51 protein-coding genes and 1 pseudogene (1 of these 52 running past the window's edge) are annotated in these 57,671 nt (G+C 55.1%); 28 read left to right on the top strand and 24 right to left on the bottom strand.

Going from position 1 to position 57,671, the window contains the following annotated elements; all coding sequences use genetic code 11:
• The 3 genes in view from BM258_RS00260 to BM258_RS00250 are tightly spaced (at most 47 nt apart) and all read right to left on the bottom strand, a layout consistent with a single transcriptional unit that may run on beyond the window.
• Positions 1-416, bottom strand: the 5' portion of a protein-coding gene (locus BM258_RS00260) for an ABC transporter ATP-binding protein (RefSeq protein ID WP_210186636.1). 289 nt of this gene lie to the left of the window's left edge; the window shows 416 of its 705 coding nt (coding positions 1-416); its start codon is at positions 414-416; the stop codon falls past the left edge of the window.
• A gap of 28 nt (positions 417-444) precedes the next feature.
• Positions 445-1,602 (bottom strand): ABC transporter substrate-binding protein, encoded by a 1,158-nt coding sequence (locus tag BM258_RS00255; RefSeq protein ID WP_090067683.1) that lies wholly within the window; start codon positions 1,600-1,602, stop codon positions 445-447.
• Positions 1,603-1,649: 47 nt separating this feature from the next.
• Entirely contained in the window at positions 1,650-3,464 is a 1,815-nt protein-coding gene (locus BM258_RS00250; RefSeq protein WP_244544541.1) for a branched-chain amino acid ABC transporter ATP-binding protein/permease, read from the bottom strand.
• A 115-nt stretch (positions 3,465-3,579) separates the two neighbouring features.
• On the opposite strand from BM258_RS00250, the gene BM258_RS00245 reads away from it, so the two are divergent.
• The 11 genes from BM258_RS00245 (at position 3,580) to moaA (ending at position 18,914) form a co-directional block, all read left to right on the top strand.
• Entirely contained in the window at positions 3,580-4,419 is an 840-nt protein-coding gene (locus BM258_RS00245) for a MurR/RpiR family transcriptional regulator (protein WP_090067679.1), read from the top strand.
• Positions 4,420-4,421: 2 nt separating this feature from the next.
• The gene (locus BM258_RS00240; RefSeq protein ID WP_090067677.1) at positions 4,422-5,735 is read left to right on the top strand and encodes a type I glutamate--ammonia ligase; all 1,314 of its coding nucleotides are present in this window, start codon (positions 4,422-4,424) and stop codon (positions 5,733-5,735) included.
• Positions 5,736-6,168: 433 nt separating this feature from the next.
• On the top strand, positions 6,169-6,870 hold the full coding sequence (locus BM258_RS00235; RefSeq protein ID WP_175527846.1) for a gluconate 2-dehydrogenase subunit 3 family protein: 702 nt from the start codon (positions 6,169-6,171) through the stop codon (positions 6,868-6,870).
• 3 nt (positions 6,871-6,873) lie between these two features.
• Positions 6,874-8,646, top strand: coding sequence for a GMC family oxidoreductase (locus tag BM258_RS00230; RefSeq protein WP_090067673.1), 1,773 nt, complete (start codon positions 6,874-6,876; stop codon positions 8,644-8,646).
• Positions 8,647-8,657: 11 nt separating this feature from the next.
• The gene (locus tag BM258_RS00225) at positions 8,658-9,998 is read left to right on the top strand and encodes a cytochrome c (protein ID WP_090067671.1); all 1,341 of its coding nucleotides are present in this window, start codon (positions 8,658-8,660) and stop codon (positions 9,996-9,998) included.
• A gap of 270 nt (positions 9,999-10,268) precedes the next feature.
• Positions 10,269-12,053: a sensor histidine kinase gene (locus BM258_RS00220; protein ID WP_090067669.1), complete on the top strand. Its 1,785-nt coding sequence runs from the start codon at positions 10,269-10,271 to the stop codon at positions 12,051-12,053.
• A complete protein-coding gene (locus BM258_RS00215; protein WP_090067666.1) occupies positions 12,050-12,676 on the top strand; it encodes a response regulator transcription factor in 627 nt (208 codons plus the stop codon). The genes BM258_RS00220 and BM258_RS00215 overlap by 4 nt, the downstream gene beginning before the upstream one ends.
• Positions 12,677-12,873: 197 nt before the next feature.
• Positions 12,874-13,638, top strand: coding sequence for a sulfate reduction electron transfer complex DsrMKJOP subunit DsrO (gene dsrO / locus BM258_RS00210; RefSeq protein WP_090067664.1), 765 nt, complete (start codon positions 12,874-12,876; stop codon positions 13,636-13,638).
• On the top strand, positions 13,638-14,753 hold the full coding sequence (gene nrfD, locus BM258_RS00205) for an NrfD/PsrC family molybdoenzyme membrane anchor subunit (protein WP_090067662.1): 1,116 nt from the start codon (positions 13,638-13,640) through the stop codon (positions 14,751-14,753). Before dsrO ends, nrfD begins: the two co-directional genes overlap by 1 nt.
• Positions 14,754-14,764: 11 nt before the next feature.
• On the top strand, positions 14,765-17,842 hold the full coding sequence (locus BM258_RS00200; RefSeq protein WP_090067660.1) for a molybdopterin dinucleotide binding domain-containing protein: 3,078 nt from the start codon (positions 14,765-14,767) through the stop codon (positions 17,840-17,842).
• 91 nt (positions 17,843-17,933) lie between these two features.
• Positions 17,934-18,914, top strand: coding sequence for a GTP 3',8-cyclase MoaA (gene moaA / locus BM258_RS00195; RefSeq protein ID WP_090067658.1), 981 nt, complete (start codon positions 17,934-17,936; stop codon positions 18,912-18,914).
• Positions 18,915-19,049: 135 nt separating this feature from the next.
• Here the strand turns inward: moaA and BM258_RS00190 are convergent, their stop codons facing one another.
• The 5 genes from BM258_RS00190 to BM258_RS00170 form a co-directional block, all read right to left on the bottom strand.
• Positions 19,050-20,564, bottom strand: a complete 1,515-nt coding sequence (locus BM258_RS00190; RefSeq protein WP_175527845.1) for a tripartite tricarboxylate transporter permease — start codon at positions 20,562-20,564, stop codon at positions 19,050-19,052.
• 31 nt (positions 20,565-20,595) lie between these two features.
• Positions 20,596-21,051, bottom strand: a complete 456-nt coding sequence (locus BM258_RS00185) for a tripartite tricarboxylate transporter TctB family protein (RefSeq protein WP_175527844.1) — start codon at positions 21,049-21,051, stop codon at positions 20,596-20,598.
• Between the two features lie 8 nt (positions 21,052-21,059).
• Positions 21,060-22,025, bottom strand: coding sequence for a Bug family tripartite tricarboxylate transporter substrate binding protein (locus tag BM258_RS00180; RefSeq protein ID WP_090067653.1), 966 nt, complete (start codon positions 22,023-22,025; stop codon positions 21,060-21,062).
• Positions 22,026-22,090: 65 nt separating this feature from the next.
• On the bottom strand, positions 22,091-22,768 hold the full coding sequence (locus BM258_RS00175; RefSeq protein WP_090067651.1) for an RraA family protein: 678 nt from the start codon (positions 22,766-22,768) through the stop codon (positions 22,091-22,093).
• Positions 22,769-22,776: 8 nt separating this feature from the next.
• Positions 22,777-23,769, bottom strand: coding sequence for an NAD(P)-dependent oxidoreductase (locus tag BM258_RS00170; RefSeq protein ID WP_175527843.1), 993 nt, complete (start codon positions 23,767-23,769; stop codon positions 22,777-22,779).
• Between the two features lie 152 nt (positions 23,770-23,921).
• Between BM258_RS00170 and BM258_RS00165 the strand changes: the two genes are divergently transcribed.
• The 4 genes from BM258_RS00165 to BM258_RS00150 all read left to right on the top strand — a co-directional run bounded on the left by BM258_RS00165 (position 23,922) and on the right by BM258_RS00150 (position 29,133).
• Positions 23,922-24,587, top strand: a complete 666-nt coding sequence (locus BM258_RS00165) for a GntR family transcriptional regulator (RefSeq protein WP_090067647.1) — start codon at positions 23,922-23,924, stop codon at positions 24,585-24,587.
• A 398-nt stretch (positions 24,588-24,985) separates the two neighbouring features.
• Entirely contained in the window at positions 24,986-27,007 is a 2,022-nt protein-coding gene (locus BM258_RS00160; protein ID WP_090067645.1) for an acyltransferase family protein, read from the top strand.
• A 235-nt stretch (positions 27,008-27,242) separates the two neighbouring features.
• Positions 27,243-27,950 (top strand): NAD(P)H-dependent oxidoreductase, encoded by a 708-nt coding sequence (locus tag BM258_RS00155; RefSeq protein WP_090067643.1) that lies wholly within the window; start codon positions 27,243-27,245, stop codon positions 27,948-27,950.
• A gap of 175 nt (positions 27,951-28,125) precedes the next feature.
• The gene (locus tag BM258_RS00150) at positions 28,126-29,133 is read left to right on the top strand and encodes an NAD-dependent epimerase/dehydratase family protein (RefSeq protein ID WP_210186605.1); all 1,008 of its coding nucleotides are present in this window, start codon (positions 28,126-28,128) and stop codon (positions 29,131-29,133) included.
• 46 nt (positions 29,134-29,179) lie between these two features.
• Here BM258_RS00150 and BM258_RS00145 read toward each other — a convergent pair whose 3' ends face one another.
• Together BM258_RS00145 and BM258_RS00140 are read right to left on the bottom strand one after the other, a co-directional pair.
• Complete coding sequence (locus tag BM258_RS00145) at positions 29,180-30,064, bottom strand: NAD(P)-dependent oxidoreductase (protein WP_090067641.1); 885 nt, start codon at positions 30,062-30,064, stop codon at positions 29,180-29,182.
• A 19-nt stretch (positions 30,065-30,083) separates the two neighbouring features.
• Positions 30,084-30,566 (bottom strand): carboxymuconolactone decarboxylase family protein, encoded by a 483-nt coding sequence (locus tag BM258_RS00140; RefSeq protein ID WP_090067639.1) that lies wholly within the window; start codon positions 30,564-30,566, stop codon positions 30,084-30,086.
• A gap of 66 nt (positions 30,567-30,632) precedes the next feature.
• Here BM258_RS00140 and BM258_RS00135 point away from each other — a divergent pair, with 66 nt between their 5' ends.
• Positions 30,633-31,091 (top strand): MarR family winged helix-turn-helix transcriptional regulator, encoded by a 459-nt coding sequence (locus BM258_RS00135; RefSeq protein WP_090067637.1) that lies wholly within the window; start codon positions 30,633-30,635, stop codon positions 31,089-31,091.
• 194 nt (positions 31,092-31,285) lie between these two features.
• Here the strand turns inward: BM258_RS00135 and iolB are convergent, their stop codons facing one another.
• Positions 31,286-32,089 (bottom strand): 5-deoxy-glucuronate isomerase, encoded by an 804-nt coding sequence (gene iolB, locus BM258_RS00130; protein WP_090067634.1) that lies wholly within the window; start codon positions 32,087-32,089, stop codon positions 31,286-31,288.
• A 10-nt stretch (positions 32,090-32,099) separates the two neighbouring features.
• Complete coding sequence (locus tag BM258_RS00125) at positions 32,100-34,031, bottom strand: bifunctional 5-dehydro-2-deoxygluconokinase/5-dehydro-2-deoxyphosphogluconate aldolase (protein WP_090067632.1); 1,932 nt, start codon at positions 34,029-34,031, stop codon at positions 32,100-32,102.
• 233 nt (positions 34,032-34,264) lie between these two features.
• Between BM258_RS00125 and BM258_RS00120 the strand changes: the two genes are divergently transcribed.
• The 5 genes from BM258_RS00120 to tkt all read left to right on the top strand — a co-directional run bounded on the left by BM258_RS00120 (position 34,265) and on the right by tkt (position 40,340).
• The gene (locus BM258_RS00120; protein WP_090067629.1) at positions 34,265-35,104 is read left to right on the top strand and encodes a MurR/RpiR family transcriptional regulator; all 840 of its coding nucleotides are present in this window, start codon (positions 34,265-34,267) and stop codon (positions 35,102-35,104) included.
• A gap of 128 nt (positions 35,105-35,232) precedes the next feature.
• On the top strand, positions 35,233-36,279 hold the full coding sequence (locus BM258_RS00115) for a TRAP transporter substrate-binding protein (protein ID WP_175527842.1): 1,047 nt from the start codon (positions 35,233-35,235) through the stop codon (positions 36,277-36,279).
• A 70-nt stretch (positions 36,280-36,349) separates the two neighbouring features.
• Positions 36,350-36,910 carry a TRAP transporter small permease gene (locus tag BM258_RS00110; RefSeq protein WP_175527841.1) on the top strand — a complete coding sequence of 187 codons (561 nt, stop codon included), beginning with the start codon at positions 36,350-36,352 and terminating at the stop codon, positions 36,908-36,910.
• The gene (locus tag BM258_RS00105) at positions 36,907-38,202 is read left to right on the top strand and encodes a TRAP transporter large permease (protein ID WP_090067623.1); all 1,296 of its coding nucleotides are present in this window, start codon (positions 36,907-36,909) and stop codon (positions 38,200-38,202) included. The genes BM258_RS00110 and BM258_RS00105 overlap by 4 nt, the downstream gene beginning before the upstream one ends.
• A gap of 134 nt (positions 38,203-38,336) precedes the next feature.
• Complete coding sequence (gene tkt / locus BM258_RS00100) at positions 38,337-40,340, top strand: transketolase (RefSeq protein ID WP_090067621.1); 2,004 nt, start codon at positions 38,337-38,339, stop codon at positions 40,338-40,340.
• Positions 40,341-40,478: 138 nt separating this feature from the next.
• On the opposite strand, the gene BM258_RS00095 is transcribed toward tkt, so the two are convergent.
• From BM258_RS00095 to BM258_RS00060, 8 genes and pseudogenes are all read right to left on the bottom strand, one after another.
• A complete protein-coding gene (locus BM258_RS00095) occupies positions 40,479-42,245 on the bottom strand; it encodes an SLC13 family permease (RefSeq protein WP_090067619.1) in 1,767 nt (588 codons plus the stop codon).
• 80 nt (positions 42,246-42,325) lie between these two features.
• The gene (locus tag BM258_RS00090; protein WP_090068863.1) at positions 42,326-43,465 is read right to left on the bottom strand and encodes a sulfate/molybdate ABC transporter ATP-binding protein; all 1,140 of its coding nucleotides are present in this window, start codon (positions 43,463-43,465) and stop codon (positions 42,326-42,328) included.
• A 40-nt stretch (positions 43,466-43,505) separates the two neighbouring features.
• Positions 43,506-44,342 carry a sulfate ABC transporter permease subunit CysW gene (gene cysW / locus BM258_RS00085; protein WP_090067617.1) on the bottom strand — a complete coding sequence of 279 codons (837 nt, stop codon included), beginning with the start codon at positions 44,340-44,342 and terminating at the stop codon, positions 43,506-43,508.
• Positions 44,335-45,192, bottom strand: a complete 858-nt coding sequence (cysT, locus tag BM258_RS00080) for a sulfate ABC transporter permease subunit CysT (RefSeq protein ID WP_090067615.1) — start codon at positions 45,190-45,192, stop codon at positions 44,335-44,337. Before cysT ends, cysW begins: the two co-directional genes overlap by 8 nt.
• A gap of 1 nt (position 45,193) precedes the next feature.
• Positions 45,194-46,174, bottom strand: coding sequence for a sulfate ABC transporter substrate-binding protein (locus tag BM258_RS00075; protein ID WP_244544574.1), 981 nt, complete (start codon positions 46,172-46,174; stop codon positions 45,194-45,196).
• A gap of 124 nt (positions 46,175-46,298) precedes the next feature.
• The gene (locus tag BM258_RS00070) at positions 46,299-46,742 is read right to left on the bottom strand and encodes an RrF2 family transcriptional regulator (RefSeq protein WP_090067611.1); all 444 of its coding nucleotides are present in this window, start codon (positions 46,740-46,742) and stop codon (positions 46,299-46,301) included.
• A 197-nt stretch (positions 46,743-46,939) separates the two neighbouring features.
• Positions 46,940-47,509, bottom strand: a complete 570-nt coding sequence (locus BM258_RS00065; RefSeq protein WP_244544540.1) for a GNAT family N-acetyltransferase — start codon at positions 47,507-47,509, stop codon at positions 46,940-46,942.
• Positions 47,510-47,711: 202 nt separating this feature from the next.
• Positions 47,712-47,984 (bottom strand): annotated as a pseudogene (locus tag BM258_RS00060) (IS21 family transposase); the annotation flags it as partial.
• A gap of 360 nt (positions 47,985-48,344) precedes the next feature.
• On the opposite strand from BM258_RS00060, the gene BM258_RS00055 reads away from it, so the two are divergent.
• Positions 48,345-49,016, top strand: coding sequence for a CerR family C-terminal domain-containing protein (locus tag BM258_RS00055; RefSeq protein ID WP_090067609.1), 672 nt, complete (start codon positions 48,345-48,347; stop codon positions 49,014-49,016).
• A gap of 71 nt (positions 49,017-49,087) precedes the next feature.
• Positions 49,088-50,083 carry a lipocalin family protein gene (locus BM258_RS00050; protein ID WP_090067607.1) on the top strand — a complete coding sequence of 332 codons (996 nt, stop codon included), beginning with the start codon at positions 49,088-49,090 and terminating at the stop codon, positions 50,081-50,083.
• Positions 50,084-50,406: 323 nt separating this feature from the next.
• Here the strand turns inward: BM258_RS00050 and BM258_RS00045 are convergent, their stop codons facing one another.
• Positions 50,407-50,931, bottom strand: coding sequence for a DMT family transporter (locus tag BM258_RS00045; protein WP_090067604.1), 525 nt, complete (start codon positions 50,929-50,931; stop codon positions 50,407-50,409).
• Between the two features lie 66 nt (positions 50,932-50,997).
• Entirely contained in the window at positions 50,998-52,374 is a 1,377-nt protein-coding gene (locus BM258_RS00040; protein ID WP_090067601.1) for a pyridoxal phosphate-dependent decarboxylase family protein, read from the bottom strand.
• A 47-nt stretch (positions 52,375-52,421) separates the two neighbouring features.
• Between BM258_RS00040 and BM258_RS00035 the strand changes: the two genes are divergently transcribed.
• The 4 genes from BM258_RS00035 to BM258_RS00020 all read left to right on the top strand — a co-directional run bounded on the left by BM258_RS00035 (position 52,422) and on the right by BM258_RS00020 (position 55,576).
• Complete coding sequence (locus tag BM258_RS00035; protein ID WP_090067599.1) at positions 52,422-52,763, top strand: ArsR/SmtB family transcription factor; 342 nt, start codon at positions 52,422-52,424, stop codon at positions 52,761-52,763.
• A gap of 187 nt (positions 52,764-52,950) precedes the next feature.
• Positions 52,951-53,622: a DNA-3-methyladenine glycosylase I gene (locus BM258_RS00030; RefSeq protein WP_090067597.1), complete on the top strand. Its 672-nt coding sequence runs from the start codon at positions 52,951-52,953 to the stop codon at positions 53,620-53,622.
• A gap of 142 nt (positions 53,623-53,764) precedes the next feature.
• Positions 53,765-54,382 (top strand): helix-turn-helix transcriptional regulator, encoded by a 618-nt coding sequence (locus BM258_RS00025; RefSeq protein WP_090067595.1) that lies wholly within the window; start codon positions 53,765-53,767, stop codon positions 54,380-54,382.
• 24 nt (positions 54,383-54,406) lie between these two features.
• Complete coding sequence (locus BM258_RS00020; RefSeq protein ID WP_244544539.1) at positions 54,407-55,576, top strand: aminotransferase class I/II-fold pyridoxal phosphate-dependent enzyme; 1,170 nt, start codon at positions 54,407-54,409, stop codon at positions 55,574-55,576.
• A gap of 57 nt (positions 55,577-55,633) precedes the next feature.
• Here the strand turns inward: BM258_RS00020 and BM258_RS00015 are convergent, their stop codons facing one another.
• Positions 55,634-56,254: a gamma carbonic anhydrase family protein gene (locus BM258_RS00015; RefSeq protein WP_090067593.1), complete on the bottom strand. Its 621-nt coding sequence runs from the start codon at positions 56,252-56,254 to the stop codon at positions 55,634-55,636.
• The gene (locus BM258_RS00010; protein WP_090067591.1) at positions 56,238-56,795 is read right to left on the bottom strand and encodes a MarR family winged helix-turn-helix transcriptional regulator; all 558 of its coding nucleotides are present in this window, start codon (positions 56,793-56,795) and stop codon (positions 56,238-56,240) included. The genes BM258_RS00015 and BM258_RS00010 overlap by 17 nt, the downstream gene beginning before the upstream one ends.
• A gap of 591 nt (positions 56,796-57,386) precedes the next feature.
• Here BM258_RS00010 and BM258_RS00005 point away from each other — a divergent pair.
• Positions 57,387-57,671, top strand: a 285-nt coding sequence (locus tag BM258_RS00005; RefSeq protein ID WP_139229173.1) for a transposase, incomplete at its 3' end; no start/stop codon positions are given.

The following is a 57,671-nucleotide window of genomic DNA, read 5'->3' as shown; positions in this document are numbered from 1 at the left end:
TGACCACCCGAAAGAGTTCCGGCCAACTGGTCCTTGCGGTCATGCAGAATGGGAAAGAGCGAATAGACCCGCTCCCATGCATCTTTGACCTTTGTCTTGTCCTTGACGCTATAGGCACCCATCAACAGATTTTCAGCGACAGACAGCGCAGGAAATACACGGCGACCTTCGGGCGAAAGCGCCAGCCCCAACGGGGTCAGTGTTTCCGGTGCCAGATCGGTAATGTCCCGTCCGGCAAACTCGATGGTACCCGCATGGGCCTCCACCAACCCGGCAATGGCATTGAGCGTGGAAGACTTGCCCGCCCCATTGGCGCCCAGAAAGGCGACAATCTCGCCTTCCCGGATTTCAAAGTCGACCCCGCGAACCGCTTGTACAGCGCCATACCGCACATGCAGCGAGGATACTTTCAACAGCGGTTCCATTGGATCAACGCTCCTTGACTTACTGCATACGAGGTGCAGGAACCAGATCAGCAGTCGGGCTCGGCTGGCCGATCAATTCGCGGTCGCCACCGGTGACGCGCACCAGAGACACCTGACGCACAGGCATGCCGTTGGTGCCCTTGTAGGTGATCAGGCTGGTTGCACCCTGAACATTTTCAAGATTGGCAATCGCATCGCGCAAGGCCTTCGGATCGGTGGAACCTGCTTCCTTGACGGCGGCTTCGATAACCTTGATCAGGTCATAGCCAACCGCGTTAAAGACTGTCTGGGTTTCCTTGCCGGTGACTTCCTTGTATTTCTTGTTGAATGCTTCCATCGGGCTGCCTTCGGTGGCAAAGCCTGCCGTGGTGAAGACAGTGCCTTCAACAACATCCCCAAGGGAGAAGGTGGTCGGGCTATCGATACCATCCGAGCCGATCATCTGGCTTTTCACGCCAGCCGCACGCAGGGCCTTCAGAAGAGACGGGAAGTCGGGCTCGAAGGCGGCGGTCATGATGACATCCGGCTGAGGGTCAAGCGCGGCGATGCGGGTTGCAATCGCAGAGAAATCCTGCTGGCCAATGGAATAGGTGTCTTCGCCCAAAATGTCACCACCCAGCTTGCCAAACACTTCCTTGAAGTAGAGAGGCAGCGTGGTGTATTGCGCATCCGGGCTATAGATGATGTAAGCCGACTTGTAGCCTTCGCCCCATGCCCATTCAGCCGAAACGGTTGCCTGCACGTTGTCGCCGGGGAAGTTGGCGAACATATAGTCACCACCGACCAGCGGCAGAGTTGGCGAAGAGGCGCAGGTGGAGATAGCCGGAATTTCAGCGGCAGCGACAATGGAAATGGCAGCCAGCGCCGGATCGGCATCGCATGGCAACACCAGAACGGATACTTGCTGGTCGACCAGTTCCTGAGTTGCGATAGAGGTCTGCGCGGCATCAGAACGCACATCCTTGTCGATCAGGTCGATCTTGTATTTGCCATCAATGCCGCCAGCAGCGTTGATTTCGTCAACGGCGATGTTAACGCCTTCAATAACCGGTGCGTCATAAGGAGCCAGACCACCGGTCTGGGCCGTTGCGAGGCCGATTTTCAGATCTTCAGCCAGAACCGGCTGGCTAAGCGCGGACAGAGCGAGAAGGCTCGTAAGAAAGAGTGCCTTTTTCATTTTTATCCTCTGGAATTGGTGTGGTGATGGTTTGTCTTGGAAGGTCTTCATCTGCCCTGATTGCCTTCAGGGTCATCATTCTGATCCGTGCTGGCGCCGAGATAAGCCTCGACAACAGCGGGATTTTTGCGAATTTCAGCAGGCGTGCCGGCCGCAATCAGGGTGCCTTCATTGAGCACGGCGATGCGGTCACACAATTGGTTGATAAGCTTCAGATCGTGGTCGACAAGCAGAATGCCGATACCCAGATCCTTGGTGAGACCGCGCAGCATTTCCATCAGCGCGTCGGTCTCTTCGCGGTTCATGCCTGCGGCTGGCTCATCGAGAAACAAGAGGCTTGGCTGACAGGCAAGCGCGCGGGCAATCTCCACCCGACGCTGATCACCGTAAGACAGGGTTCCAGCATCCATTTCGGCAAATTTGCTCATGCCCATGCGTTCCAGCGCTGTCTGGGCACGGCTTTCCGCATCCTTGCCCCCGCGGGTGGAAAGCGCTGCGACCAAGACATTCTGGAAAACGCTCAAATGGTTGAACAGACGAATATTCTGGAAGGTCCGCGCGATGCCATGTTCAGCCACTTTATGCGAAGGCACACCGTCGAGCAGCGTATCCGCGATCTTGAAGGTGCCTTCGCTTGGTTTCAGAACACCGGAGAGCATGTTGAGCAGTGTCGTCTTGCCAGAACCGTTTGGCCCGATCAGGCCCACGATCTCGCCGGGCATCAATTTGAAATCGACATTATTGACCGCAACGAGCCCGCCAAAGCGCATGGTCATGCCCTTCGATGTCAGGATGCCATCGGGCTCTGCTGCTTGCAGAGAGGCGCCCGAGAGAATTTTGCGTTTGGGCTTGATGAAGCGCTCTTCCCATTCCTTGAGGCCAGTCAAGCCATCGGCCTTGCGGAACATGGCAAACAGAATGAGCAGCGCGATGCCGATTTGTGTCGTGCCAAAAACCTGAGGCACCTCAATGAAACCGAGCGAGAAGCCGCTTTCCAGATGGCGCAGGATTTCTGTGACAATGGTGATCACCACCGCGCCGGAAATGGCGCCGGTTACGGTGGTCATGCCGCCAACGATCAGCATGGCAAGATACTGGAAGGTATCAACGAAATAGAAATTCTTGGGACTGAAGGCACCGAGGAAATGCGCCATCAAGGCACCGGACAGGCCCATCAGCACAGCGCTGATAACCCAGGAGACCAGCCGCTCACGTTTGATATTGACACCAACCGCTGCCGCCGCAATGGCATTTTCACGACTGGCGCGCAGCTTGAGACCCGATATGGAGTCCCTGTAGAGCCGCGCGATGATGAGTGCGATGACACATCCGATCATGGCAACCCACATCGTCGTCTCGCGGGGCACGCCGAAGAAGGAACCGGAGCCGCGCGTCACATCGCGCCAGCCGATCAGGATGCCATGCACGATGATCAACAATCCAAGCGTTGCGATGGTTGCCGCCTCCCCCTGAAGCTTGCCGACCACCACGCCGGTGATGATTGCGACCAGCGCCACCACGACGAGCGCGGCCAGAATGGCGGGCAATAGGCTCGTCTCCGTGGAGGCCAGCCAATGAGGCAGCTTGGGCAGGGTGGCCGCTTTCATCATGGCGGGCACCGTCAGAAGCGAAGAGGCATAGGCCCCGATCGCCATGAAGGAAAGATGCCCGAAGGACATGATACCGCTGTTACCGCAATAGACGCCCTGAGCGACCACCGCGATGAGCGAAACGAAGAAAACAACGAGAATACGCTGGCTTGCCGGGCCCATATACCAAGCAATTGCCGATGCGATCAAAGCGAGGGCGAGTATGGCAAAAACTGAATAAAACAGCTGACGACCAGAGGTGACAAGCATCATAAATCTCCAACTAATTGCTAGTGACCATAATGAAAACAGAATTTCAATGTCAACAAAAAAAATGTATTTGACAAATTAATTTCATTTCGCATTATGGTTCTGAAGGGAGAACGACATGACAGTTCGCGACCAGATCGAGGCCCATTCCGCCGACTTTACCGCTACGGAAAGACGCCTGAGCACAACGCTTTTGCTGGACTATCCCTTTGCTGGCCTGGAACCGATTCAGGCGCTGGCAGAGCGGGCGCAGACATCGGCACCAAGCATTTCGCGCTTTGTTGCCAAAATCGGGTTTCAGAGTTTTCAGGACTTTCAACGTCATTTGATCGACGAACTCAAGCAGATCCAGACCTCTCCGGTCGAGCGCAAATCCATGAGCAAGCCCATGCATGGCGCCTATATGGCCAGCTTCCTTGATCGTGTGTCAGGCATTCTCGAAGAATCCACGCAGTCTATTTCCGAGGCTCAGTTTGATCGGATCTGCCAGATGTTGTCCGATCCGAAACGCTCCCTTTATTTTATCGGCGGCCGGATGAGTGATACGCTCATGCAATATATGTCCCGCCATTTGCGCCAGATCCGCCAGAAGGTCTATCACCTGCCTTCCGATCCGGAAATGTGGCCGGAATATTTGCTGCGTATGCGGGCCAAGGACATTCTCGTGATCGCCGATTTCAGACGTTACCAGTCCAATCTGACGCATTTGGCACGCAAGGCGGCCGAAGAACGCAAGGCACATGTGGTTCTCATCACCGACCGCTGGATGTCACCTGTCTCGCGCAATGCGTCCGAGATTCTGGCCATTCCAATCAATACCGATACTTTATGGGATAGTTATTCGGGTGCCTTTGCCGTCATTGAGGCGACTCTGACCAACATCGCCGACTCCCATTGGGAAACAACCAAGCAACGCATCGAACATTGGGATTCGATGCGATTAGACTTTGGAGAATAAAAGTGATCACCAATCCTCTCGTCTTCGCCCTGACCTCAGACATTGCGGGTAAATCCCGCGGCAAGGCCTTTCCCTTGAAGGAAATGCAAAAGCGTCTCAAGCGTGGTGTCGGCTGGACGCCGACCAACGTGCAGATTACCTGTTTTGACGCGATTGCCGACAGTCCATTCGGCTCGCTTGGCGACCTGCTGCTCATTCCCGATGCGGATGCCAATGTTGAGCTCGATTTTGAAGATGGCGGCCCCATTGAACGCTTCATGCTGGGGGATATCACCGATCTCGATGGCCAGCCCTGGACCTGCTGCACCCGCTCCATTCTCAAATCCGCACTGGCTGGCCTGAAAGAGGCTGGCGGCGTTGAACTGATCGCTGCATTCGAGCATGAATTCCAGTTTCTTGCCGGAGTAGCCCCAGAGGGCGAACCCTATGGCCTGAATGGCTTCACCCGCCGCCGCCAGTTTGGCGAAACCCTGATGGCTGCGCTTGAACAGGCCGGTTTGCATCCCGATACCTTCATGAAGGAATATGGGCCAGACCAGTATGAAGTAACCATCGGCCCGAGCCAGAACCATCGCGCCGCCGATGAATCCCTCATCCTGCGCGAAGTAACCCGCATGACGGCAGCGCGCTGTGGCGAGGCGGTGACTTTCACGCCGATTCAGGACCCGGCCTCCGTTGGCAACGGCGTGCATATTCATATGAGCTTTGTGACTGAGGCTGGCGAACCGGCCACCTATGATGCCAATGGTGTTGCGGGCATGTCGCCGATAACCGGTTCCTTCATTGCGGGTGTGCTCAAATATCTCGATAGCATCGTGGCTTTCACGGCCCCTTCGGATATCTCCTATTTGCGCTTGACGCCTCATCGCTGGAGCGCGGCCTACAACAATCTTGGCTTCCGGGATCGCGAAGCCTCCGTTCGCATCTGCCCGGTCACATCGACCGATCCGGAAAGCATCGCTCGGCAATATAATTTCGAGTTCCGCGCTGCCGATTGTTCAGCCTCGCCTCACCTTGCCCTTGCGGCCATTCTTTTCGCTGGCACACAGGGCATCAAGGACCAGCTGCCTATGCCGAAGGTGACGGAGGAAGATCTTTCCCTTCTCAGCGAAAGTGCGCTTAGCGAACGTGGCTATGTGCGCCTGCCTGAAACATTGGAGTCAGCTCTCGCACGTCTCAATGCCAACGAGACCGTTCGCAGCTGGTTCCCCGACCAGTTTGTCGATGTCTATCTGACTCACAAGAAAGGCGAGCTAGCCTATCTGGATGGCAAGGACATAGCAGAGCGCTGCGCAGCCTATGCTGCGGTCTACTGATACGGCTCTCCTTTTTAAACCAAATCAAGCTGTCAGGCCTTCCGGTCTGGCGGCTTTCCTTTTGCTAGCCTGGGAGCGAGGAAGAACCGACTCACTTTTTAATCTTCCTCCGATCCGGACCTGACCAGCGATTGAGCATGACAATTTTTACAATACGGCTAAGCACGTAAGGCAAAGCAGTCTTGCATTCACACCATAGCTGCACAAAACCGGACGTCCAAATCAGCCCTATTATCAATATAAGATATTGTTTTAATAGAACAAATCATCACAAAGAGGCAAAATTTAACGCCTCCTGGCCAGCGGTGCACTCTTTTTAGAAAAATTACAGCAACTGTTGAGCTGTCATGTGATCGGCTTATAGTCGGGGCCCTGACCTACTGAAATATATCAATGTAATTTCTTCTCCCAATTTGGACCTAAGGAGTTTTTCGTGACCGATATTCCAGGGCGTGTTTCGCGTCGAGGGTTTCTCATGGGCTCTGCGGCGAGTGCCGCTTACGCAACCCTGATGAACCCGTCTCTTTCCTATGCGCAGGGCGAACTACCGCCTTTGGAAGAGTATGAGCCTGTTTATTTCACCGCCGACGAATGGCGTTTCGTCATGGCTGCCTGTGACCGGTTGATCCCGGCTGAAGGCGATGGTCCGGGAGCGCTGGAAACCCGCGTTCCGGTCTTCATCGACCTGCAGATGGCAGGCAGCTTTGGCGACGCCTCCGACTGGTATATGGCAGGACCGCATCAGCCCGATGCCGACCCACTTCTGGGCTTTCAGTCTCCGCTGACACCAGCCCAGATCTACCGGCAAGCCATTCCAGCCTTTCAGGAATGGTGCCAGACCACGCATGGCGATGCCTTTGAAAATCTGGATTCCGCCACAAAGGACAAAGCTTTGACATCGCTGCAAAAGGGTGACGTCGCCCTTGCTCCCGAGCTGCGCGATTTCTTCTCGTTTCTGCTTCAAAACACCAAGGAAGGCTATTTTGCCGATCCGAAATATGGCGGGAATTACCAATTGAAGGCTTGGGCCTATATCGGCTTCCCGGGTGCCCGCGCAGCCTACACAGAATGGGTTACCAGACATAATCAGACCTATCCGCTGCCTGCACTATCCATTTCCGGCGAAAGGGCGTGATCCATGGCTACAAGAACAGATCCTAAAAAAGATGTCGTGATCCTCGGCTTGGGCTGGACCGGCTCCATTCTCGGTATGGAACTGGCGCAGGAAGGGCTTGAAATCCTCGCCCTTGAACGCGGCGAAGATCGCAACACCGTGCCTGATTTTCAATATCCGGGTGTGATTGACGAATTGAAATATGGCATCCGCTACGGCTTCATGCAGAAGCCAACCAAAATGACGCTGACCGTACGCCATAATACAGAGCAGACTGCCCTGCCCTATAGGCATTTGGGCTCTTTCCTGCCCGGCGATGGCGTCGGTGGGGCTGGCATCCACTGGAATGGCCACACATGGCGCACGCAGGATGTCGAATTGCGGCTGAAATCCTATGTCGAGGAAACCTTCGGCGCCGACATCATTCCCGAAGGCATGCAGATACAAGACTGGGGCGTCACACAGGAAGAGTTGGAACCCTATTATGATCGCCTTGAATATATGATGGGCATCTCGGGCAAGGCCGGCAACATCAATGGTGAAATACAGGAAGGCGGCAACCCGTTTGAAGCACCTCGAGCAAGGGATTATCCCAATCCGCCGCTCGACAATACCTATGATGCGGAACTCTTCGCCGATGCGGCGCGCAAGTTCGGTTATCATCCCTTCCCGCGTCCGGCAGCCAACGCCAGCCGCGCCTACACCAACGAATATGGCATGCAGCTTGGCCCTTGCAATTATTGCGGCTTCTGCGAACGTTTCGGCTGCCTCAACTATTCCAAGGCATCGCCACAGACCTGTATTCTGGATGCGCTGAAGCAAAAGCCGAATTTCAGCTACAAGACCCATGCCGAGGTGCTCAAGATCGAAAAGGCAGCCGATGGCAAAACCGCCACGGGCGTCACCTATTTCGACGAGAAGACCGGTGACGAGGTGTTCCAGCCTGCAGATCTGGTGCTTGTCTGCACCTATTCCCTAAATAATGTCCATCTGTTGCTGCTCTCCGGCATTGGTCAGCCTTATGATCCGGCAACCGGCGAAGGTGTCGTGGGGCGGAACTATTCCTATCAGATGACCGGTGGTACAGCCCTGTTCTTCAAGGACAAAAATTTCAATCCGTTCATCGGCACCGGCTCGGTCGGAATGTCGATTGACGACTTCTCGATCAGCCAGATCGATTTCGCCGAAGAAGGCTTCATCGGCGGCAGCTACATCACCGGCGGTCATACGGGTGGACGCCCAATCCAACAACTTTCCACTCCTCCGGGCACACCCTCATGGGGACAAGGCTGGAAGGAAGCGGCTGGCCAGTGGTACGCCTGCAAGATGTCCATCGGCTCTCATGGCTCTAACATGTCCTACCGGGATTGCTATCTAGATCTCGACCCGACCTATACCGATCGCCACGGTCGCCCCTTGATGCGCATGACCTTCAACTGGAAGGACAATGACATCAAGATGACCCAGTTCATGAAGGGCAAGATCGAGGAAGTCGCAAAGTCCATGAATCCGGACAAGATGGCCTCGGGCTTCAAGCACGACGGTTCGCAATATGACGTGCGGCCTTATCAGTCGACCCATAATGTGGGCGGTGCGATCATGGGTACCGATCCGAAAACCTCTGTCATCAACCGCTATCTGCAGAGCTGGGATTGCCACAATGTGTTCGTCATGGGTGCATCCGCCTATCCGCAGAACACGCAATATAATCCGACCGGTCCGCTCGGCGCGCTGGCCTATTGGGCTGCGGATGCCATCCGCAAGGATTATCTCAAAAATCCACGCCCGTTGATGTGAGGGACTGAAAGATGAAAACTTACCTTCGTATTCTGGCGGGGCTGGTTTGCCTTGGCGTGATCGTGCTTCTGGCCATTATCTTCGTGCCGCCGCAACTGACCAAACCCAGCGAACCGCTTTCTGCGGACTGGCAGCCTGCGCCCGGACAGGGCGAATATGCCATGCGCATGGCCGACTGTGCCGCCTGCCATACGGCCGAGGGTGGCCAGCCCTTTGCCGGTGGCCGCGCCATCGAAAGCCCGATGGGCACCATCTGGGCAACCAACATAACGCCTGATAAAGAGACAGGCATCGGCAATTGGTCACTGGACGACTTCCGCGCCGCCTTAGTCGACGGCATTGCTCCGGGTGGCGAGCATCTCTATCCGGCCATGCCGTACGAGAATTATCGCAACCTCAGCGAAACCGACATTCGCGCCATGTATGATTACTTCATGAATGAGGTGCCTGCGGTGAACAACAAGGTGGAAGAGACGGCGCTTGCCTTCCCGTTCAACCAGCGTTGGGGCATTCGCCTGTGGAACTGGGTTGCCCTCGGCTCTTCCGGCTTCAAGCCTGAAACAGACGCCGTCGCCTCTGACGAGCAGTTGGCTCGCGGGGCCTATCTGGTGCAGGGTCCGGGTCATTGTGCCTCCTGCCACAGCCCGCGCAACCTGATCATGGCCGAGGGTGGCAAGACTGCTCAGGATGACGGCTTCCTTTCCGGCGGCGTAATTGGCGGCTGGGAAGCGCCAGACCTGCGTAGCGCCAGCTCTGCTGCACAGAGATGGTCTGCCGCAGACCTCAAAGCCTACCTGACCACCGGACGCAATGCTCACACGGCGGTTGCCGGTGAAATGGCGCTGGCGGTCAAGGATTCCCTGCAATATATGACCGACGAGGACGCCGACGCGATGGTTGCCTATCTGCATCACATCGTCAAAGGCGAGCGGCAACCGGCTCCGTCTGTTCCTGACCAGAGCCTCAGCGCTCCGCGTCAGATCGACAATGCCACGGATGCCACTTCGCTCAAGCTGGCCAAGGGCATCGGCCTTGATGAAGGCGAAATGCTCTACATGGACAATTGCGCGGCCTGTCACATGACCAACGGCAAAGGGGCGGCAGAAGTCTTCCCGGCGATGAGTGATAACTCGCTCGTCACCTCTGATCAGACCACGGGCCTTATCGAGACCATCCTCTATGGTGCGGAAATGCCTTCAACGGCAAAACGCCCTGAAAAGCTGAAGATGCCCGGTTTTGCCGAGCGCCTGAGCGATGAGGATGTTGCAGCCCTCGCCACATTCTTGCGCAAGGGTTGGGGCAATGATGCCGGTGCGGTAACTGCGGATGCGGTCAAGGCCGTGCGCCACTGATCCGGCCTTTACCAACTGACAAACAATAAAAAGGCGCCTGACCGTTTCAGGCGCCTTTCTTTTCAGCCGACCTTCAGGCCGAATCGTCAGAGGGGCGCTTGAGAGAGCGCGCCAGTATGGCCCCCTGTTCCCCCGTTGGAGCTGCCCTCTTCGTGCCATATAGTCCCCTTGCAAACTGCTATGAAAAAGCAGTCAAAAGCATTATCGTTTCTCCAAAGACGCTTGGGGCGTGGATTCCAAAAACAGGATTGAGGGCGGCCAACCACTATCATGAAAAGCTATTTTTCCCGTCCCATCCGGCTCTTTGCGCTGCTGATGATAAGCCTTGTATGCTGGATTCACCCCGCCTTGGCCGAAACAGTCAAGCGGATCGGCGTGCTGGACTATCTGGGGGCCAAGCACTCCCTCACTCACTGGGCACAGACGGCGGACAGCCTGAGCGCTGCCTTTCCCGATGTGCGCTTCGAGCTGGTGGCTCTGGACATTGATGGTCTTGATGCGGCGCTTAATGCTGGAGAGCTGGATTTCGTGCTCACCAACCCGGGCAATTATGCTGAGCTGGAATTTCGCCATCATATAAGCCGCATCGCCACTGCTGAGGAAGACCAGCCGGTCGCCTCCACGCTGGTCACAGCCGATGGCTTTGAAAGCATGGAAGATCTGGTGGGCAAGAAGCTGGCGGTGATGACCACCGAAGCCTTTGGCGGTTTTCAGGTCATCTGGGCAGAAATGCACAAGCAGGACCCGACACTCCCTCGCCGTGTTGAGCTGGTTCAGACGGGCTATCCTATGCAGAATGTGGCCGAGGCAGTGCTGGATGGCAAGGCCGACGCGGCGGTGATGCGCACTTGCACGTTGGAGCTGTTGCAGAAGCAAAACCCCGCCCGCTATGGCGCGCTGCGTGGCTTTGCGCTGCGCCACGACATGCCGACCGACTGCGCCATTTCCAGTCCGATCTACCCCAACTGGCCCTTTGCCAAAACACCCAAGACCGATGCCGCCTTTGCCAAGCAAGTGGCCGTAACGCTCCTCAGCATTCAGGAGGGAAATCTCTGGACGGTGCCGCTGGATTATCAATCGGTGCATGACGTTTTGCGGCAATTGCAGATCGGCCCCTATGCCCGCACCGGTCCGATTTCTCTTTCCGACTTCATCGAGGATTATCGCGACTGGCTGATCATTCTGGCGGGTGCCCTGATCTTCTGGGCCATCTATTCGGTGCGCATCGAGAGCCTTGTGCGCAAGCGCACCCGCGACCTCAAAAAAACCAACGAAAAGCTGAAGCAGGAAATGGCAGAGCGTAAACGCGCCGAAGAGGCCGACCGGCAACATCAGCGCGAGTTGGAACATGTCGCTCGCCTCTCCATTCTGGGGGAGATGGCCTCCTCCATTGCTCATGAGCTGAACCAGCCGCTGGCGGCGATTTCCAACTATGCGCAAGGGTGCCTGCTGCGCATCAAGGCAGATCGGTTCAGCAGCGCAGACATGGAGCTGGCATCCACCGAAATCGCCCAACAGGCGCAACGCGCAGCGGAAGTCGTCAAACGCATCCGGGCTTTCGTGCGCAAGAAGGAATCCAAGCCCGTTACCATCACCGTGCCCGAACTTATCGCCGATTGCGCCGCCGTTTACGCAGCTTCTGCCAACCGCGCCGGGGTGCGCGTGATCCTCGATCTGGCTCCCGGCCTGCCTGCGCTGCGTGTCGACCCCATCCAGATCCAGCAAGTGGTGCTCAATCTGGTGCAAAATGCCATCGACGCAATGAACGAGGAGGCAGCGGAGCGTCGCGAGGCTATCCTCACTGTGCGCGAGAAAGAAGAAGGCGGGCGGGGCATATTGCTCAGCGTGCGCGATTTTGGCCACGGCATGGATGAAGAAGATCTTGGCCATTTCGCCGAAGCCTTCTATACAACCAAGACCGAGGGGATCGGGTTGGGTCTGGCCCTGAGCCGATCAATTGTCGAAGCCCATGGCGGCTCAATGCGCGCCTTTTCCCCATCGAACGGACCGGGACTTGAAGTGGCCATCTGGCTGCCTGCGGGAGAAACTGAATGAATGCGATCAATGAGGATGGAATCATTCATATCGTTGATGATGATCGGGCCGTGCGCGACGGGCTCGGCTTCATGCTCTCTTCCCTTGGTCTTACCATCGAAACCCATAGTTCGGCGTTAGACTTGCTCGACCGGCTTGACGGCGCGCTCATCGGCTGCATTCTGGCTGATGTGCGCATGCCCGGCATGAGTGGGTTGGAACTGCTGGATGAATTGAAACGCCGCGCCTGTGCCTTGCCCGTCATCATCATCACCGCCCACGCGGATGTACCCATGGCCGTGCGGGCCATCCAGTCGGGCGCTCTGGATTTTTTCGAGAAACCCGTCAACGGCATGGCGCTGGTGGAACGCATCAATGATGCCCTCAAGGAGGCTCGCGCCCGGGCTGAGGATGAAGCCCTGAAGGCCGCCATTGCCAGCCGCATCGAGAGCCTGACGGGCCGCGAGGTTGATGTCGCCCGCGCCATCATGGACGGCAAGCAGAACAAACAGATTGCCGCAGACTTTGGAATCAGCCTCAAGACGGTGGAAATTCACCGCCATAACCTGATGACCAAGATGGAGGCCACGACGCCCGCCGATCTGGTGCGGCAGCTTGTCACAGCCAATTGGGACAAGATTTAGGGGTTACCCCCTAAGGGCCTTGGGTTTGGCCTGATTCACTCCTTTTGCTCCTCTCTCTAGGCTGGTTAACAGACCGGCCGCCCTTCTTGCATCGTCCTTCTGACGGACAAGAGGACGGTCCTTGAGAGACCCAACGCCTCCATCGTTAGCCGAACCAATCGGTAAGCAGAAAGTGGGGCGGAGTGAAAGGACCAGCCATGGACAGTTCTCGTCGCCAATTTCTTGGAGCGATCGGACAGGTGAGCATTGGCGCGGCGGCAACGGTCGCTGGCGCAAACAGTGCTTCAGCTGCAACCGGTTCAGCCTCCGATGGCCCCCAGCCGACCGGCCCCAAATGGGGCATGGTCGTTGACTTGCGCAAATGCATCGGCTGTCAGGCCTGCACAGTGGCCTGCATCATGGAGAATGCGGTGCCGGAAGATTCTTTCCGCACCCATGTCTCCGTTTATGAAGTCGTCAAGGAAGGGCGCGATCCGGCCATGGTGATGCTGCCACGGCTGTGCAACCATTGCGACGAGCCCCCCTGCGTCGAGGTCTGCCCGGTCGAGGCGACCTACAAGAAGGAAGGCACCGGCGAGGTGCTGGTGGATGCATCACGCTGCGTGGGCTGCGCCTATTGCGTTCAGGCCTGCCCCTATGATGCCCGTTTCATCAACCACGAAACCCAGACCGCGGACAAATGCACCTTCTGCATTCATCGCACCGAAGCAGGGCTGCTTCCGGCCTGCGTGGAAACCTGTGTTGGTGGCGCCCGCATTTTCGGTGATCTCAATGATCCCGAAAGCACGGTGTCGAAGTTGCTCAAAGAGCATGAAGTCTCAGTTCTGCGGCCGGAAATGCATACCGCACCCAATGTCTATTATATCGGACTGGACGAAGCGCTCGACGGGCGCGTGGCTGGCGAAGCCGCCTATCGTCCTCCGCTCACGACCAATATTGACCATCACGAGGAGGGCCGGTGATGCAAATTCATGAGCTTGTTGGTGCCGTCCATGAAGCCGCCTGGCTGCCTTGGGCCGTGCAATATTTCTTCCTCATCGGCATGTCGACGACTGCCCTGTTTCTCACCTTCCCTGCCTTTGTCTTCGGGCGTGGTTCCTCCCTGCCCCATGCCCGGCTGGCGCTGATCACAGCCGTGACGACCGGCATTTCCGGCCCCGTTGCTCTGCTGGCCGATTTGCATCAGCCGGGTCGCTTTTGGGAGTTCTTCGTCTATACCCACGCCACCTCATGGATGGCTTGGGGCGCCTGGATCGTCTCGTCCTATGTCACTTTGCTGCTGCTTTATGCATGGGCGGTGAACCGGCCAGCCTTCTATCGCTGGGGTCAGGATGACTGGCGCTTTGCATGGCTCTTCCGCTTTCTCGCCTTCGGTAGTCCGGCCAATGGCTTTGCACGCCTCATAGGCATTGGTGCAGGCGTCGCCGCGCTCGGCATCCTCACCTATACCGGCATGGAAGTGGCCGTGGTCTATTCCCGTCCGCTTTGGCACACGCCACTTCTCCCCTTCCAGTTTGCAGCAACCGGTGCTGTTGGTGCGCTTGGCGTGATGCTCATTCTTGGTCGCCTGTTTGCCACCGGTCCTATTGTGGAAGCGAAGATGAACCGCATGCTGGCGCTGGCTCTTGGCGTGGTCGCCATCATCGGCACGCTATGGTTCGCGGTCGCCTTTTCAGGCATCAGCCAGAGCCACACCGAAGCACTCGCCTCTGTTGCAGGCTTCACCGTGTGGCAGCGCATCGCTCTTTGGGCTGCCGCTGCCATCGTTATTCCCTTTGTCATCGCGCTGACGCTACCGGCTCGCTCGGGCTGGTTCACGGGCCTGATCGCCATTCACGCCGCCTGGATGTTCCGCTGGACAGTCTTCATGGGCGGACAGGCGGTGCCGAAGGTCGGCTCCGGCCTCTATGACGCCCTGATGCCCACCGGTATCGAAGGCCTCATGGGAGTGATCGGCACCTTCGGGCTCTGGATCTTCCTGCTCATTCTTTACACCACCTTTGTGCCATGGGCCGAAGCAGACCTGCCTGACGATACGTCAGCCACCACTTCTGCCCAAACCGCTCGCACTGTCTGAGGAGAAAGCCCATGTCAACACGTCGCAACATATTGAAGGGCGCCGTCGCTATCGGAGCGCTGGGCGCGTTCGCCGCAGGCTATGCCGAGCCGGTGAAAAAGATCACCCGAGGCAAATGGTCCGGCAAGGTGCCGCGCAAGCATTTGACCGGCAACGCCCCTGAGCCGGAATATAAAGTGGCCGCCAATGGCGACATCGAGCTCAATCCCGATCAGGCGGTAAGCTACGCCATGTGCATCGGGTGCACCACCATGTGTGGTGTGCGGGTGCGTGTCGACAAGGCGAACAACAAGGTCCTGCGCGTTACAGGCAACCCCTATAACCCGCTCAGCACCACCGAGTTTTTGCCTTATGAAACACCAGTCCGTGAAAGCCTTGTTGCGCTTGGGCAACCGGGCGCTGGCGACGGCATGCTGCATCGCTCCACGGCCTGCGGGCGCGGCAATGCCGTGCTTGATCAGATCGACAATCCGCGTCGGGTGCTCAAGCCCCTAAAGCGCGTCGGTGCGCGTGGCTCCGGCCAATGGGAAACCATCAGCTTTGAGCAGCTTGTCGAAGAAGTGGTTGAAGGCGGCGATCTGTTTGGCGAGGGCAAGGTGGCAGGCCTGCGGGAAATCCGCGATCTGGAGACACCCATCAAGGCCGATGCGCCTGAGCTGGGCCCCCGCGCCAATGGTGTTGTCATGCTCAGTTCGGTCAATGATGGCAGAGACAACATGAATCTGCGCTGGCTGAAACAGGCCTATGGTTCTACCAACTATGCTCGCCATGGCTCCTATTGCGGTGGCTCCTATCGTTCGGGTTCGGGCGCAATGTTTGGCGATGTGAAAAAGATGCCACACGCCAAGCCGGATTTTGAGGAAGCCGAATTCATCATTTTCATCGGTACAGCACCGGGTAATGCGGGCAACCCCTTCAAGCGCATTGGCGCGCTGGTGGCTGAAGCCCGCAGCGATGGCAAACTTGATTATGTTGTGGTCGATCCGGTGCTTAACCATGCCCAGAGCGGCCCGTCCGGGGATCGGTCTCGCTGGTTGCCGATTGTTCCGGGCACGGATGGCGCCCTTGCCATGGGCATGATCCGCTGGATGTTTGAGAATGACCGCATCAACAAGGACTATCTGGCCCAACCATCCAAGAAAGCCGCAATGGTAGCTGGTGAAGCCAACTGGAGCAATGCTACCCATCTGGTCATCGCAGATGAAACCCATCCGCGCATGGGCAAGTTGCTGCGCGGCTCCGACATGGGGCTGGAATTGGCCGAAGACGCCAAGGCCTATGACGATAGCGACCCTTATATGGTTGCGTCTGAGAATGGCCCCGTGCCAGTGGGCGATCAGCCTGCGCCGCTGTTCTTTGATGGCACGGTAGAGGGCAAGGAAGGCCCTGTTGCGGTGAAGACCGGCCTCACTCTGCTGCGCGAGGAAGCCGGGCGGTTAAGCTATGAAGACTATTCTGAGGCTTGCGGCATTCCGGTCGAAACCATCACCGGCCTTGCCAATGAATTCACCAGCCATGGCCGCAAGGCGGCGGTGAACACCCATGGCGGCATGATGAGCGGCTCGGGCTTTTACAATGCCTTTGCGCTGATGATGCTCAACACGCTCATTGGCAATCTCAACTGGAAGGGCGGCACCCTCATGCTGGGCGGCTGGTACCCGGACACCAATGGTCCAGCCTATGATCTGGCCAAGGTGAAGGGCGGCGTTAAACCCAAGGGCCTGCCACTGGGACGCAATGTGCCTTACGAGAAGACCTCCGAATTCAAGGCCAAGAAAGCTGCGGGCAAGGCCTTCCCTGCCGATGGGCCATGGTATCCCAATGCGCCGGGGCTGGCGACGGAATGGTTCTCATCCATGGTCAACGGCTACCCCTACAATATCGAGGCGCTCATCCTGCGCAATGCCAATCCAATCTATGGTATTGCAGGCATCGAGCATCTGGTGCCCAAGCTGAAAGATCCGAAGGTGGTGCCGCTGATCATCTCCATTGATCCTTTCATCAATGAAAGCACGGCTCTGGCCGACTATATCGTACCGGATACGGTGATGTATGAAAGCTGGGGGTTCGTCAAGCCATGGAACGGCGTGCCCACCAAGATCACCACGGCCCGCTGGCCGGTGGTCGACCCGAAGGTGGAAAGAACTGCCGATGGCGTGCCGATCGATGTCGACATGTTCCTCATAGCAACAGCAAAGCGCATGGGCCTGCCAGGCTTTGGTGACGAGGCGATCCCTGATAAGGACGGCACCATGCATCCGCTCAACCGGCCCGAAGACTTCTATCTGCGAGGTGCGGTGAATGTGGCAACCGTGGGCGGCTCGTCCGTGCCTGACGCCAGCGACGATGACATGATGGTATCTGGCGTTGACCGCATCCGTGATCAGCTGGAATCAACCCTCAAGCCCGATGAATGGCGCAAAGCGGCGGCGATCTATGCCAAGGGCGGACGCTACGAGAATAAAGACAAGAGCTACAAGGGCGAACAAAGCGCGCATCCGTTCGGCAAGCCGATGCTTGTCTATAACGAAGGGGTCGGCAGTGCGCGCAATGCCATGACAGGCAAGCGCTCGCCCGGCGTACCCACATGGCGCGAAGCGGAATTCTCCGATGGCAGCAAGGTGGCTGAGGTCTATCCGCAAAGCGACTGGCCGATCAAGGTAATCAGCTTCAAATCGCCATTGCAGAATTCCTACTCCGTCGGGGCCAAGACACTTCTGAGGATCGTTGCGACCAACACACTCAATATCGGCCGCGATGTGGCGGAAAGCCATGGCATCACGACCGGTGACAGGGTGCGCCTCACCACACCGGGTGGCAGCATCGAGAGCGTGGCCGTCGTGCGGGACGGGGTGGTGCCGGGCACGGTTGCCATCGAGCATGGCTTTGGCCATCGCCGCTTCGGGGCCGCGGACATTACCGTCGACGGCATCACCATGGCAGCAGATCCGAAGCAGGCAAGCGGCGTGCTGCAAAATGATCTGGGCCTGATCGACCCGACACGCGCCAAGCCCGGCGTCTGGGTTGATCCGATCTCGGGGGCCGCCGTGCGTCAGGGGCTGCCTGCGAAAATCGAGAAACTTGCTTGATGCATCTCCTCCCTTAACCTTGGCTGTCGGGGTCCTCTCCGGCAGCCTTTTTACCCTTTTGCCAAGCAAAAAAAGGAATAGGAAAAGCGCCATGTCCTTTATCGATCCCTATGGACGCAAGATCGACTATGTCCGCCTGTCCCTGACGGACCGGTGCAACCTGCGCTGTTTCTATTGCCTACCTGCTGGCAGTTCAGATTTTGCGCCCTCGAGCAGTCGCCTTGGGCTTGATGAAATCGAGCGGATCATGGCAGCGTTTGCCAAGCTGGGCGTGCATCGGGTGCGCCTTACAGGGGGCGAACCGCTGGTGCGCAAGGGCGTTGCGGATTTGGCTGCGCAGCTTCATGCCCTGCCCGGCATTGATGATCTTTCCATGACAACGAATGCGCTGTTGCTTGAGCGCCATGCAGACGCCCTGTTCGAGGCGGGTGTCAGTCGGCTAAATGTGTCGCTCGATAGCCTTGATGCGGAGCGTTTTTCGCGCATCACCCATGGGGGCGATCTGGCCAAGGTGTTGCGCGGGCTTGAAAAAGCGCGGGCGGTTGGCTTTTACCCCATCAAGATCAACATGCTGGTGATGAAGGGCATCAATGACGACGAAGTGGTCGACATGGCCCGCTGGTGCGCGGCGCAAGGCTTCACCCTGCGCTATATCGAAACCATGCCCATGGGGGCTGGTGGCAGTGACGCCGTGTCGCGCTATGTGCCGCTCGAAGTGGTGCAGCAACAACTGGAGCAGCATTTCACACTGGTGGATGACATTGCCTCTGGCGGCGGTCCTGCCCGCTACTTGCGCATCGTCGGCACGCAGACACAAATCGGCCTTATCACGCCCCTGTCCCGCCATTTCTGCGCCTCCTGCAACAGGGTGCGGCTCGGAGCGAACGGCACCCTTTACATGTGCCTTGGCAACAGCCATTCGGCAGACCTCAAGGCCCCCTTGCGCGAGGGCATTTCGGATGACGGATTGATGGAGCTGATCCGCCAATCCATTGCTCTCAAGCCATGGCAGCATAATTTCAATGAAGTGTCTGCACCCGTTGACAGGGCCATGGCGGCAACGGGCGGCTAGTCGAACGACGCAACCCTGCCCAAGAGCAGAGAAACCGGAGCAAGCTTTTTACCAAGCCCGTGAAATTTGCTGCCCCAATAAAAAATGGCCAGCCCGATGAGCTGGCCATTTCGTTTTCCGCAAGACAGGTGGTCTTTATGCCGCTTGATTGCGCCGTTTGTTGACATAGCTGGCGATTGGCGCCTTGGCGAGACCGAACAGAACGACCCCGAGCACCAGAATGGTAAAGGTCATCGTGAGCGGCTTTTGCACGAAGATACCCCAAGACCCCTGCCCCAGCATGATGGACTGACGCAGATAGTTCTCGGCCAGAGGCGCCAACACCAGAGCCAGAATGAACGGGCCGGTTGGATAGTTGGCGCGCTTCATCAGATAGCCGATGACCCCGAATACAACGGTTACCCAGACATCGAAGGTGCCATAGTTGATGGAGAAGGCCCCCACCAGACAGAAGGCAACAACGATGGCATTCAGATGGTTCTGAATAAGGCGCAGAGCGTTCACGAAGACCGGGATCAACAGGATGTTCGAGCCCAGCAGGAACAGGTTGGCAATGGTCAGACCCGCGATGGTGCCCCAGACAATGTCGGCTGACTGGATCATCAGCATCGGGCCGGGGTTAAGGCCGAACATGATCAACGCCCCCAGCATGATGGCCGTGCCGCCCGAGCCCGGAATACCGAGCGTTAGAAGCGGGATCAGCGAGCCGGGAACCGCCGCATTGTTGGCCGCTTCTGGGCTGGCCAGACCTTCGGATGCCCCTTTGCCAAAATTCTCTGGCTGTTTGGAGAGCTTTTTCTCCGTGATATAGGCGATGAAGGTGGCGATGGTCGCGCCCGCGCCGGGCAACACGCCGATGCCGGTGCCGATCACCGAGCCACGCAGGGTGGGCAAACTGATATGGCGCAGTTCAGCCAGTCCGGGAATGAATTCGCTGAATTTGAATTTGGGCTTGCCCATATTCAGGCGAATGCGTTCTTCGACATTGACCAGCACTTCGCCGATACCGAACAGGCCAATGATGACAGCCACGAAGTCCACCCCTTCGATCAGTTCAGGCACAACGGCAAAGCGCACATTGCCCGAGACATAATCACTGCCGATGGTACTGAGCAGAACCCCGACCAGCGTGGCAATCAGCGCCTTGAGCGGATCGGAGCCGGCCAGCACGATGATCATGCTCAGGCCGAGCAGCATCAGCATGAAATATTCCGGAGGCCCGAGAAAGATGGCATATTCGGCGATGATCGGCGCAAAGAAGATCAGCATCAGCAGACCAAAAATACCGCCGACAAAGGAGGCAATGGCCGAGATGCCGAGGGCTTGTCCGCCTTTTCCCCGTTGCATCATGGGATAGCCTTCCATGGCCGTCACAATGGCGGGGGCGTCGCCGGGGGTGTTGATGAGAATGGCGGTCAGACGCCCGCCATACATGGTACCCATATAAACGCCTGTCAGCAGGGAGAGACCCGAGATCGGGCTCATGCCGAAGGTCAGGGGCATCATGAGAGCAATACCCGCCGATGGCCCGAGGCCGGGCAAGGCACCAACGAGCGTGCCGATCAAGCCAGCCACAAAGATGAGCAGCAGGTTTTCCGGCGTGGCGACCTGATTGAACGCCACCATCAGGTGAGATAACGAATCCAGCATGCATTTCGTCCCGTGAATTGTTTGCTGCGGCTCAAAGCACCGGCAGATTCAGCCAAATGGCAAAGATGACATAGATGGCGGCGGTCGTGGTGGCGCCGACAAATAGTGACGATGTGATCGGATGGTGCGCGACGCGCCAGGACAGCAGGAAGATCATGGCAAAGATGGGTGCGAGCACAGAGCCAAGCGCCATGGCAGCAACACCAAGAACAATGATAGCCGTGGTGATCAGAAGACCGGCGATATTGGGGGACGTGTCCGCGTGTTCTTGTCTGTCTCCGGCTTCAGCCGCTTCCTTCCGACTTTTGGCAAGGCTCCGCAAGGCCTGCAAAGCGCAGCAGATGACGATCAGCACACCAACATTCAACGGCACAAAACCGGGGCCGAAGGAGAATTCGTCAGCATATTTGAGATCGAGCGAACCGATCGCAAGACTGGCGGCAAAAGCCGCCAGAATTGCCAGAAATGTAATTTCTGCAGTTTTCATGGTGCCCATCAGTTCTTTTTCAGGAGACCAAGATTGGACAGGTTGGTTTCATAGACGCTGTTGGTCTTTTCCAGATAGGCAGCAAAAGCATCAGCATCGAGATAACCAGGAATGATCCCGTTTGGTTTGAGATACTGTTCGGTCCATTCCGGGGTTTCCTGCAGACGCTCAACCATTTCGGACAGATAAGCCTTGGCCTCTGCCGGAATATCCTTGGCAGCAACGACACCACGGAAAACCGAGGCGACCACATCATAGCCCTTTTCCTTGAAGGTCGGGACATCCGGGAACATTTCAGCGCGCTGCTCCGTGGAGATGGCAATGGCACGCATACGACCGCTTTTGATGAACTCGGATACAGCACCCGGGTTGATCATGGCGAAATCGACCTGACGACCAAGCAGCGCACTGGCGACTTCACCATCGCCTTGGAACGGCACGAAGTTCAGTTTCACGTCGAGGGCATCGGACACCATGATCGTTGCAATATGTTCGATCTGTCCACGGCCACCACCAGCAACGTTGAGCACGCGGCCAGCGTTTTTAATGTCATCAAGGGTCTTGATGTCGGAGGACGCAGGAACAACCAGCAGGGTCGGGTCGATACCCAGACGAGCAATCGGGGTGAAGTCCTTGTAGTTCAAGCCAACATCTGCCGTCAAAGGTGTTGTGATGAAGGATGAAGTGGCAGCCATCAGATAGTGGCCATCCCCTTCATGACTGTTGAGATAGCCAAGCGATGTTGCACCAGCGCCGCCAGGTTTGTTCACGACATTGACGGATGCGTCAATGAGATTGGTTTCGCGAATAACCTTGGCCATGGACCGCAGCATGGTGTCGTGCCCGCCACCAGGACCATAACCGGCAACGAATTCGAGACCACGGGTCGGGAAGTCCTCAGCCTGGACAGGCAGAACTGCTGCAGCAACAAGAGCCGAGAAAACAACGGCCGTCTTTAAGGGTTTGAAAAACATCGATCAGGTTCCTCCCTAGTATTTATCGATGAGAATATTTGCGGGGTTATAGAGACCTCGGGGCGTTACGCGATGAATTCGCACCCAAGCTCCTTGAGGTTCTTGTCAATCCAGTCACCATTATATTTGCCTTCAATGGTCGTCTGATATTGACGTTCTTCGCCTGCGTGCTTTTTGTCAGCACGGTCGAGAATTTCTGCGGCGCTATCCTTTGGCAGGCAGACAAGGCCGTCCCAGTCGCCAACGATCAGATCGCCAGGATTGACGGTCATATTGCCAAGAGCGATGGGGAAGCCGATTTCACCCGGTCCATCCTTGTAAGGGCCACGATGGCTGATGCCGCTCGAGAAGACTGGTACATCCTGTTTGCTGATGCTGTCGAGGTCGCGAATTGCACCCCAGATAGCCACACCGGCAATCTTGGAAAACACACCACGTGCAAGCATCAGCTCACCCATGATGGCATTGTCCAGAGCGCCACCGGCGTCTACGACGATCACATCACCTGGCTGCGCCATAACAAGGGCCTTATGCAGCATCAGATTGTCTCCTGGACGAACACTGACCGTGAGGGCCGGGCCAGCGAGGACGCCCTGACGATGCCGGGGGCGCATGCTAGCAGGAGCCCCTGTGTGGCGGTTCATGACGTCACTAATGTTGGATACAGGCAGTTTGGCAGCGCGGGCGATCAGATCCGGATTTACCCGGTCCCAACTTTCCTTGATTCTGAAACCTTCAGCCATGTCTTCTCCTATTCTTGCAGACCGCCAAGCGCGGCGGAAGTTGCCAGAAAGGCGGGATTTATTTCCCGACCTTCAAAATGGTCAATGATGAAACGGGCAGCCATCGTTGCCATGTTGCGTTCGGCTCCAGGGGTGAGACCGGCAGCATGGGGGGTGACGATGAGATTGGGGGCCTTGAAAAGCTTGGAGTCAGCGGCAGGAGGCTCCTGCTCGAAACTGTCCACGCCAGCGCCTGCGATAACGCCTTTCTCCAGCGCTTCGGCCAGAGCATCTTCGTCGATCATACCGCCACGAGCGGTGTTCACGATGGCACCATGGGATGGCATCTTTTCCAGAAACGCGCGATTGACCAGATGTTTGGTGGCAGGAACCAGTGGACAATGCAGAGAGATGACGTCGCATTTGGTTGCAATGGCATCCATATCGGCAACCGCTTCCACACCTTCAGGGCATGCCGCACCGCCATTGGCCAGCAAAGCCGGATCAAACGCGGAGACTTTCATACCTAGCGCCATGGCCATACCAGCCACTTCGCGACCAATAGCACCAAAACCGATGAGGCCGAGTTTGGTATCGGCAAAGTCCTTGCCGATAAAAGAGCCCTTGAGCCAATTACCGCCCTTGGTTGCTTCATCGAGATAAGGCAATGACTTGCGCAGCGCGATAATGAGCGCAATGGCATGCTCGGCCACTGCTCGCGCGTTGGCTCCGGCAGCTCTGTATACAGGGATGCCGATTTTTTCAGCGGCAGCCAGATTGATATTGTTCACGCCACTGCCATGTTTGGCGATGACCTGGACGGAACCAGAGGCCTTGATCACGGCATCCGTAATCTTGCCCTGAGACACCATAATCGCGCATACATTGTTGTTTTTCGCCGTTTCAACCACTTCTTCTGGCTTGGCATAGGGAGGAGAAAACACGCATTCAAAGCCGTTTTCCTTGAGCAGGTCCACAGCAGAGCTGTCAATGCGGCTGCGCGTGACCAATATTTTTTGCATTTCAGAGCTCATTGCTACTGTATCCATTTAACAACTTAATTGCTTTTTTCGTATACAAATATGATGATAAAGTCAAATGCAAAATACATTTACAATCACAGAGCGTCAGGCTATATCTAATATCCGACTGAAATTGTAGGAGTTTTCTCGTCATGCCAATTCAGCAGGACATTGCGGACCTTCCATTAAGCGATCAAGTGTATGCAAAAATGCGAGAATTGCTGCGGGATGGCGCTTTCACGTCAGGCCAACGCGTCAGTGAGGCTGATATCTGCGACCGGTTTCAGGTCAGCAGAACCCCCGCCCGGGAGGCCATTCGTCGCCTGCTGAATGAGGGGTTTCTGACCACGGTCGAAAGTGGCCGAATCGTTGTGGCTGAGATTGATATCGAGCGCGCAGAGGAAATCTATGACATGCGCGAGGCCGTGGAATGCCTTGCGGCCAAGCTGGCGGCGAAAAAGGCCAACACCAAGGATCTCATCGAATTGCGCAGCATTCTGGATGAACAGCGCCGGGGAGCCACCGATGAAACAGACTTTCTGGATATCAACGACCGCTTTCACCGTTGTGTATACAAAATTGCCAGCAACCGCTATCTGCTGCGCAGCGCAGAAATTCTTCTGGTTTCGGCAGGCATGATCCGAGGCACGACACAAGGGCGCTATGATTACAATACATGGTCACTACAAGACCATGAAGAAATCTATCAGGCAATCGAGGATGGAAATACGACTGCTGCTGAAGAAGCAGCCCGCCGTCATGTCAGGCGAGGCCGCATGCAGCGCATCAGCCTTTTGAAAACCCTGTCGAGCAGCTAGCCGCTTCTCAAGCGAGAAGAGAGGTAGAGCAAAACACCGCTCCCAAATGTGATCAACTCCTTCAATGAGTGGAATCGGACCAGAATAGTCTTCAGGCCCGAGAAAGCGCGCAAGCTACATCCTGCGAAAGAGCCGCCACCACCATGTTTGCAAGTCGGAATGGCTCTGCGCGTTGTCGTTGAGACATCGCACTTTCCTGAACTCCACACGCCGAACTACGTTTCCTATTCAATGTAGCCTCGCCGATATCAACTCTTTGGTAGCATAGCGTGACAAAACACTGACATTTTCTGAGAAAGAGGCGGCGGAAATGTGGCAATTTTATTTCCCTAGTGCGCCAAATATTGCTAAATGATTTCAAATTGAGTCTGTGTTTTTTTGTTAGAGCCTTTTCTATTATGTCATCCATTGCGTATAGGGCCGAAGTCGATGGTCTGCGAGCCATCGCTGTTCTTTCTGTCATTTTCTATCACGCGGACTTCATGCTCTTTGGCCGCGCTTTTCTGCCGGGAGGATTTCTCGGCGTCGACATATTCTTCGTCCTCTCCGGCTATTTGATTTCTTCCATTCTTTTTCGCGAAGTCTCGGAAGGCAGCTTCAGCATCATTTCATTTTACGAACGTAGGGCACGCCGCATTTTGCCAGCGCTCTATTTCATGATGCTGGCCACTTTGCCGGTTGCCTATTTCTTCCTGTTGCCAAAGGGGATGATGGAATATGCACGGTCCGGGTTAGCCGCTCTTGGTTTTTCCTCCAACATCTGGTTCTGGCTGGAAGACAGCTATATCGCTGAAGCTAGCAAGCTCAAACCCTTACTCCATACTTGGAGCTTGGCGGTGGAAGAGCAATTCTACATTGTCTTTCCTCTGTTCGCCTACCTTCTCATTCGCCATGCTTCAAACCGAATGTGGCAGTGGTTGATAGCTGTGTTTGTCGCATCACTTTTGCTCGCCCAGGTCGGTACTGTTCATTTTGCCAAGTTCAATTTTTACCATTTACCGACGCGCGCCTGGGAGCTTATGGGCGGCTCTATTGTTGCTCTGGCCAGCTTTCAAGGAAAACTGACAAGGTTGCGGCAGCACTATCCCGCTCTTGCAGAAGTCGGCTTCATGGTGCTCATCCTTTGCATAATCTTGATGGATGATCACATGCCTCATCCGTCCCTACTAACACTACTGCCCGTGGCCGGGACCATGGCCATCCTCACATTTGGTAAAGATGATCGGCCCTGCTATCGATTTCTTGCGTTGCAGCCATTGGTATTCATTGGTCTGATCTCCTATTCACTTTATCTCTGGCATTTCCCGCTTTTCGCCTTTGCACGCAATCTGGACATTTTTGATCTTCCTTTGCTCAAAGGACTTTATATTCTTGTTGCCAGCCTGTTGGCCTACCTAGCCTATCGATTTATAGAGCAACCTTTGAGAAATCGGCAGCGCATCGGCTTTACAAAGCTCATAGTTGCGATTTTCGCCATGCTTCTGGTCCTCATAGCAGCCTATATTAGCATTCTTCGATTTAAGGGTTTTCCAAAGTCACTCGGCCCGCTCGAAGCTGTGTTTGAGGAGCTGTCATGGCAACGACTCGATTGCACTATCGATCACCCCTGCAACAAAAAAGCGCAAACGCATCAGCATATTATTAGTCTAGGTGACAGCCACTCATGGAATTTCGACTATCCCCTGAGGGATATGGCAGAACGTTACGAACGCTCCTACGTCGCCATTACGCGGGGATCTTGTCCTTACATTTTAGATACCTATGTGGTGCGCGGCGGCAAACCCATTGATTGTACGCAGGCCCACGTGAAGGAGGCTCATCAGAGCATTGATCGCCTGTCTCCTGCCATCATAATCTACAAGGCACGTTTACCAGTGTATCTCGACAAAGGGCACTTCTATAATAATGGAGAAGGTGGGGAAGAAATCGAAAACCGTCAAAAGCTGTTCAACGTGCTCTTCACATCCAGTGGAAGCAACGAACAAGGTGCACTTGCGGACAAAATTCGAGCCACCTTCCAGCACCTGATTGATAGTGGCAATATTGTGGTGCTGATCTATCCTATCCCTGCTGTCGGATGGAACGTACCAGACGTCCTGCGTCGTAAACTGGAAAGCATACCTGATACGGCAGCACGCAAAGAGGCGCTTACAGTGAACCCAATAACCACCAGCTACACACGCTACAAAGAGCGTACTGCGCTAACCAACCAAGTGCTAGACAGCCTAGGTGATGCCCCCAATCTTATTCGTATTCATCCAGATCAGTTGCTTTGTTCGACGCAAACTGATCGCTGCGCCACTCAGGATGAAAATGGCGTTTTCTATATGGATGCCAATCACCCTTCTCGCTATATGGCCACTCGTATTAGCGCTCTAATTGAGCAACAGTTGATAGCCAAGGGTTTCTTGGCCAAATAGAACCGAACCGGCTGGCCAGGTTTCGTGCAACCAATGCGCTAATTGGCCATCGCCTCCTCCTGCTTTTATGATCCTGGCTCATGACTGTCAGCGGCTTCGCTGATCTAGTTACGGCTGGTGCAGAGAATATCTCTATATAAGAGGAATTGAAGCCAGAGATTGTGGCCACGTTGGTCTATCTACCGGCTGGTTCCCATGTGACACTTTGCTAGCCAGCCCTGAGAAAGGAGCGCCCATGCCACGTAAAAGTGATACGCCGACGACCCCTTCCGACCAAGCAAGCCCCAACAGCCTTGATCGCCGCTCTTTGGTGAAAGCCGGAGCCGGTCTTGCGCTTGGCTCTGCCTTCACCTCCATGGCGACCAGCGAGAAAGCTCAGGCGCAAACGCAGGCCAAAGGGCCCGTGATCCGTGGCGATGAACATACATTAATTTTGGCCTCACACCCCTATCCTGAACGGTCTGTGGTCAATAAGGCCCTTTGGGAAGTTGCTGAACAGGCAGAGGGCTCCATCTTCAAGAATCTCGAAAGCATCCATGGCGATGACATGTGGGGCTTCGACCGGGCCGCTGAACGCAAGCTGTATCAGCAGGTTGACCGGATCGTAATGATGTTTCCCATTCACTGGTTCAATCTCACCCCAATGCTCAAGGCCTATATGAATGAAATCTGGTGGATTGGGGCTCCTTCCGAGCTTCGCGGCGTGGAACTGCTGGTGGTGACCACAACGGCAGGTGGACCGGATGCCTATCAGCCGGATGGTCGCCTTGGCTTTACGATAGAGCAAGTGCTCACGCCTCTTCAGGCCAGCGCCCGCTATACCGGCATGACCTTCTCCGAGCCACTCGCCTTTCTTGGTGCGGCAGGAGCCGGGCCGGATGAACTAACGCGCTATCAGGGAATGCTGGCTGATCGCCTCAGCGAGCCACCGAGAAGCGCCTGAACAGGCCCGAACATTCCGAACGCGCTCATCCATAGGAGGCAAGCAACCGTCTCGCGCATGGCAACATCATGCCGGTTGACGGTTGCCACCCTTACTATAGGCTATGCACAAACAGTCATTTGAGGCTTTAGTCATTGCAAACGTACAGACACAAGATCAAGGGAAGGAGAAGACCATGAACAATCCCAAAACGCTTTGCGTGGCAGGAGCGAGCGGCCTTGTCGGCTCAAACATCGTCAAGGCAGCTCTGGCCAAGGGCTATCGCGTCAATGGCACCATGCGCGACGCTGAAGACGAGAGCAAACGCCCTTATCTCATGGCGCTGCCGGGAGCCGCGGAGAGATTGACCCTTTTTTCTGCCGATACGGCGCAAAGCGACAGCTTTGACGCCGCCCTTGAAGGCGCGGATGCTGTTTTCATTGCCTGCTTCCCGCCAATCTACAAGGGCAAAGACGGCACGCCAGCCAAAGATCTGGACAGGCAAAGAGGCTATGATGAGATCGTAAAACCCGTCAAGGAAGGCTGCATGAATGTGTTTGAGGCAGCAGCGAGAAAAAATGTGAAGACGGTCATTCTCTGCTCTTCCACGTCGAGCACCAATCCGCCAGAGCCGGTTGCTGTCAAAACAGAGGAGAATGCCGTTTCCGACGCGGAGGTCCAGATGAACGCGGGCAAATTTACGGCGGCCGAGAAAATCGTCATGGAAACCGCCGCGAAGGACTTTTGCGATGCCCACGGGATGCGACTCAGCATCATCATTCCAACCATGATGCTTGGCCCCGTCATCCTGCCTCAACATCTGGAGGGGGATAGTCACCACCTCATTGTCGGCCTTAACAAAGGCGAGCAAGTCTTGCACAAGGAAACCCCGGCGGGCTCCATGTCCCTTAGCCATATCGAGGATGTTGCGGCGCTGTTTTTGGCCGCCTATGAGAAGCCGGATGCTTCTGGGCGCTATTTCGCGGTTTATGACAGTTGGCCATGGCGAGATCTCTATGCCGAGTTTGCCAAACATGCACCAGCATCGGCCATGCCGCAGCCTTTGGAGGGGGAGCCCGAAGAGCCGACCCGCTTTGACTTTACGCGAAGGGATAGTCTGGGTGTGACAATGCGCGATATACCGACCACCATCGCCCAGATGTTCGACTGGCTGAAAACAGAACCATTCAGCACCCGCCATTAAGAAAAATACGGGGGTTTTGGCCAATGCCAAAGCCCCTTTTTGACCCTTATGATTGCGTCTGTCTCTTTATCGCTCCTAATACAGCGATCATATCATCTTCTTCCAGTTCCATGTGGTTCGTTTCTTGATATAGCTTCAAACAGATATCCATGAGGGGTGATGGGGCCTCGAATTCCTTGGCATTTTCAACGACGAGGCGGCAGTTCTTAAAGACATCGGCGATGCCTGCCTGGCGGGAGAAATCTCCGGTCAGCAGCTTGGCAAGCTTCACCTTGGAAACCTCGCTTGCCATGGGCCCCGCATTCAGAATGTCGGTGAATAGCGCCATATCAAGCTTGTTCTGTTCTGCCAGATTCCAAGCCTCGACCAGACCGGTGACCAGCGTTATCAAATAGCTGTTCACTGCGATCTTCATGTTGAGAGCCCGTGGCACCTCGCCACATTCAAAAATATCTTTGCAACATGGGGTCAGGAGCGCGCGAGCTGTTTTCAGGTCTTGGCTCATACCGGCCAGAAGGCCGACAAGTTGTCCCTGCTCGGCCGGTTTTCTGGAACCGGACACAGGAGCCTCGACATAGCGCCCGCCCGCATCGCAGACGTCTCTGGATAGCAATGCAGAATAATCGGCGGGCACTGTTCCCAAGGAAACAACGGTCTTGCCAGCAACCAAAGAAGCAAAATGGGCTGTGTTTCGCGACAAAACAGCATCGATTGCAGCTTCATCGGCGAGCATCAACAGCACAGTCTGACATTGGGCAAACATCTCTTGAACGTCATGGGCAACGCTGGCACCGGCATCGCTTAATGGACGGCTGCGCGCTAACGTCCGATTCCAAACCATGAGGGGTGTTCCGGCTTCAAGCAGCTTGAGCGCCATTGGCGTCCCCATGGTTCCGAGCCCGATAAATCCGATTTTCTCCATTTGCGGCATTGCCGGTCCCTCCCATGACCTATACGCGGGATAGTTTAGCAGCTGAAAAATGCAAGGCACCAGCAATCCGGTTCCAGGCATTGATATTTGCAATGGCAACCGTGAGCTGAACAAGTTCATCGTCGCTAAAGACCGCCCTGATTGCCGTCATCTCGGCCTCTGGCACCGGGGCAACTGGAGACTGTGTGACATGCTCGGCCCAGAATAGACCTGCGCGTTCGCGCTCATCATACTCAGTAGAATCACGCCAGACCGCGAGAAGATCAAGCTTGTCCTCGCTTACCCCTATCTGCCGAGCCGCTCTCAAGTGAAGCTCTGTGCAGAAGCCACACCCATTCATCTGCGAAATGCGGATCTTGACAAGCTCCGTGAGGGATTTTTCCAGCCCTGATGCATCCACTGACTTGCTCATGGCAATCAGGGCATCGTGAGCCGCAGGCGCCTGTTTTTGAAAATCGGCATAGGAAAAGGCGAAATCTGTTGGGGCAGAAAGTGCATTCATCTTGTCACCTTTGATGTGGTTGGGTATTAATGTCAGAACTCTAACATTAGTATCAGAGTTCTTATAATGATCAAGAGTCCAAATCAATCTCCCCTGCCCGAGGCAGGAGAAGGCAAGCGTGGCGATAATGGATATCTGGGCTATCTGCTCAGGCAGGCAGCAAACGCTTATCGATATCGCGTGGAAAGCGTCCTTGCTGATCTGCCGCTAACCCAACCGCAATTCTCTGCACTGGTGATGCTAGAAGCCTATCCGGAGCATTCCAGCGCAGATCTGGCGCGTCTGGCCTTCCTCACGCCGCAAACCATGAGCGTGATTGTAAGCAATCTATCGAAATCGGGGTTGATCACGCGCAGCCCCCATGCGGTTCATGGCAGAAAGCAGCATATTGAGCTCACTGCGCTTGGTCATGAAGTGCTTCGTGCTGCAAAGGATCGCATATATGCGCTCGAGAAGGATCTGCTTTCAGGCGTTTCTAATGAAGAAGAAGCAATCGTCAGACGTTGGCTGGTTGGCCTTCTATAAGAGCAAATCTGCAGGCCTTTCGTTTGGCGCTCGCAGAACCAAAGACAGCTCTGATGCCTGAGGTCGGGGTGAGGAGCCTGTAGAGGGGGCAATGCTTCCGTTTTCAGAATTCGTCGCCGCCCATACATTCCCCCACACATAAACAAGGCGCGACGTGCAAGCTGTCGCGCCTCTTGACTTGTATGCATGACCGCTCAAGCGTCGCGTTGTGCGATCCAGTCATGATCGGGATGATTCTGGAAACGCCATTTGCGCAGAGGTCCAGCCATTACATTGAGATAATAAAGGTCATACCCATAGGGAGCACCGCAGGGATGGTAGCCTTCCGGCACCAGCACCACTTCGCCATCATGCACAGTGAAGGTCTCATCAATGGATCCACTATCATTGTAAACGCGCTGATGCGCATAGCCTTTGGCCGGGTTCAGGCGATGATAGTAGCTTTCTTCCAGATGTGTGATGGTTGGGAAATTGTCGCTATCATGGCGGTGCGGCGGATAGGAAGACCAGTGGCCAGAAGGCGTAACGCATTCGGTCACGAGCAGACTGTCGGCAACATCATAGTCTTCCATGGCAATCGGGAAGATATGACGGGTGTTCGCACCCTTGCCTTTTGTTACACGCTCGGGAGCTTTGAGAAGCTGTGCCTTGTGACCGCCCATACCCGGAGCCGAACAAACGGCGATCTTGCAATCGGTCACGGCAACCAGAGACCAGTCGCTGTCATTCGGGATATAGACGGATTGCGGTGAGATCGGGTCAAAAACACTATCCCGACTGCCGACTTTACCAAAGTCTTGCCCGGCTCCCGAAATTTCGGCATAACCTTCCAGCATGACAAGGATCACTTCGCGATCTCCCGTTGCTTCGGCCGCAGTTTCTCCCGGCTTCAAGTCATAGAGACCAAAGCCAACATAGGTCCAACCTGCTTTTTCAGGTGTAATATCATGAACCTTGCCGCTCTCTCCCTGCGGCTTGCGGTGCAAATTGTAAGACATTCCATTCCTCCTAACTAGCTATTTCCTTGCCCCCGAGGGCAGAAGAGCGAGCCTCATCCCAAAGGGTGCATAGGCATTGATAATTGTTCGTCAATTGGCTTACCGCCGTTGCGTCATCCACTTCACCGCCAAACCATTGAAGCGCCGTTGCGTTCATGATGGTGCGCCCGACGGCAAATCCCTTGACCAGCGGATGGGCTGCGGCAATTCTGAGTGCAGGCCCCAACGCTTCCATATCGGCGGCCAATCCCAAGACAACGATACCGCGGCAATGGGGATCATGGTCCTCGACCGCCCGACAGGCATTGCGCCAGGCAGCGTCAGTCTTCATGGGTTCAAGCTTCCACCAATCCGGATAGATACCGATTTCATAAAGACGATTGATCAGCTTGGCTGCAGACTGATCGTCGACAGGCCCGACCGGTGAGGTAATCAGCTCGACCAGCAGATCCAGACGGTTGTTGCGCGCAGCGGCGGCCAGTTTCAGCAATGTGGCTTCCTGCTGATCGCGCAAGGCGACCTCATCATCTGGGTGACAGTAGCAGAGCACCTTGACGACATGGTTCTGGGGCCATTCCTTGAGACCTCCACAATCAGGCCCGAGCTCCTCTTCAAAGGCAAGGGGACAGGATGCCGGAAACTCGACCGGACGTCCGATCCAAAGGCCCTTGTCAGCTGCGGCATGTAGCGCATCCTGCCCGACCCGGTTGTCACACAGGATGCCATAGCCATCTCGCCCTTGGGAAACCTGCATGGTCGCCTCAAGGCAAAGCTTTTTGAAAGCGCCTATACGCTCCCGTGGCACATCAAGCTCATCGCACATGCGCTCAAGCTGGATACGATGATCAAAGGCAAAGATACGCACATCCGGCCATGCCTTGTGGCGATTGGTTGACCAGTGAACCTGCTCCAGCTCAGTATCCTTGCGCAAGGCGGGAGTCTTGATGCCACGCTGCAAGAAGAATTGCAGCTCTTCCCAGCTGGGATACGCTGGCGTGCAGCCATGGCGGCTGACAGCAAAAGCGCCACAAGCATTGGCATAGGTCAGGGCCGTAACCCAATCCTTGTCCTCAAGCCAGCCCTTCAACAGGCCGGACATGAAGCCATCTCCCGCGCCGAGCACATTAAACACCTCGATCAGGAAGCCCGGGCCGGACTCGCCATCATCGAGCGATTTGGGTATGGCACCGGCGAAGGCCGTTGCGCCCATCGGTCCGCGTTTGCACACGAGAGTGGCGCCGCTTACTTTGCGCACTGCCTTGAGGGCATCGAGCGTGACTGTCGTTCCGCCCGCAATATGGAATTCCTCTTCGGTGCCAACAATCAGGTCGAACAGTGACAGGGTTTCTTGCAATTGCTGCGTAACAGCTTCTGAAGCAATGAAGCGGTTTTCTCCGTCGCCATGGCCTGAAAGCCCCCACAGATTAGGGCGATAGTCGATATCAAGCGCTGTTTTGGCACCACTGTCTCTTGCCAGTCTCAGCGCCTTGAGCACTGCCGCCTTGGTGCGCGGATGGCTCAAATGGGTGCCGGTCACTGTGACACAGCGCGCCTCGGCGATGAAATCCGGGTCGATATCTTCTTCACACAAAGCCATGTCGGCACAATTCTCGCGATAAAAGATAAGGGGAAACTGCTCCTTATCCCTGATGCCGAGAATAGCCAGCGCCGTCAAACGCTCCGGATCGGTTTTCACGCCGCGCGTATCGACGCCCAGAGACTGCAACTCCTCCCGAATGAAGCGCCCCATATGCTCGTCACCCACCCGAGTAATGACCGCAGACCGAACGCCTAGCTTGGCCGTACCTGCAGCCATATTGGTAGGGCTCCCCCCGATATATTTCTCGAAGGACCGCATGTCTTCCAGTCTGCCGCCGACCTGACTTCCGTACAGATCCACCGAGCTGCGTCCAATTGTTATTAGATCAAGTGTCTTTTGCATCGCTCACCTATTGTGTCCTCCCGTTGTGGACGAGTTGACCTGAGCCTAGCAATGAAATATAAATTCTAAAAGATAATTTTTAGAAATTTTTGTTCTATAAACAGAATGTATCAAACTTTGAACAAGGTGTGTCAAATAGAATGAAATTTCTATTCCAAAAATGAAACATCTTCTATAGTGTCGAACGATTCCAAGAAAGCAAGTCTATTCACTCAAGATGAAAGCAAGATGCGATGACCGACTCCTCCAGCCCAACTTCCGTCGCAGAGTTTGAGAAAAAGATCGCGGCAATCAAGGGTGGTTTGCCCAAACGCTTGCAGGATTGTGCGAGCTTTGTCTTGCGCAAAGGCGATGCCATGGCTTTTCTGACCGTAGCCCAAGCCTCTCAGGAATCCGGCATCGCTCCTTCGGCCTTCATTCGCTTTGCTCAGGCTCTGGGCATGCAGGGATATTCTGATTTGCAGCAATTGTTCCGGCGTCAGGCAACCCAGCAGCGCCCGCCCTATCGCTACAGGATCAACACTTTACGCCAGCGCGGGGAGACGGAAACAGACCTTCTCTTTGTCGATTTCTGCGATTCATCCATCGCATCCATTGAGCGTCTCATGAGCAAAATGGCCCCACAGTCCATTGAAATAGCTACAGAAATAATTTGTTCAATGCCAGAAATGCATGTCATCGGGCAAAAGCGAGCATTCCCCGTGGCCAGTTATTTGGCTTATGTTCTAGGGCAGTTTGACCACCGTGTCATTCTTCACAGTGATGTTGGCGGCATAAAGATCCCAGGTCGTTTTCGCCCTAACGAAGTCCTGCTGCTTATCTCATTCGAGCCTTACACGCCTGAAGTCGTGCAAGTGGCTGAAAAGGCCAAAGGCGATGGAGCAAAGATTGTCGCAATCACGGACACGCCGCTCAGTCCCTTGTCCGGGCTTGCCGATGTCAGCCTTGAAGTGGTTGAAGAAGATGTCGGTGGTTTCCGCACATATTCGGCAACATTCTGTCTGGCTGCGGCGCTTTCGGTCTCCGTGGGAACACGGCTGAATCCGGCATCCGTCGTGAAAGAGAACATATGACTTTAGTTTAAGAGCAAAGATTTCATATTGCCCCCTGATAGAATATATGTTCCATTTTCTATCGTATTGGAATGCATCCCCTTGATGCAATCGTGCCCGACGGGAGGGTTGGGCACAGGGAGGTTTACATGAAATTCAAGGCTCTTGTTACATGCACTGCCATGGCACTCGCCATGAGTGCCAATGCTGCTTTCGCAGCTGACTATGTCATGAAGATTGCCAGCGGCACACCGGCCGATCCTATGGCTCTGCCGGCATCTGCATCGCTGGCGATTTTCGAACAGAAGGTCGAACTCTATACAGACGGAAAAGTGGATGTTCAGGTCTTCCCCGACGGGCAGCTGGGCGATCAGCTCTCCGGCCTGCAGCAGGTGAAATCCGGTGAATTGCAGGGCAGCGAGTTGGCTATGGGCGTAATGTCCAACCTGTTCCCGAAGATCACCTTTACCGACCTGCCCTATGTCATGCCTGACATGGCCGTCGCGCAAAAGCTGTATACCCGCGATAACCCTGTAATGAAAAAGATACTGAAAGAGCTGGAAGAGAAAACCGGCGTTGGCATCTTGTTCTTCAGCCCGCAGGCCTATCGCCAGATTTCGACGGCTAACAAGCCAATTCATACTGTAGCAGATCTCAAGGGCGTCAAACTGCGCACCATGCAGGTTCGCCCTCACATCGAAATGTTCAACGCAGCTGGCGCACAGGCAACACCCGTGCCTTGGCTTGAAGTCTACACGTCCCTGCAGACCGGTGTTGTTGATGGGCAGGAGAACCCGCTGGCAACCATCCGTGCCATGAACTTCCACGAAGTGCAGAAATATATCACTCTGGACAAGCATGTTCATCTGGTTGGCGCCGTTACCTTCAATGTCGAATGGTTTAACAGCCTGCCCAAGGATATTCAGGTTGCCATCATGAAAGCTGGTAACGAAGCTCAGGCGGGCGCCGAAGCCCTTGCTCCGCTCAAGGACATCATCGATGGCAAATGGCTTCAGGATCATGGCGTTGAAATCTACCAGCCGACAGCTGCCGAAATCGAAGAATTCAAAAAAGCATTCCAGCCAGCGGCTTTTGCCTGGTTTGAAAAGAATGTCGATGGCGGCGCAGAAGTTCTGAAGATGGTTCAGGACGAAATCACACGCATTCAGGATAGCTATCAGGATCTGGTTTACTGATCCGCTAACCCGTGGCGGGGAGCAACAAGGCGCTTCCCGCCTGCTTTTTCCTATGGTCCGAGGACTGGAAATGCAAAACCCCACAACGCCCCCAAACAAGATCGAGAAGACGTTAGATGCCGTCAATATGGTTCTGAATGCCTTTCTCGCCCTATTGGTTTTTGGTATTTTCTTCGTACTGCTGCTGCAGGTGTGCATGCGCTATTTTCTCGCCATGCCACTCTATTGGGCCGAAGAAGCTGCCAAATATCTGATGATTTATGTGACCAGCGTCGGAGCGGCGACGGCCTACAGGCACTATGCCCACCCTCGTCTGATGATTGTCATCGCCATGATCCCGCGCAAAACGGCCATATGGTACGATTTTTTTCTGCGCCTGCCCGTGGCGATCTTCTTTGTCTATCTGATCTATATCGGCTGGGGCTACGCCCTTGCCAATGAATGGATGATGACCCCGGGTCTTCAGATATCCTTCTTCTGGCCGTTTCTGGCCATTCCCTTCGGTGCCTGCTTCGTTCTTCTCTACCTGATCCTGGATTCGATCAATATCCTCTTCTTTCACAGGAGCTGGATTCTCGAACCGGAGTTTCTCGTCAGTGATGATGATCCCATTTCGGAGACACAAAAATGACCTTCGCCTTTTCCCTCATGTTGGTGGTTTTTGGCCTGCTCGCCATTCTGGGCGTGCCTCTGAGTTTTACAACCGGAATCGCCTCGCTGGTCTATTTCATGGTTTCCGAGCAGTCCATGCGGACGGTCATTCATCAGTTTTTCACCTCGATTGACAGTTTCGTACTGCTGGCAGTGCCGCTGTTTGTCATGGCAGGGCATGTCATGTCGGCCTGCCGCATCACCGATAACATCGTGTCTTTGGCGAACCTGCTTGTCGGGCGCATGCGCGGTGGGCTGGCGCAGGTGAATGTGGTCGCCTCCATGCTGTTTGGCGGCTGCTCGGGCTCGGCTTTGGCAGACGTGGCCGGTCTGGGCTCGGTGCTCATTCCCGCCATGAAGAAAAATGGCTACTCAGAGGGCTTCTCTGCTGCGGTTACCGTGGCCTCCTCCGTACAGGGCCCCATCATTCCTCCTTCCATCCCCATGGTGATTTTTGCCTCAGTGGCACAGGTTTCCACCGGGGCTTTACTGGTTGGTGGGGCCCTACCCGGCGTCTTGCTGGGTCTGGCACAGATGCTGGTTGTCTGGCTCATCGCCAGCCGCCGGGGCTATCGCTCTTCGCATGGCAAGTATATGCTCGAGGAAGTCATCAAGATCTGCAAATCCTCGATCCCGGCCCTCCTGATGCCTGTCATTCTGATGGGGGGCATTCTGTCCGGCATCTTTACTCCTACAGAAGCAGCCTCTGTTGCTGTGGGCTATGCGTTGCTTCTTGGTTTCTTCCTTTACCGCAATGTCGGCCCGAAAGAACTGCTGGTCATTGGCGCCAAGGTGGCCCGGGATTCAGCGGCGATCTTCTTCCTCATCGGCACTGCGGGCATTTTCGGCTGGATTCTGGCCGTTGCCCATCTGCCGCAGATCGCCGCCGACTGGATTCGCATGAATGCAGTTGACCCGCTGATGGTTCTGCTGGTCATCAACGTCTTCCTGCTCATGTGGGGCATGTTCATGGACGCCGCTCCAGCCATTCTCATTCTCGGCCCGATCCTGACGCCCATAGCAACCGCAGTCGGCATCAATCCGATCCACTTCGGTGTCATCATGGTCTTCAATCTGATGATCGGTCTGATGACCCCCCCCTATGGCTTATGTCTGTTCGCAGGCGCGGCCATTACATCCAACGAGACCCGAATAGGGGCAATATCCCGCGAGATCCTGCCCTTCCTGTTCATCTCCATCGGCGTTCTGGCCCTGATCAGTCTCTTCCCTGATCTGGTGCTGTATCTGCCGCGTCTCGCTGGCCTTATGTAAGTCAATTCCCCAAGCACGCCGCCTCTGATCCTCGCAGTCCAGAGGCGGCCCCAACCTGAGTTTCTCCAGCATGTCTGCAACTCCCTCAAGTGCAGACAGGCTCCAACTCGGCCTTCTTTATCATGGAGTAAGACATGACTACCCTCATCACCCCCATTGAGCCGACCGACAAGCGTCTGCATGACATGGCCAGCGCCCTGCGCTTTCTGACCGTCGACGCCGTGGAAGTTGCCCAGTCAGGCCACCCCGGCATGCCAATGGGAATGGCAGATGTAGCCGCCGTTCTGTTCGACCGCATCCTGAAATATGATGCAGCCGACCCGGAATGGCCCGATCGTGACCGCTTTGTACTTTCAGCTGGGCATGGGTCCATGCTCATGTATGCCCTTTTGTGGCTCACCGGTTCGCCAGACATTACCCTTGATGACATCAAGGATTTCCGCAAACTCGGCGCCAAAACCGCAGGGCATCCCGAATATGAGCAGCTGCGCGGCATTGAGGTCACAACAGGCCCACTTGGACAAGGCGTAGCCAATGCGGCTGGACTGGCCCTTGCCGAACGCACGCTTAACGCCGACTATGGCGACACTCTTGTTGATCACTATACCTACGTCATGGCTGGCGATGGCTGCCTGATGGAGGGTATCGCTCAGGAGGCTATCACCTTTGCCGCCCATATGGGGCTGGGCAAGCTGGTCATGCTGTTTGACGACAACAAGGTGACCATTGATGGCCGAACCACGCACGCAACATCGGAAGACCAGATCGCACGCTTCACGGCAGCTGGCTGGCATGTGCAGTCAATCGATGGCCATGACACGGACGCCATCGAGCAGGCCATTCTGGACGCCAAGTCAGACCCGCGCCCATCCATGATCGCCTGTCGTACGGTCATCGGTCGCGGCTCTATTGCCAAGCAGGGGAAACCTGCCGCCCACTTCGGCGCCATCGGAGCAGAAGACCGAAAGGCCATGCAAAATCTGCTGACATGGCCCTATGCCGCATTCGAAATCCCGCAAACCGTGCTCGATGACTGGCGGACTGCTGGCGCGCGTGGCAAGCAAGATCATCAGTCCTGGCAGGGTCGTCTTGATGCTGCACCAGAGAGTGCTCGCTCCGAATTCGAGCGGCGCATGTCCGGAGACCTGCCTGCGGAAGCCCTCGCCACACTGGCAGACCTGCGCAAGAATGCTCTTGAAGAAAAGCCTATTGCAACCCGTATGGCTTCTGGCAAAGTGCTCAACGCCCTGTTCGACATGATGCCTGAACTGGTTGGCGGTTCGGCCGATCTGGCAGGGTCCACCCTTACCTGGGCTGAGAAGGCCCGCCCGATCGCTGCTGGCGACTGGGGCGGTCGGTATGTTCCCTTTGGCATCCGCGAACACGCCATGGCGGCCATGATGAATGGTATGGCGGTGCATGGCGGCCTCATTCCCTTTGGCGGCACCTTCCTTTGCTTCATCGATTATGCCCGTCCCGCCGTGCGCCTTTCTGCCATGATGGAACAGCGGGTCATCTATGTCATGACCCATGATTGCATCACGGTTGGTGAAGATGGCCCGACCCATCAGCCAGTAGAACATCTGCCCGGATTGCGCGCGATGCCCAATCTGAATGTGTTCCGCCCAGGTGACATGGTCGAGGCTATGGAATGCTGGGAACTGGCTCTTAAGGCACAACACACCCCTTCGGTCATGTGCCTGTCGCGCAACCCGCTACCTGTCGTTCGCACCAGTGCCGACGAAAATCTTTCCGCTCGCGGCGGCTATGTGCTCAAGGAAGCTTCAGCAGAGCGCAAGGCAACCCTTTATGCCACGGGCTCAGAACTCCATATCGCGGTCGATGCCCAAAAGCAGCTGGAAGCAAAAGGCATTCCTACGGCTGTGGTTTCCCTGCCCAACTGGGCGCAGTTTGAAAAGCAGGATAAGGCCTATAAGCAATCTGTCCTTGGTTCTGAAGAGAGCGTGCAATTGGCTATCGAAGCGGCCTCAACCATCGGCTGGGAACGCTTCGTTGGGCGCAATGGCATCATCATGGGCATGACCAGCTTCGGCGCCTCCGGCCCAGCCGATGACGTCATCGCTCATTTCGGCTTTACAGCCGATGCCGTCGTCAAGGCGGTTGAGGGCGCCCTGTAAGGCATGAGTTAGCCCCCTTGTAGGGCGGGTTATCACCACAAAATCGAGACCGGCAAGGCATGTATTAGAAAATGCTTTGCCGGTCTTTTCTATTTGCTCAAGGACAGGCCATTTTAGCAGCAGGCTTTTCCTCTCGCATCAACTCCAGACGGCGAGACAGACAGCAGAGCCAACGCCAATCGTTGTCAGCGTTACGGGCCATCCGACGAGAAAAAATTCCCTGAAACGATAGGGGCCAAGCGCATAGGCCAGCAGATTGTTGTGATGCCCGAAGGGCGTAAGAAAATCACAAGAGGCCCCAATTGCGACCGCCATCAGCAACAGCGCTGGCGGCAGGTCTGCTGAATGGGCAAGCTCAATGGCTATGGGCACAAGCACCACCGCAGTGGTCGCATTGTTGACAAAGGGCGTGATACAGACCGCCAGCGCCAGCATGATGACTGTGATCAGCGCAGCATTGGCCACCGGCAGACACGCGATAATGGTCTTGGCAATGGTTTCTGCTGCGCCCGTCGTCGCAACGGCCTCCCCCAAGGGCAGCATGGCCATCAGAAGCAAAATGATAGGCCAATTCAACCGCTTGAGCGCTTCCCGCATATCGAGCATACCGCCGACCAGATAGCAGACCAGCACCATACCATATGCGATTTCAGGCGGCACATCGGCGAAGGCGGCAGCCAACAGCCCACAAAGGAAGATGACCGATGTCCAAAGGGTGTGTTTTCTTGCGGAAAAGAGCCCCCCGCTGGAGACAACCGAGACGAGACCAGTATTGGTGATCGCGTCTTGCACAGCCTCTGCCTGCCCTTCAAGATGCAGAATATCCCCCACCGACAGCCTGAATTCATCTAGCGAGCCCTCGACCCGTGGTGACTGGGTCGCAACCCCGATGACGCGGATCGCCTGCTCCGAAAATTCACCAATATTGGCAATAGCCGACCCTTGCAGAATGCTGAAAGGCATGATTGCCGCCTGCGCTTGCACCTGATCGGCCCCTCCTGTTGTGGAGCGGGCCAAAGATGAACGCGCTGGCGTCAAGGTTCCTGTAGCAAAGGCCTCTTTCAGCAAACCCTCGTCCGCTTCGACCAACAGACGGTCATCTGGTTTGAGCCCTGTTTCGGCCCGAAGGGGAAAGAGCCTGCGCTCTTGTCGCAAGACGCTGTCTATCTGCCCCTCGATCATGGCTTCGACGGTCTCTACCGTCCAGCTCTCTTTACCGGCGATAGGGCAAAAGACTTCCGTTACCATGCGGTGTCCAATTGGCTCCTCGCCCTCTTCTTCTTGCCTATCGCTTTTAAGAATGCGCGGTGCCCACCAGACAAGCAGACCCAGCCCCACTATGGTGATAGCCAAGCCGGTTGGCAGAAAGTCAAGAAAGCGAAATGTCCCGGTCTGATTGATCTGGCTATTTAGCAGAGCCTCGCTGACAACCAGATTGGGCGGCGTGCCGACCACCGTGCACATGCCCCCCATCAGGGTGGCAAAAGACAAGGGCATCATCAGGAGCCGTTGGGGAATATGATGGCGTTGGCTCAGCACGAAGACCATGGGCAACATCAGCGAAAAAGCGCCAATATTGTTCATGACCGTTGAAAGCAGGGCGCCCACCCCGCACAGCACCAGCATGATGGTATGCGGTCGCTTCAACCTTTCGCTCAGAAATGCCGCCACACCGTCCAGCAAGTGGCTGGTCTTTAGCACTTCCACGATGAGCAGGATTTCCAGCACCGTTATAACGGCTGGATTGGCCAGACCGGAAAAAGCCCGATCAAAGGGCACCAGATGCAGCACTATTCCAATCGCCAAACCGACCAGAGCGACAATTTCAACCCTGAACCAGTCACGCGCGAAAACCACGAGCATCGAGACAAGGAGCCCAAGGATAAGGATCTGATCTATCGTCACCAGCTTGCTACTTTCACAAGTGATTTGCCCGATGGGCAATGCCCATCAAGCATAGTGGATCAGTCACGATCTTGCGAGCACTAGGAACAGGATGGTTCATACTGTCGCAGTGGTCCTGCGGACCGGTTGCGTGGATAGACTACACGAGCCTCGCGAGCCTCCTTTCTCCTCACCCCTGCCTCGTCCTCATTCTCGGGGAAGAGCGTCCAGACTTTGGGACGGAATGTAAGCATGTCCTGTTGTCCGGCGGGATGGTCTATTGGGACATCCACCTCCACATGATGGCCACCTGATCCGACGAGCAGATCCAGCCTGCGTGTGCCTGCCATGCGGCGGCTCGCAATGATTTTGCCAACAAGGCATGGGCTCCCATCATCGACGAGTTCAATCTGATGCGGACGGAAAAAGAGAAGCGCAAGCCCGATCTGATCACTGGCAAGACCTGTGGGCTGCCCTCCGAGCCAGATCTGGCCCTGCCCCAGATGCACGGGCAGTTCGGATGCCTCCCCGATAAAGCGATGCACAAATGGTGCAGCGGGATGATCATATACCTCGTCAGGGGAGCCGACCTGCTCGATCTGCCCCTCATTCATGACGACGACCCTATCGGCCAGTTCCAGAGCCTCTTCCTGATCATGGGTGACGAACACGGTGGTGTGCCCTGTGCGATCATGGATTTCGCGCAGCCAGTGGCGCAGGTCCTTGCGCACCTGGGCATCGAGCGCACCAAATGGTTCATCCAGAAGCAAAACCTTCGGCTCGATCGCCATGGCTCGTGCCAAAGCCACACGCTGTCGTTGCCCGCCGGAAAGCTGGGCAGGATAGCGCCTTTCAAGACCGGTAAGCTGAACCATATTGATGAGATCCATGGCGCGCATCTCGATCTCCCGTTTGGGTGGTCTGCTTTCGCGTGGCCTGACCGATAGTCCGAAGCTCACATTCTCCAACACCGTCATATGCCTGAAAAGGGCATAATGCTGGAAGACAAAGCCGACCTGCCGCTGCTGGATTGGTTTTCCGGAGGCCTCTTCGTCGCCAAAGAAAACCTGACCAGCGGTGGGCGATTCCAGTCCGGCAATCAGGCGCAGGAGCGTTGTTTTTCCTGATCCTGAAGGACCGAGCAGTGCGATCAGTTCCCCGGCATGGATCGCAAGGGAAATGTCTCTGAGAGCAGCGGTGGCGCCAAACGCCTTACTTACATTTTGAATGCCAAGATCCATGACAGACCTCCCATTGAAATTGCCTAGAGGCACTTGGTGATCAATCGGCATAGCGACGCTCGATTGCGGTTTTGAGAACAAGGGTGACAAGAGCCAGCCCCACCAGCAGCGAGGCAACGGCAAAGGCGGCGGCAAAATTATATTCGTTGTAGAGAATCTCGATATGCAGCGGCATGGTGTCCGTGAGGCCTCGAATGTGGCCAGATACGACGGAGACTGCCCCGAATTCGCCCATGGCGCGGGCGTTACAGAGCAGCACGCCATAAAGGAGCCCCCAACGGATATTGGGCAGCGTGACATGCAGGAAAGTCTGCCACCCACTTGCCCCAAGGCTGAGCGCAGCTTCCTCGTCGGCCGATCCCTGATCCTGCATCAGTGGAATCAACTCTCGTGCGACAAAGGGAAAGGTCACAAAAATCGTGGCCAGAGTGATGCCCGGCACCGCAAAGAGTATTTCGATCCCCCAGCCCTTCAACCATGGCCCGAGCACGCTGCCCGAACCGAACAGAAGCACATAAACCAGCCCGGAGATGACCGGAGAAACAGAGAAGGGCAAGTCGATGAGCGTGATGAGAAAGGCCTTGCCGCGAAACTCGAACTTGGCGATGGCCCATGCGGCTGCGACACCGAATACCATGTTTAGCGGAACAGAAATCGCAGCAACCAGCAACGTCAACCGAATGGAGGCCAATGCATCAGGGTCGAGAATGGCCTGAAACCAAGCCCCTACGCCATTGCGGAACGCTTCTGAGACCACAACAACCAGCGGCAGGAACAGAAACAGTGCCAGAAAGAGGAAGGCAATGGCCATGAGCACCAGTCTGACCAATGGAGTTTCGGCCGTCGCCGACTGGATGGAAATGGTTTGATCAGCCATGGCCGAACCTCCCCCTGCTCCATGCCTGGATCAGATTGATGATCAAAAGCATGAGGAATGAAATGGATAGCATCACCACGCCGACAGCAGTTGCTGCAGCATAGTTGAACTCCTCCAGTCGAATGACGATCAGAAGAGGCGCGATTTCAGAGACATAGGGTATGTTGCCTGCAATGAAGATGACCGAGCCATATTCGCCAATGCCGCGTGCCATGGCCATGGCAAAGCCCGTCAGGATCGCCGGAAGCAATCCGGGCAGGAGCACACGCCTCACAATATCAAGACGCGATGCGCCCAAGGTCGCGGCCGCTTCTTCTATCTCCCGGTCGACCTCTTCCAGCACAGGCTGGACGGTGCGGACGATGAAAGGCAGACCAATGAAGACGAGCGCGACCACGATCCCTGCGGGGGTGAAGGCAACCTTGAAGCCGAAATCTGCCAGCCATGCGCCGATCATGCCGTTGGGTGCATAGAGCGTTGCAAGGGCGATCCCGGCGACAGCTGTGGGCAGCGCAAAGGGCAGATCAACCACAGCATCGACAATGCGTCGACCCGGAAACCGGTAGCGCACGAGGACCCATGCGACGACAAGGCCGAAGACCGTATTGATCAGGGCAGCCAGCACTGCGCTGCCGAAGCTGATTTTAAGAGCGGCGATCGTGCGCGGATCGCTCGCCAAAGCCCAAAAGGCGTCCCAACCAAGGTTGGACGAGTGCCAGACCAGTCCCGACAGCGGGATCAGAATGACCAATGAGAGATAGCAGACCGCGAAGCCAAATGTCAGCCTGAAGCCCGGGATCACACCCGGCTCGCGGAAGTGCCATCTACTGCTTTGCACAGTAGCAGTCATGTTAGCGCTCCGGCTTGTAGATCTGATCGAAAATGCCACCGTCGGCAAAGAAGGTCGGCTGCGCTTTCTTCCAGCCACCGAAATCATCAACAGTGACCAGCTTGAGATCAGGGAAGCGCGTCATGTCCTGCGGGTCAGCCAATTCTGGCTGATAAGGGCGATAATAGTGGCGGGCAGCCAGACGCTGACCATCCTCGCTGTAAAGGCCCTCAAGATAGGCGGTGGCGATCTCGGTCGTGCCCTTGTGTTCGACATTGCCATCAACCAGAGCAACCGGAGGCTCGGCCTTGATGGAAACGGACGGAACAACAATTTCAAACGCCCCCTCGCCCAGCTCATCAAGAGCCAGAAACGCTTCATTCTCCCAAGCCAGCAGCACATCACCAATAGCACGGCGAACAAAGGTGGTCGTAGCGCCGCGCGCGCCGGTATCCAGTATCGGTACATGCCGAAACAGATCGCTTACATACTGCCGCACGCTGGGCTCATCGCCCTTGTAAGCCTTTTGTGCCCAGGCCCAAGCGGCAAGGAAGTTCCATCGGGCGCCGCCGGATGTTTTCGGATTGGGCGTAATCACCTCAACGCCATCACGCACCAGATCGGCCCAATCGGAAATGCCCTTGGGATTACCCTTGCGCACGAGAAAGACGATGGTTGAGGTGTAGGGCGCGCTGTTGTTGGGAAGCCGTTCACGCCACGCCGCGGAAATTTTGCCGGTCTTCTCGGCAATCGCATTGATGTCGGCTTCCAGAGCCAGAGTGACAACATCAGCTTCTAGCCCGTCGATAACGGAGCGGGCCTGCTTTCCGGAGCCACCATGGGACATGCGAATGGTCACCTTGTCTCCGGTTTTTGCATTCCAGCTGTCGATAAACAGCTGATTATACTCCTTGTACAATTCCCTCGTCGGATCATAGCTCACATTGAGGAGCGTGAAATCCGCTGCGGCTACCGGTGCAGCAAACCCTATGGCTATCGCCATGACGGCAGCCGCGGTGATACTTCGATATCGAGTCATGACAACCTCCCTGAACACAACCAATACCCTTAATCTCTATCTATTTAGTAGTGTTAGTCAAGGAATTTATGCATCACTCGAATTTACCTTATGCGATCAATGGGATATCAGCCTTTTCAGGGTCAGCTATTGCGTCTGCGATTGTCGTATTGTCAAGAATTTTGCGCGTAGCATCAGTCACTTTGGCAAAAACTTTACGGATCTCGCAGGCCTCTTCGTCGTCGCAGCCATCGCATTTGCGATAGGCCATCTTGCTCAGGCATGGCAGCGGTGCGATCGGTCCATCTATGATACGCAGGACCTCGCCAAAGGTGATCTCATTCGCGCCTTTAAGAAGCAGATAGCCCCCCATTTTCCCGCGGCGGCTCTGAACGATGCCGTGCCGTTTAAGATCCAGCAGGATCTGCTCGAGAAACTTTTTCGGGATATTCTGAGAGGAGGCAATATCGGAGATCATGGAGACTTCATCATCATCCAGCCGCGCCAGCGCGAGCAGCGCCCTGAAGGCATATTGTGCTTTCTGCGATATCATTTCGTTCCAGTCTTCCCTGATCAACCGGCTCTATTCTAGCAAACCCCATCGGTTTAGTCGTCATTAAATCTCATAAATTAAAGAGATTGAGGTCTAACTTGCAAGGCAGGGGTGCTAGCGTGCATTCCGACGATGATTTTCCCTCCCGGATTCATAACAACTCCACCCATCGAAATGAGCTATCATTAGGGCGCGCTCTATGGTGCCTTGGAATTGCTCTGAAGGTGTTGAGGCGAAACAGTCAGGTCCTTCTCGAAATAAAATCGCCGAAGTCCGCCTCCTACCGTCTTTAAGGATTCTGTTTGTGCCGTTTTCTCGGCTGATAAAATGTAGCCAGACGAGCGATACAGAGCCAGCGCAGCCTCTTGGATTTCCGACGTACTGAGCACAAGGCGTGCTCGGCCAACCTCAACAGTCAGTGCCTCGGCTCTGGCTAAAAGCGTGCGACCAAGCCCCTTACCTCGCATTTGCGGCGCAACATACATGCGGCGAAGCTCCATGGCGTCGGTGCCAGATTGCTCAAGTCCAAACATTCCGCACAGGCAGCCTTCTGATTCAGCGACATGGAATAGTCCCTTATGCTCAGAATAATAGTCTTCAATGCGTTCAATTTCTTCAGCGAGGGATCGTTGGATATATGCTTCGAAAGCAGCTTCCATTCCGGGTGGGGCCAGCAATCTGTTGACCTTTATAAAAAGGTCGGCAACCTCTTCGGTGTCAGATTGCCGGAATGCTCGAATGGTCCATTTGGTGTCGTTACCTATCACAGTTGGTCCTTTCCAATTTCATTGCAGCGCATGATGCTAGCCATCGAAACCCATCGTCAGTAGGTGGCAAATAGCTTTTGACACGATTACTAACTCTGCCAATTTACAGCATTGTCACTCGGCCATCACTTGGCCATCGCGGAAGCGGAGAAGGCGGGCATCAGCTTCGGGCTTCAACCTGCCTTGCAAGATCCATCAGATCATCCGCGACATAATCCTTGATGATCGTATAGCCTCCGGTGAACCCACGCTCATCACGAAGCCGCTCGAATATCCGCTTGGCCGTGTGACGCTGTTTGCGGTGCACGACCTTGTCTGATTCAAGCCATCCATCGATGATCGCCGTAAAGCCATCAAGCTTGGGCCGCCTGACCTCTTTCTCACGCCGGTATCCTAGGGGTATCGAAAATGCAACCAACTTGCGAACACTGTCGCGCGAAATACCGAAATGACGAGCCGCCTCCCGCTGGCTCATGTGTCAACTGTTGAGGCGCGCAATGACAGCTCATCAAGAGCACGCTGACGCTGGACATTTTCACACAAACAGCAAAAGTCTTACCTGCTAGACGAGCTGTTCGGAATGAAGGAGTTCGAGCCTTTGGGCCGCGCCCGAGAAAACTTTCAGCAAACCGATCTTCCTCATGTGTTTACTGAAGGCAGTGGCATTGTTGAGGTTTAGGGTCTTATCCCTTTCAGAATTTCCTGCTGCTGTTCCATCCACTCCCATTCTTCGGCTCCTGATCCCAGTCGCATTTGGACAAGGTGTTGGCTCGCAACTTAATCACTTGATTAATTCACTTGACTTATTCACTTGGTTAAGTTTACATAACCAACCATGGAACAGAGACAAGATACCAGCCAACGCGGCCAGCTCACCCGACAAGCCCTCATCGAAGCAGGATGTCTGCTGTTCGGACAAAAGGGGTTTCACCTCACCAGCACTCGAGAGTTAGCGAGCGCTGCCGGTGTCAATCAGGCACTGATCGGCTTCCACTTTGGCGGCAAGGAAGGGCTTTACTCAGCCGTTCTGGATTATGTTGAAGCTCAGCTTTCTGCGCGACTGATGCCATCCAAGGATACGGTGCATGGCCTACAGGCGTCAGAAGGCACCCCGGAAGAGCGGACCATCTGCTCTCTTGCCATCGGCGAGATGATTGACAACCTTGTCGACGTGCTGATCGAGCCAGAGCTTGAGACATGGGTTTGCGTCATCTTGCAGGAACAGCAGGAGGACAGTGCTGCCCATGAGCGGGTTTTCGAGAATTTTGTCGCGCCGCATTTCGCATGTCTTCTAGACCTTGTCTCCCGACTGCGCCCCGACAGCAGCGAAACGGACAACAGGCTGACGACGACCATCCTGATCGGTCAGGTTCTCGCCTTCCGCCCTGCACGATCCCTGATCCTGAAACATATGAAATGGGAAACCATAGGCCCGGAACAGGCGCGCGCCATCAAGGATGCCGTGCGCAGAAACGTGACGCTGCCCCTTGTTTCCCGGAAGGAATGACAACCGAGAAAAACGGCCATAGTGACCGGTTGAAAAGTCAAGTCGGTTGTACAAATCAAAGGAGATGACACATGCCTTCAGCAGAAATGACCCCGCAGTCCCCTTCTCTTCCTTTGGATGGTCCCGGCCCTCTTCTCGATGCCGCTACAGACCTTGTCTGGAAGCCCGATTATGAAAATGACTCGTGGTTTTACTTCGGACAATATGAGGTCAACGGGGAGACCATAAACTATCTGTTCCATGCGATGATCATCCCGCTGCCGGAAATAGGCGATGCGGTTCAGCTGATCGTGGCCATCTCCAACGAGACGACCGGCTGGTACAAGGCAGATGATCGCATCATGCCGCTGAGCAAGGCCGAGGTCAAAGAAGGTTTCGACATCAAGATGCCAAACGGTTTCATTCGGGGCACATTGGGCAACATCGATCTGGAAGCCACCCTTGGAGACGGCAGCGGCAAGATTGCCCTGCATATCGCGGCGCCCGGGCCGGTCATCTACAATGCCGGTGTGGGCGAATTTACCGGCATGGATATGCATATCCATCAATATTCGATCCCTCGCCTCGCCACCTCAGGAACCATCGAGATCGAAGGCAAAAGCTATGAAGTGGAAGGCACAAGCTGGTTTGATCGCCAGTGGCAGCTTCTATCCAAGGTTCCTGTCAGCAAACTGAAATGGAGCTGGATCGGAATGACACTCGATACCGGCGAGGCGCTAAGCGTCTGGTCCTGCCCGATGCAGCCAGGCGGCAGCCCCCGCGCGTGGGCCACTCTGCTCAAGGCCGACGGCACCCAGATGGTCATCCCCGTTGATCCCACACTGGGCGCAACAGGGGAATGGAAAAGCGACGTCACCAACTATCGCTATCCAACCCACTGGACTGTTCGCATTCCGGAAATGGATGCTGTTCTGGACGTAGCCCCTCGCCCGCTGAAACAGGAAGTGGTTTCCAAAGAGGCACCGGTGTTGAGTAAATATGAAGGTGCCAGCAGGGTTACTGGCACGTGGCAGGGCAAATCCGTTACTGGCTTTGGCTATGTCGAACTGGTCGGAAACTGGTCATAACAGTTCCCATATCAAAAGCCTTTGCAGCGCAGTTCCAAATTGCGCTGCAATCCTTTGCTTGTTTGAAGACCGCTTCGCACCTGCAGCACCTGCATCTGTGCCGATTTCTGCCTCTCACGTGATCTGTACCCCAACTCCCCTCGTTCAGGAAGGCACTCGTGCTCGGAAAGGGGCAGGAGAAAGATCTACAGGAGAGGATAGATTGGTGATTGGCTTTTCGGTTGTTATCACAGATATGAACCGGTCAAGTCGGGCTCCGCTTTTTCAGCAACAACAAACGCCCAACTCTCTTATTCTCGAATGCTCAAGTTGAGGTTAGGTACTTAGCTGATAGGTTCTTCAGCCCTTGGAGACAGGAGATCTGCTCCTTCACTTTTTTCTGCTGTGGGCGAGAACCACTGAACGGTCAACATGCCAGATATAACAAGACAAACTCCCACCAGACGACCAAAGCTGATTTCTTTGACCGGCAGGTTCAAAAGACCGAACTTATCCATGAGCAATGAGACACATATCTGACCGGCAATGACCGCAACAATGAAGCTCGTGGCTCCTATACGAGGAACCAAAAGCAGGGCTGAGGTTACAAAAATTGTTCCGGCGACCCCACCAAGCCAAGCCCAGAATGGGACTTCTCCAAGATGCGGAATTGTTGGAGCTGGAGCGTGCGCTAGAATAAGAACTGGGATAGCTACTATCAAGCTTACAACAAGTGAAACAAAGGTTGCCCAAAGTGGGTGGCCCAGTGCACGACCAAGTTCTGCATTGGCCCCTGCTTGCAAAGACACCAAAGCGCCTGCGACCAGAGCGACCAACGCAAGCAAGAAGGATGGAAATTGAAACGGCATATATAACTCCGATTGGCGATCCAGAAACTGGATATCTATGTCATGAGGTTGATTTTTATAAACGTGCTAGCTGGTTTTCTGCCTCGCCCTGACCAATGCCTTCTCCAAAACGGCAAGCAGGCGATCAACATCTTCTTCTGTCGTGGCCCAATTCGACACGCTAATTCTGAAGCCCGAGCGTCCCTGCCACGCTGCGGCACCAAACCAGGCTTCGCCAGAATTCTGTACTTCATGGATGATAGCAGAACAAAGCGCCTCATCCTCAGGAAGTGTCACAAAAACCTGATTGAAATGAACATCATGCGGCACTTGAAAACCAATGCGCTCAACGCCGAATTTCACTTTCTTGGCTAGAGCGTGAAATCGATCAATCATGTCAACAAGGCCATTCTGACCAAGGGAGAGAAGAGCGGCATATGTTTCAGCTCCACGCGCTGAACGGCTAAATTCCATAGCCAAGTCGGACGGCCCCGGCTCTGATGGAGGCAGATAGGAAGCTCCGATGGCCATGGACTCTCTCATGGTGTCCGGGTGGCGACATAGTGCAATCCCGGAATCATAGGGAGCATTCAGTGTCTTGTGTGCATCAACGACCCAACTGTCAGCGCGCTCCAGCCCATCCAGGTTATGGCCCATTTGCTTGGAAACGCGCGTCCAGAGACCGAAAGCGCCGTCGATGTGAAGCCAAGCTCCAGCAGGCTCACACAAATCGGCAATTTCAGCGACCGGATCCATGGCGCCCGAACAGACATTGCCTGCTTGTGCCAAAACCAACGTGCGGTCATCCAATATGGGTATTGCCGATGGGATCATTCGCCCCTGATCATCAACAGGGACAAATTCAATCTTGTCGGAGCCTAGACCGATCATCCGCAGCGACTTGAGGACCGTTGCATGGATCTCTGCACTGGCCACGATTCGAATATCGGGGGCACCGATCAGTCCTCGTTCCCGCCTGTGTCCCAAACGTTCCAGCAGAACGTCCCGTGCCGTTATGAGCAAAGAAGCATTCGCAATCGTCGCCCCAGTTGTAAAGGCACCCTGTGTTTCTTTAGGCAGGCGCAAAAGCTCCTTAACCCAGCGGACAGCAACCGTTTCCATTTGGACAACGGACGGGCCGGTTGGCTTGTCTGCAATCTGATCCCACCCAGTCAGCATAGCTCTCGCGGCGCTGGGAGCAGGCAGGGCCCCTCCCACAACATAACCAAAATACCGTCCCGCAGCGCTCGCCATTGTCCCCTCAGACCCGATGATCTCCATCAGGTCAAGTATGCTTTCAACGGGCTGGCCAGTAGTAGGCAGATCGAAGTCAAGCGCGTAAAGGCCTGTTGTTTTGGCCTGAACATGTCTGCTGGATAGCTGACGAAGATATTTCGCGCCTCGGCTTGCTCCTTCTTGCAAAGCAAGGGCCTGACGTTCTAATGATGTTAAAGATACGGTCATACGTCACCAACCTATATAGAAAGTTATCTATATTGATAATCGACAATATGAATGACGAGTCAAGTGCCAAAATGTTTGCGGCTCTTTCCAGCCCGGTCAGACTTCGCATTCTCCTGTGGCTTCTTGAGCCGAGAGCTCATTTTCCAGAGCAGCAGGACGGAGACCTGGTTGACGATGGGGTTTGCGTTGGCTTTATCACCGAAAAAATCGGACTGACCCAGCCAACCGTCAGTGCGCATATGAAAAAACTGGCGGAAGCGGAGCTTGTTACGAGCAAGCGCATTGGTAACTGGATTTTCTATCGCCCTCAGCGGAAAAAGCTGAAGATACTTGGCAACTGGCTGCTTTGTGCTGCGGATAACAGCTCAGTCGAAAACTCTACCAAGTAAGCGGCGCCTGAGATTTAAAGCCATTTGGCAATGCCATTTTTAGCTTTGACTAGCGCAAGTTAGAATCGGTTTCCCAACAATTGCAAAAGTTGGATTGACTTACTGGCGCACCGACGTTCTAGCGTGTGATATCCTCGATGTGGATCTGTTCGGCAGCGCATTGTTGAGAGTGAAATGAGGTCAAGAGATGAAGTCGATTGCCGAGATCACACATATTGCCGCCGACCGTCATGGAGGCTTGCAGACGGTCCAGAGCCGACTGTTCCACCCCAAAGAGCCCAGCGACCTGGCCTTGATATCAAATGACCGATGGCTTGCTGGCATGACACGCTGCATATTTCGCGCAGGGCTGGACTGGTCCTTGATCGATGGCAAGTGGCAGGCCTATGAAGCCGCATTAAACGACTTCGATCTCGATTTTTGCCGCTCGCTGACAGATGAGGATCTCACAACAATTGGCAGCAGAACTGATATTGTCGGCAACAAAGCCAAACTTCACTCTATTCCCCAAAATGCGGCTTTCCTGACCGGTTTGGAGCAAGAGCACCCATCGTTGGGGGCTTATTTCTCGGCCTTCGGAGCTGAAAACTTCTCAACACTCCTGATGCTCTTGAAAAAGAACGGCAGTCGTTTGGGCTATCCAACCGCCTGTTATTTTCTGCGCTTCATGGGCGTAGACGGCTTCGTCCTCGGTAAGGATGTCGTCGCAAGGCTCATCGCGGAACATGTGATTGAGACATCCCCCACTTCACCAAAGGCGCTGCAAAAAGTGCAAGATGCCTTCTCGGCATGGCGAGATGAGCGCGGCTACGCGTTTAGCGAAATCAGCGGCATCCTTGCTCTGTCGATTGACGCGTGATCCCACAGCCCTATCGCAATAGACTGCATGAAGAGGGTTCGAGTTCTGGTTTGGTTGCACGCACAACAGGCGAACGGCTTGACATTACCGAACCTGTACAATATTTTCAAAATTGAACATATCGTACAGATCGTATCTCTTGATGCTTCAGCTTAGCCTTCTTGCCCCCATTTGCCGCTCGTTCGTGCGCCTTCTCCCCGGACAGGTGGAGGTCGTGCTACATGACCTTACAGCCAACCGCATCGCTCTTATCGAGAACAGTTTTTCCCCTCGACAAGCAGGAGATGAGAGCCTCAGCGACATCGCAGACTTCCAGTCTGAATTACGGGACGATGATACGATTGGGCCTTATACGAAATCCAACTCCGACGGGACCCGCTTGCGGTCGGTCTCTGCGCTTTTGCGCAATGATGAGGGCCATCCAGTCGCCCTTCTCTGCATAAATATGCGGGTGGACGCCTTGGAAATGGCGCGCGATGTGTTGGCCGCCTTCACCCAAACCGAACCCGCCCCAACCTCAGATTTACTGCGCAATGACTGGCGCGAAGTTGCCAATGCCATTATCTCGGCGACGCTCACGGAGCTGAAACTCTCATTCAATCAGCTCAAGAAGCAAGATCGGGACCTCATTGTCGAGCGCTTGATCGGCGCTGACATATTCTCGGCCCGCGGTGCCGTCGATTATGTCGCCGAAGCCCTTGGCGTCTCCCGCACCACCCTCTACTCCCACATTAAAAAGAACAAGCTGCCTCTCGATTAACCAGAGCAGCACTAGGAGCCAGCCATGACATTGTCCCGTTCCATGCGTGATTTCAGTTTGGAAGTTTTTTTCTCTGAATGGGAATTCAAGGCGAAGTACCACATGACAGCATCAGACATGGAGAGCCTGTCTGTTGCAGATCTGCTGGCGATGGCCAGCCCGGAAGACCGTGAGGCCTACCAGTCTCTCTGGTTGGGCTATACCCAGACATGGGGCGCGCCGGAGCTGCGAGACGAGATCGCCAACACCTACGAGCGCATGACTGCAGAGAATATCCTTTGTCTGGCCGGTGCCGGTGAAGGCCTCTATATGGTGGCCAAGACATTATTGGGGAAAGACGATCACGCCATTGTCCCGACACCCAATTATCAAAGCGCAGAGACCGTGCCGCTTTCCATTTGCAAGGTTACTGGTCTGCCTTTGCAGCAAGGGACTATGAAAGGCGGATGGGCCCTCGATCTGGATGCTTTGCGTGACGCGATCCGGCCGAACACCAAGCTGCTCTCGCTCAATTTTCCTCACAACCCGACAGGCCTCATTATCCCCCGTGCCGACCTTGAGGCGATCATTGCAATCTGCCGAGAACATGATATCTGGATTCTGAGTGACGAGGTTTATCGTGGTGTGGAACTGGATCCGGAAAATCGTTTGCCACAAGTTTGCGATCTCTATGAAAAAGGTATTTCACTCAATGTGATGTCAAAAGCCTACGGCCTGCCGGGTTTGCGGATTGGTTGGATCGCTTGCCAGGACAAGGCGCAATTGGAAAAAGTCGAGCGCTATAAGCATTATCTTTCCATCTGCAATTCGGCTCCCTCAGAACAACTGGCGCTGATTGCCCTCAAGGCAAGAGACCAGATCCTGACGCGCAATCGTCAGCTTGTTGCAAGAAACGTCACCGATCTGGAACAGCTCTTTGCCGACTATCCGGGCCTCATCGAGTGGACCCGCCCTCTGGGGGGTTGTGTGGCATTCCCCCGCTTCACAGGGCCAGAGGGAGGGGAAGCCTTCTGCCGCAAATTGCTGGATGAGAGTGGCGTCCTGCTATTGCCCAGCTCTATCTACGCTTCAGATCTGGGCGAGACGCCAGCAGACCACTTCCGCATCGGATTTGGCCGGGATCAGGTTGTCAAAGATGGCATCATCGCCATGCGCGGCTTCTTTGAAACCCATTATGCTGATTTCCGGGCTTAGCTCCCGATACGGTCAGAGAAGAGCCGCAGGTACATTCCTTGCGGACTTCGCGGTCTATCACGCTTGATGCTGAGTATCTTCGACATCAAGATCGTGCCAGCGCTTGAGTGCTGCGGCATATCTTGGCATGACGTCAGGCATGATTGTCTCACCCTCTTGGGGGCGTTTCACTCCGAAGACGTAATTGGGAAAGTTGAGCGGCTTCTGTATTTCCCAGATTGTGTCGTGCTCCTCGGGTGGCAAAATACGAGCCGGATTACCTACCGCGATCCAGCCAAGAGGAACCACCGTCCCTCTTTCAAGTTTCGTTCTGAGATGAACAATAGCATTGACACGCACTTCGCATTGCGCCTCAATTTTTGCCCCGTTGAACACCGAGCAACCGGTCGCCAGAAAGACGTCATCGGAAATCGAGCAGCCAGTCAAATAGGCGCGCGGACCAACCAGCACATTTCGCCCGATCCAGACCGGGTTGTCACGGACACCCCGGATCACGGCAGTGTCCATAATGACGGTATTTTCCTCAATAATGACCGCACCACTTTCAGCGGTGATGACCGCCCCGAACCCTACTGAGCAGTTGGCGCCTAGCGTGACATCGCCGCAAATCGTGGCATTGGGCGCAATCCGACAGGAAGGATCAATCACGGGTGATTTGCCGTTATGCTTCAGAATCATGCGACTTCTCCATTTTTTCTTTCCGGCGAATTTCTGACCCAACGGGACAGGCCTCTCCCCGGCAAATTCCATGGTCACAATGGCGGCACATGTGGCGCGCATGTGTTTCGTCCTCGACGAGATTGATCAAGAGGGAAGAAACAATCCGATCGAGTGCCTGACGATCATCATCGGACAGAGGACTAAGGATTTTGGCAATCCGGTCGAGGCGAAATTTGCCGAGTGCAGCAGCAATCTGCTCTCCCTCTTTTGACAGCGAAAGCAAGCGTTCTCGCCCTGACATGTCCTGCTGTTGAATCAGCTTTTCACTTTTCAATCTCTGGACGAGGCGTGTCGTTGCCGACTGCGTCAGCCCAAGAATCTGAGCAAGGGACGTGACCGAGATCGGCTGACGATGGAACAAGGTAACCAAAGCAGCGTCGCTCGAAGATGAATATTGCGGCGATGTTAGGACATCTGACAAGGCCGTAACAAGTGCACCGACTTTATTCGCGACAAGATTTATATGCATGCAGAATACATATATCATCTCACCAATCATAGCAAGCTCTTTATGCAATTAGACCAGATAATGAACCAGATCAGAATTCATGATGAAGAGCGGAGAGTATCAGAGGTTAGCCAATACTGTAACTACCGAGCTTGAACCTGCAGGCCACAAGTCCGACGAAGAAACGCCAATCAGAGGCGGCGGTACCCACACATCGACATTGCGAGCACCAAAACAATTCCCCGCACATAGTTGGATGTAGAAATTTATCCACACAAAATCGACCACACGTAGATGAGGCTTTTTTGCACGAAATATTTCTGGTGAGTTTTTGGTGAGTTTTTTGTTTTTCACCCGAAGGGGAAAGACCTAACCTATTGAAAAGGTTGGTCGGAGTGAGAGGATTCGAACCTCCGGCCCCTGCCTCCCGAAGGCATAATTTAAGGTGCAAGTAGTTTGAAATCATTGAGCTTTTGTTTTCTTCACTCTTTGCAAATGCCCATGCTTTCATACCGTTTCATGGGCTAATCATGGGCTGTTTACTCGCTTATCCGCGATAGGCCTATTTCAGCATAGAGAGCTGGTCCCAGGCATTTGGACCATGTGTTAAGGTGGATCGCCTGAACAGAAAGACGATCCGAAATGACGAAGAGAAAACGCTACTCTGCCGACTTCAAGGCCAAGGTTACGCTTGAAGCAATCCGCGAAGAATTGACGCTTTCAGAGCTGTCGAAGAAGTATGATGTCCATCCCAACATGATCAGCGCTTGGAAGCGAACTGCGATTGAGAATATGGCGTCAGGCTTTTCAAAGGGCAAGGAAACCGAGCATCAGGGTAATGATGCCGAGATTGCCCGGCTGCATGCCAAGATCGGCCAATTGGTTGTGGAACGAGATTTTTTATCGGAAGCCTCTGTTCTGCTGGGC

Origin of the sequence: Cohaesibacter marisflavi (genome assembly GCF_900115225.1) — a bacterium.
GTDB classification, from domain to species: Bacteria; Pseudomonadota; Alphaproteobacteria; order Rhizobiales; family Cohaesibacteraceae; genus Cohaesibacter; species Cohaesibacter marisflavi.
This window is presented reverse-complemented; position numbering and strand designations above follow the sequence as displayed.

Coding starts and splice junctions, on each gene's coding strand:
- BM258_RS00255 (WP_090067683.1), bottom strand. CDS start 1,602: ATGAAAAAGGCACTCTTTCTTACGAGCCTTCTCGCTCTGTCCGCGCTT.
- BM258_RS00250 (WP_244544541.1), bottom strand. CDS start 3,464: ATGATGCTTGTCACCTCTGGTCGTCAGCTGTTTTATTCAGTTTTTGCC.
- BM258_RS00245 (WP_090067679.1), top strand. CDS start 3,580: ATGACAGTTCGCGACCAGATCGAGGCCCATTCCGCCGACTTTACCGCT.
- BM258_RS00230 (WP_090067673.1), top strand. CDS start 6,874: ATGGCTACAAGAACAGATCCTAAAAAAGATGTCGTGATCCTCGGCTTG.
- BM258_RS00225 (WP_090067671.1), top strand. CDS start 8,658: ATGAAAACTTACCTTCGTATTCTGGCGGGGCTGGTTTGCCTTGGCGTG.
- BM258_RS00220 (WP_090067669.1), top strand. CDS start 10,269: ATGAAAAGCTATTTTTCCCGTCCCATCCGGCTCTTTGCGCTGCTGATG.
- BM258_RS00215 (WP_090067666.1), top strand. CDS start 12,050: ATGAATGCGATCAATGAGGATGGAATCATTCATATCGTTGATGATGAT.
- dsrO (WP_090067664.1), top strand. CDS start 12,874: ATGGACAGTTCTCGTCGCCAATTTCTTGGAGCGATCGGACAGGTGAGC.
- nrfD (WP_090067662.1), top strand. CDS start 13,638: ATGCAAATTCATGAGCTTGTTGGTGCCGTCCATGAAGCCGCCTGGCTG.
- BM258_RS00200 (WP_090067660.1), top strand. CDS start 14,765: ATGTCAACACGTCGCAACATATTGAAGGGCGCCGTCGCTATCGGAGCG.
- moaA (WP_090067658.1), top strand. CDS start 17,934: ATGTCCTTTATCGATCCCTATGGACGCAAGATCGACTATGTCCGCCTG.
- BM258_RS00190 (WP_175527845.1), bottom strand. CDS start 20,564: ATGCTGGATTCGTTATCTCACCTGATGGTGGCGTTCAATCAGGTCGCC.
- BM258_RS00185 (WP_175527844.1), bottom strand. CDS start 21,051: ATGAAAACTGCAGAAATTACATTTCTGGCAATTCTGGCGGCTTTTGCC.
- BM258_RS00180 (WP_090067653.1), bottom strand. CDS start 22,025: ATGTTTTTCAAACCCTTAAAGACGGCCGTTGTTTTCTCGGCTCTTGTT.
- BM258_RS00175 (WP_090067651.1), bottom strand. CDS start 22,768: ATGGCTGAAGGTTTCAGAATCAAGGAAAGTTGGGACCGGGTAAATCCG.
- BM258_RS00170 (WP_175527843.1), bottom strand. CDS start 23,769: ATGCAAAAAATATTGGTCACGCGCAGCCGCATTGACAGCTCTGCTGTG.
- BM258_RS00165 (WP_090067647.1), top strand. CDS start 23,922: ATGCCAATTCAGCAGGACATTGCGGACCTTCCATTAAGCGATCAAGTG.
- BM258_RS00160 (WP_090067645.1), top strand. CDS start 24,986: ATGTCATCCATTGCGTATAGGGCCGAAGTCGATGGTCTGCGAGCCATC.
- BM258_RS00155 (WP_090067643.1), top strand. CDS start 27,243: ATGCCACGTAAAAGTGATACGCCGACGACCCCTTCCGACCAAGCAAGC.
- BM258_RS00150 (WP_210186605.1), top strand. CDS start 28,126: ATGAACAATCCCAAAACGCTTTGCGTGGCAGGAGCGAGCGGCCTTGTC.
- BM258_RS00145 (WP_090067641.1), bottom strand. CDS start 30,064: ATGCCGCAAATGGAGAAAATCGGATTTATCGGGCTCGGAACCATGGGG.
- BM258_RS00140 (WP_090067639.1), bottom strand. CDS start 30,566: ATGAATGCACTTTCTGCCCCAACAGATTTCGCCTTTTCCTATGCCGAT.
- BM258_RS00135 (WP_090067637.1), top strand. CDS start 30,633: ATGATCAAGAGTCCAAATCAATCTCCCCTGCCCGAGGCAGGAGAAGGC.
- iolB (WP_090067634.1), bottom strand. CDS start 32,089: ATGTCTTACAATTTGCACCGCAAGCCGCAGGGAGAGAGCGGCAAGGTT.
- BM258_RS00125 (WP_090067632.1), bottom strand. CDS start 34,031: ATGCAAAAGACACTTGATCTAATAACAATTGGACGCAGCTCGGTGGAT.
- BM258_RS00120 (WP_090067629.1), top strand. CDS start 34,265: ATGACCGACTCCTCCAGCCCAACTTCCGTCGCAGAGTTTGAGAAAAAG.
- BM258_RS00115 (WP_175527842.1), top strand. CDS start 35,233: ATGAAATTCAAGGCTCTTGTTACATGCACTGCCATGGCACTCGCCATG.
- BM258_RS00110 (WP_175527841.1), top strand. CDS start 36,350: ATGCAAAACCCCACAACGCCCCCAAACAAGATCGAGAAGACGTTAGAT.
- BM258_RS00105 (WP_090067623.1), top strand. CDS start 36,907: ATGACCTTCGCCTTTTCCCTCATGTTGGTGGTTTTTGGCCTGCTCGCC.
- tkt (WP_090067621.1), top strand. CDS start 38,337: ATGACTACCCTCATCACCCCCATTGAGCCGACCGACAAGCGTCTGCAT.
- BM258_RS00090 (WP_090068863.1), bottom strand. CDS start 43,465: ATGGATCTTGGCATTCAAAATGTAAGTAAGGCGTTTGGCGCCACCGCT.
- cysW (WP_090067617.1), bottom strand. CDS start 44,342: ATGGCTGATCAAACCATTTCCATCCAGTCGGCGACGGCCGAAACTCCA.
- cysT (WP_090067615.1), bottom strand. CDS start 45,192: ATGACTGCTACTGTGCAAAGCAGTAGATGGCACTTCCGCGAGCCGGGT.
- BM258_RS00075 (WP_244544574.1), bottom strand. CDS start 46,174: ATGGCGATAGCCATAGGGTTTGCTGCACCGGTAGCCGCAGCGGATTTC.
- BM258_RS00070 (WP_090067611.1), bottom strand. CDS start 46,742: ATGATATCGCAGAAAGCACAATATGCCTTCAGGGCGCTGCTCGCGCTG.
- BM258_RS00055 (WP_090067609.1), top strand. CDS start 48,345: ATGGAACAGAGACAAGATACCAGCCAACGCGGCCAGCTCACCCGACAA.
- BM258_RS00050 (WP_090067607.1), top strand. CDS start 49,088: ATGCCTTCAGCAGAAATGACCCCGCAGTCCCCTTCTCTTCCTTTGGAT.
- BM258_RS00045 (WP_090067604.1), bottom strand. CDS start 50,931: ATGCCGTTTCAATTTCCATCCTTCTTGCTTGCGTTGGTCGCTCTGGTC.
- BM258_RS00040 (WP_090067601.1), bottom strand. CDS start 52,374: ATGACCGTATCTTTAACATCATTAGAACGTCAGGCCCTTGCTTTGCAA.
- BM258_RS00035 (WP_090067599.1), top strand. CDS start 52,422: ATGAATGACGAGTCAAGTGCCAAAATGTTTGCGGCTCTTTCCAGCCCG.
- BM258_RS00030 (WP_090067597.1), top strand. CDS start 52,951: ATGAAGTCGATTGCCGAGATCACACATATTGCCGCCGACCGTCATGGA.
- BM258_RS00025 (WP_090067595.1), top strand. CDS start 53,765: ATGCTTCAGCTTAGCCTTCTTGCCCCCATTTGCCGCTCGTTCGTGCGC.
- BM258_RS00020 (WP_244544539.1), top strand. CDS start 54,407: ATGACATTGTCCCGTTCCATGCGTGATTTCAGTTTGGAAGTTTTTTTC.
- BM258_RS00015 (WP_090067593.1), bottom strand. CDS start 56,254: ATGATTCTGAAGCATAACGGCAAATCACCCGTGATTGATCCTTCCTGT.
- BM258_RS00010 (WP_090067591.1), bottom strand. CDS start 56,795: ATGATTGGTGAGATGATATATGTATTCTGCATGCATATAAATCTTGTC.